At 59.0% G+C, this 50,196-nt stretch carries 47 protein-coding genes, 5 tRNA genes and 2 rRNA genes (1 of these 54 only partly in view); 37 read left to right on the top strand and 17 right to left on the bottom strand.

Features of this window, described 5'->3' with window-relative positions; translation table 11 throughout:
- From KHO53_RS06495 to KHO53_RS06475, 5 genes are all read left to right on the top strand, one after another.
- Positions 1 to 1,696 (top strand): 23S ribosomal RNA (locus KHO53_RS06495); it begins 1,194 nt to the left of the window's first position.
- Positions 1,697 to 1,835: 139 nt separating this feature from the next.
- A 5S ribosomal RNA gene (gene rrf / locus KHO53_RS06490) occupies positions 1,836 to 1,951 on the top strand.
- Positions 1,952 to 2,113: 162 nt separating this feature from the next.
- Positions 2,114 to 2,773 (top strand): paraquat-inducible protein A, encoded by a 660-nt coding sequence (locus KHO53_RS06485; protein ID WP_010220588.1) that lies wholly within the window; start codon positions 2,114 to 2,116, stop codon positions 2,771 to 2,773.
- Positions 2,760 to 3,383, top strand: coding sequence for a paraquat-inducible protein A (locus KHO53_RS06480; protein WP_010220589.1), 624 nt, complete (start codon positions 2,760 to 2,762; stop codon positions 3,381 to 3,383). The genes KHO53_RS06485 and KHO53_RS06480 overlap by 14 nt, the downstream gene beginning before the upstream one ends.
- Positions 3,376 to 5,676 carry a PqiB family protein gene (locus KHO53_RS06475; RefSeq protein ID WP_010220590.1) on the top strand — a complete coding sequence of 767 codons (2,301 nt, stop codon included), beginning with the start codon at positions 3,376 to 3,378 and terminating at the stop codon, positions 5,674 to 5,676. Before KHO53_RS06480 ends, KHO53_RS06475 begins: the two co-directional genes overlap by 8 nt.
- A gap of 210 nt (positions 5,677 to 5,886) precedes the next feature.
- Here KHO53_RS06475 and rpsT read toward each other — a convergent pair whose 3' ends face one another.
- On the bottom strand, positions 5,887 to 6,165 hold the full coding sequence (gene rpsT / locus KHO53_RS06470; RefSeq protein WP_010220592.1) for a 30S ribosomal protein S20: 279 nt from the start codon (positions 6,163 to 6,165) through the stop codon (positions 5,887 to 5,889).
- Positions 6,166 to 6,416: 251 nt separating this feature from the next.
- On the opposite strand from rpsT, the gene murJ reads away from it, so the two are divergent.
- From murJ to ispH, 6 genes are all read left to right on the top strand, one after another.
- Positions 6,417 to 7,955 (top strand): murein biosynthesis integral membrane protein MurJ, encoded by a 1,539-nt coding sequence (gene murJ, locus KHO53_RS06465; protein WP_213570119.1) that lies wholly within the window; start codon positions 6,417 to 6,419, stop codon positions 7,953 to 7,955.
- 118 nt (positions 7,956 to 8,073) lie between these two features.
- A complete protein-coding gene (gene ribF / locus KHO53_RS06460; RefSeq protein WP_010220595.1) occupies positions 8,074 to 9,024 on the top strand; it encodes a bifunctional riboflavin kinase/FAD synthetase in 951 nt (316 codons plus the stop codon).
- The gene (gene ileS, locus KHO53_RS06455) at positions 9,021 to 11,852 is read left to right on the top strand and encodes an isoleucine--tRNA ligase (protein WP_010220596.1); all 2,832 of its coding nucleotides are present in this window, start codon (positions 9,021 to 9,023) and stop codon (positions 11,850 to 11,852) included. Before ribF ends, ileS begins: the two co-directional genes overlap by 4 nt.
- Entirely contained in the window at positions 11,845 to 12,360 is a 516-nt protein-coding gene (gene lspA / locus KHO53_RS06450; RefSeq protein ID WP_213570118.1) for a signal peptidase II, read from the top strand. Before ileS ends, lspA begins: the two co-directional genes overlap by 8 nt.
- Positions 12,353 to 12,790, top strand: a complete 438-nt coding sequence (gene fkpB / locus KHO53_RS06445) for an FKBP-type peptidyl-prolyl cis-trans isomerase (RefSeq protein ID WP_213570117.1) — start codon at positions 12,353 to 12,355, stop codon at positions 12,788 to 12,790. The genes lspA and fkpB overlap by 8 nt, the downstream gene beginning before the upstream one ends.
- A gap of 14 nt (positions 12,791 to 12,804) precedes the next feature.
- Positions 12,805 to 13,752 carry a 4-hydroxy-3-methylbut-2-enyl diphosphate reductase gene (gene ispH / locus KHO53_RS06440; RefSeq protein ID WP_213570116.1) on the top strand — a complete coding sequence of 316 codons (948 nt, stop codon included), beginning with the start codon at positions 12,805 to 12,807 and terminating at the stop codon, positions 13,750 to 13,752.
- On the opposite strand, the gene KHO53_RS06435 is transcribed toward ispH, so the two are convergent.
- Positions 13,741 to 14,217 (bottom strand): GspH/FimT family pseudopilin, encoded by a 477-nt coding sequence (locus KHO53_RS06435; protein WP_244993529.1) that lies wholly within the window; start codon positions 14,215 to 14,217, stop codon positions 13,741 to 13,743. The two genes, ispH and KHO53_RS06435, sit on opposite strands and share 12 nt — an antisense overlap.
- 141 nt (positions 14,218 to 14,358) lie before the next feature.
- On the opposite strand from KHO53_RS06435, the gene KHO53_RS06430 reads away from it, so the two are divergent.
- The 5 genes from KHO53_RS06430 to thiO are packed head-to-tail and all read left to right on the top strand — an operon-like array spanning position 14,359 to position 17,270.
- Positions 14,359 to 14,562: a type IV pilus modification PilV family protein gene (locus KHO53_RS06430; RefSeq protein WP_036996891.1), complete on the top strand. Its 204-nt coding sequence runs from the start codon at positions 14,359 to 14,361 to the stop codon at positions 14,560 to 14,562.
- Positions 14,559 to 15,218, top strand: a complete 660-nt coding sequence (locus KHO53_RS06425; protein WP_213570115.1) for a PilW family protein — start codon at positions 14,559 to 14,561, stop codon at positions 15,216 to 15,218. Before KHO53_RS06430 ends, KHO53_RS06425 begins: the two co-directional genes overlap by 4 nt.
- The gene (locus KHO53_RS06420) at positions 15,211 to 15,720 is read left to right on the top strand and encodes a PilX N-terminal domain-containing pilus assembly protein (protein WP_010220604.1); all 510 of its coding nucleotides are present in this window, start codon (positions 15,211 to 15,213) and stop codon (positions 15,718 to 15,720) included. Before KHO53_RS06425 ends, KHO53_RS06420 begins: the two co-directional genes overlap by 8 nt.
- A 20-nt stretch (positions 15,721 to 15,740) precedes the next feature.
- Complete coding sequence (locus KHO53_RS06415; protein WP_026001166.1) at positions 15,741 to 16,139, top strand: type IV pilin protein; 399 nt, start codon at positions 15,741 to 15,743, stop codon at positions 16,137 to 16,139.
- 27 nt (positions 16,140 to 16,166) lie between these two features.
- Positions 16,167 to 17,270: a glycine oxidase ThiO gene (thiO, locus tag KHO53_RS06410; RefSeq protein WP_213570114.1), complete on the top strand. Its 1,104-nt coding sequence runs from the start codon at positions 16,167 to 16,169 to the stop codon at positions 17,268 to 17,270.
- Between the two features lie 102 nt (positions 17,271 to 17,372).
- Here the strand turns inward: thiO and KHO53_RS06405 are convergent, their stop codons facing one another.
- The gene (locus tag KHO53_RS06405) at positions 17,373 to 17,603 is read right to left on the bottom strand and encodes a PP0621 family protein (RefSeq protein ID WP_010220607.1); all 231 of its coding nucleotides are present in this window, start codon (positions 17,601 to 17,603) and stop codon (positions 17,373 to 17,375) included.
- A 93-nt stretch (positions 17,604 to 17,696) separates the two neighbouring features.
- Positions 17,697 to 18,719, bottom strand: coding sequence for an outer membrane protein assembly factor BamD (locus tag KHO53_RS06400; protein WP_010220608.1), 1,023 nt, complete (start codon positions 18,717 to 18,719; stop codon positions 17,697 to 17,699).
- A gap of 150 nt (positions 18,720 to 18,869) precedes the next feature.
- Here KHO53_RS06400 and rluD point away from each other — a divergent pair, with 150 nt between their 5' ends.
- From rluD to KHO53_RS06360, 8 genes are all read left to right on the top strand, one after another.
- Positions 18,870 to 19,832: a 23S rRNA pseudouridine(1911/1915/1917) synthase RluD gene (rluD, locus tag KHO53_RS06395; RefSeq protein WP_010220609.1), complete on the top strand. Its 963-nt coding sequence runs from the start codon at positions 18,870 to 18,872 to the stop codon at positions 19,830 to 19,832.
- Positions 19,829 to 20,569, top strand: coding sequence for a peptidoglycan editing factor PgeF (pgeF, locus tag KHO53_RS06390; RefSeq protein ID WP_213570113.1), 741 nt, complete (start codon positions 19,829 to 19,831; stop codon positions 20,567 to 20,569). The genes rluD and pgeF overlap by 4 nt, the downstream gene beginning before the upstream one ends.
- A 124-nt stretch (positions 20,570 to 20,693) precedes the next feature.
- Positions 20,694 to 23,258 (top strand): ATP-dependent chaperone ClpB, encoded by a 2,565-nt coding sequence (gene clpB / locus KHO53_RS06385; RefSeq protein WP_010220611.1) that lies wholly within the window; start codon positions 20,694 to 20,696, stop codon positions 23,256 to 23,258.
- Positions 23,259 to 23,561: 303 nt separating this feature from the next.
- Positions 23,562 to 23,637, top strand: a tRNA-Asn gene (locus KHO53_RS06380).
- Positions 23,638 to 23,647: 10 nt separating this feature from the next.
- Positions 23,648 to 23,724: transfer RNA gene (locus KHO53_RS06375), tRNA-Pro, on the top strand.
- Between the two features lie 5 nt (positions 23,725 to 23,729).
- Positions 23,730 to 23,805 (top strand) — tRNA-Lys (locus KHO53_RS06370).
- A gap of 100 nt (positions 23,806 to 23,905) precedes the next feature.
- Positions 23,906 to 23,982 (top strand) — tRNA-Pro (locus tag KHO53_RS06365).
- A 96-nt stretch (positions 23,983 to 24,078) separates the two neighbouring features.
- Complete coding sequence (locus tag KHO53_RS06360) at positions 24,079 to 24,609, top strand: dihydrofolate reductase family protein (RefSeq protein ID WP_100782486.1); 531 nt, start codon at positions 24,079 to 24,081, stop codon at positions 24,607 to 24,609.
- Between the two features lie 157 nt (positions 24,610 to 24,766).
- Here the strand turns inward: KHO53_RS06360 and KHO53_RS06355 are convergent, their stop codons facing one another.
- The 3 genes from KHO53_RS06355 to KHO53_RS06345 all read right to left on the bottom strand — a co-directional run bounded on the left by KHO53_RS06355 (position 24,767) and on the right by KHO53_RS06345 (position 27,118).
- Positions 24,767 to 26,062 (bottom strand): NAD(P)/FAD-dependent oxidoreductase, encoded by a 1,296-nt coding sequence (locus tag KHO53_RS06355; RefSeq protein ID WP_010220616.1) that lies wholly within the window; start codon positions 26,060 to 26,062, stop codon positions 24,767 to 24,769.
- Positions 26,063 to 26,146: 84 nt separating this feature from the next.
- Entirely contained in the window at positions 26,147 to 26,320 is a 174-nt protein-coding gene (locus tag KHO53_RS06350; RefSeq protein ID WP_081492759.1) for a DUF3094 family protein, read from the bottom strand.
- Positions 26,321 to 26,488: 168 nt separating this feature from the next.
- The gene (locus KHO53_RS06345) at positions 26,489 to 27,118 is read right to left on the bottom strand and encodes a DUF1780 domain-containing protein (RefSeq protein WP_010220617.1); all 630 of its coding nucleotides are present in this window, start codon (positions 27,116 to 27,118) and stop codon (positions 26,489 to 26,491) included.
- A gap of 121 nt (positions 27,119 to 27,239) precedes the next feature.
- Here KHO53_RS06345 and KHO53_RS06340 point away from each other — a divergent pair, with 121 nt between their 5' ends.
- The 3 genes from KHO53_RS06340 (at position 27,240) to KHO53_RS06330 (ending at position 29,684) form a co-directional block, all read left to right on the top strand.
- Positions 27,240 to 27,701 carry a hypothetical protein gene (locus tag KHO53_RS06340; protein ID WP_145959289.1) on the top strand — a complete coding sequence of 154 codons (462 nt, stop codon included), beginning with the start codon at positions 27,240 to 27,242 and terminating at the stop codon, positions 27,699 to 27,701.
- A gap of 29 nt (positions 27,702 to 27,730) precedes the next feature.
- Positions 27,731 to 28,801, top strand: coding sequence for an MFS transporter (locus KHO53_RS06335; protein WP_249684275.1), 1,071 nt, complete (start codon positions 27,731 to 27,733; stop codon positions 28,799 to 28,801).
- A gap of 193 nt (positions 28,802 to 28,994) precedes the next feature.
- Positions 28,995 to 29,684, top strand: coding sequence for an energy-coupling factor ABC transporter permease (locus KHO53_RS06330; protein ID WP_213570112.1), 690 nt, complete (start codon positions 28,995 to 28,997; stop codon positions 29,682 to 29,684).
- Between the two features lie 4 nt (positions 29,685 to 29,688).
- Here the strand turns inward: KHO53_RS06330 and yacG are convergent, their stop codons facing one another.
- The 4 genes from yacG to KHO53_RS06310 are packed head-to-tail and all read right to left on the bottom strand — an operon-like array spanning position 29,689 to position 32,589.
- The gene (gene yacG, locus KHO53_RS06325; protein ID WP_010220621.1) at positions 29,689 to 29,889 is read right to left on the bottom strand and encodes a DNA gyrase inhibitor YacG; all 201 of its coding nucleotides are present in this window, start codon (positions 29,887 to 29,889) and stop codon (positions 29,689 to 29,691) included.
- Positions 29,886 to 30,509: a dephospho-CoA kinase gene (coaE, locus tag KHO53_RS06320; protein WP_010220622.1), complete on the bottom strand. Its 624-nt coding sequence runs from the start codon at positions 30,507 to 30,509 to the stop codon at positions 29,886 to 29,888. The genes yacG and coaE overlap by 4 nt, the downstream gene beginning before the upstream one ends.
- A complete protein-coding gene (locus KHO53_RS06315; RefSeq protein ID WP_100782488.1) occupies positions 30,509 to 31,378 on the bottom strand; it encodes a prepilin peptidase in 870 nt (289 codons plus the stop codon). Before KHO53_RS06315 ends, coaE begins: the two co-directional genes overlap by 1 nt.
- A gap of 2 nt (positions 31,379 to 31,380) precedes the next feature.
- Entirely contained in the window at positions 31,381 to 32,589 is a 1,209-nt protein-coding gene (locus tag KHO53_RS06310) for a type II secretion system F family protein (protein WP_213570111.1), read from the bottom strand.
- A 218-nt stretch (positions 32,590 to 32,807) separates the two neighbouring features.
- On the opposite strand from KHO53_RS06310, the gene KHO53_RS06305 reads away from it, so the two are divergent.
- The 6 genes from KHO53_RS06305 to KHO53_RS06280 all read left to right on the top strand — a co-directional run bounded on the left by KHO53_RS06305 (position 32,808) and on the right by KHO53_RS06280 (position 39,237).
- Positions 32,808 to 33,218 (top strand): pilin, encoded by a 411-nt coding sequence (locus tag KHO53_RS06305; protein ID WP_213570110.1) that lies wholly within the window; start codon positions 32,808 to 32,810, stop codon positions 33,216 to 33,218.
- Between the two features lie 70 nt (positions 33,219 to 33,288).
- Positions 33,289 to 33,364 (top strand) — tRNA-Thr (locus tag KHO53_RS06300).
- 164 nt (positions 33,365 to 33,528) lie between these two features.
- Positions 33,529 to 34,857, top strand: a complete 1,329-nt coding sequence (locus KHO53_RS06295) for a tyrosine-type recombinase/integrase (RefSeq protein ID WP_213570109.1) — start codon at positions 33,529 to 33,531, stop codon at positions 34,855 to 34,857.
- A gap of 1,387 nt (positions 34,858 to 36,244) precedes the next feature.
- On the top strand, positions 36,245 to 37,870 hold the full coding sequence (locus KHO53_RS06290; protein WP_213570108.1) for a TIGR04141 family sporadically distributed protein: 1,626 nt from the start codon (positions 36,245 to 36,247) through the stop codon (positions 37,868 to 37,870).
- Between the two features lie 206 nt (positions 37,871 to 38,076).
- On the top strand, positions 38,077 to 38,511 hold the full coding sequence (locus KHO53_RS06285) for a hypothetical protein (RefSeq protein ID WP_213570107.1): 435 nt from the start codon (positions 38,077 to 38,079) through the stop codon (positions 38,509 to 38,511).
- A 75-nt stretch (positions 38,512 to 38,586) separates the two neighbouring features.
- Entirely contained in the window at positions 38,587 to 39,237 is a 651-nt protein-coding gene (locus KHO53_RS06280) for a hypothetical protein (protein WP_213570106.1), read from the top strand.
- A 208-nt stretch (positions 39,238 to 39,445) separates the two neighbouring features.
- Here KHO53_RS06280 and KHO53_RS06275 read toward each other — a convergent pair whose 3' ends face one another.
- Entirely contained in the window at positions 39,446 to 40,306 is an 861-nt protein-coding gene (locus tag KHO53_RS06275) for a hypothetical protein (protein WP_213570105.1), read from the bottom strand.
- A gap of 163 nt (positions 40,307 to 40,469) precedes the next feature.
- On the bottom strand, positions 40,470 to 41,816 hold the full coding sequence (locus tag KHO53_RS06270; protein ID WP_213570104.1) for an anti-phage END nuclease: 1,347 nt from the start codon (positions 41,814 to 41,816) through the stop codon (positions 40,470 to 40,472).
- An 832-nt stretch (positions 41,817 to 42,648) separates the two neighbouring features.
- On the opposite strand from KHO53_RS06270, the gene KHO53_RS06265 reads away from it, so the two are divergent.
- Together KHO53_RS06265 and KHO53_RS06260 are read left to right on the top strand one after the other, a co-directional pair.
- A complete protein-coding gene (locus tag KHO53_RS06265) occupies positions 42,649 to 43,011 on the top strand; it encodes a hypothetical protein (protein ID WP_010220626.1) in 363 nt (120 codons plus the stop codon).
- Between the two features lie 213 nt (positions 43,012 to 43,224).
- Positions 43,225 to 44,019: a substrate-binding domain-containing protein gene (locus tag KHO53_RS06260; protein WP_036996882.1), complete on the top strand. Its 795-nt coding sequence runs from the start codon at positions 43,225 to 43,227 to the stop codon at positions 44,017 to 44,019.
- Between the two features lie 287 nt (positions 44,020 to 44,306).
- On the opposite strand, the gene KHO53_RS06255 is transcribed toward KHO53_RS06260, so the two are convergent.
- Positions 44,307 to 45,317, bottom strand: coding sequence for an aldo/keto reductase (locus KHO53_RS06255; RefSeq protein WP_026001168.1), 1,011 nt, complete (start codon positions 45,315 to 45,317; stop codon positions 44,307 to 44,309).
- A 92-nt stretch (positions 45,318 to 45,409) separates the two neighbouring features.
- On the opposite strand from KHO53_RS06255, the gene KHO53_RS06250 reads away from it, so the two are divergent.
- Positions 45,410 to 46,309, top strand: a complete 900-nt coding sequence (locus KHO53_RS06250; protein ID WP_159389158.1) for a LysR family transcriptional regulator — start codon at positions 45,410 to 45,412, stop codon at positions 46,307 to 46,309.
- A 66-nt stretch (positions 46,310 to 46,375) separates the two neighbouring features.
- Here the strand turns inward: KHO53_RS06250 and KHO53_RS06245 are convergent, their stop codons facing one another.
- Positions 46,376 to 47,185, bottom strand: a complete 810-nt coding sequence (locus KHO53_RS06245; RefSeq protein WP_036996880.1) for an NYN domain-containing protein — start codon at positions 47,183 to 47,185, stop codon at positions 46,376 to 46,378.
- 769 nt (positions 47,186 to 47,954) lie between these two features.
- Positions 47,955 to 48,182, bottom strand: a complete 228-nt coding sequence (locus tag KHO53_RS06240; RefSeq protein WP_100782503.1) for a hypothetical protein — start codon at positions 48,180 to 48,182, stop codon at positions 47,955 to 47,957.
- A 465-nt stretch (positions 48,183 to 48,647) separates the two neighbouring features.
- On the opposite strand from KHO53_RS06240, the gene KHO53_RS06235 reads away from it, so the two are divergent.
- Positions 48,648 to 49,250 carry a transglycosylase SLT domain-containing protein gene (locus KHO53_RS06235; protein WP_026001169.1) on the top strand — a complete coding sequence of 201 codons (603 nt, stop codon included), beginning with the start codon at positions 48,648 to 48,650 and terminating at the stop codon, positions 49,248 to 49,250.
- On the opposite strand, the gene KHO53_RS06230 is transcribed toward KHO53_RS06235, so the two are convergent.
- Positions 49,247 to 50,122 carry an EamA family transporter gene (locus KHO53_RS06230; RefSeq protein ID WP_213570103.1) on the bottom strand — a complete coding sequence of 292 codons (876 nt, stop codon included), beginning with the start codon at positions 50,120 to 50,122 and terminating at the stop codon, positions 49,247 to 49,249. The genes KHO53_RS06235 and KHO53_RS06230 overlap by 4 nt on opposite strands.
- Positions 50,123 to 50,196 lie beyond the last annotated feature (74 nt).

Below are 50,196 nucleotides of genomic sequence, written 5' to 3'. Positions count from 1 at the left end.
CTGTGAAGGTGAGTTGAGAAGCTTGCTGGAGGTATCAGAAGTGCGAATGCTGACATGAGTAACGACAATGGGAGTGAAAAACTCCCACGCCGAAAGACCAAGGTTTCCTGCGCAACGTTAATCGACGCAGGGTTAGTCGGTCCCTAAGGCGAGGCTGAAAAGCGTAGTCGATGGAAAACAGGTTAATATTCCTGTACTTCTAGTTATTGCGATGGAGGGACGGAGAAGGCTAGGCCAGCTTGGCGTTGGTTGTCCAAGTTTAAGGTGGTAGGCTGAGATCTTAGGTAAATCCGGGATCTTAAGGCCGAGAGCTGATGACGAGTTGCCTTTAGGCGACGAAGTGGTTGATGCCATGCTTCCAAGAAAAGCTTCTAAGCTTCAGATAACTAGGAACCGTACCCCAAACCGACACAGGTGGTTGGGTAGAGAATACCAAGGCGCTTGAGAGAACTCGGGTGAAGGAACTAGGCAAAATGGCACCGTAACTTCGGGAGAAGGTGCGCCGGTGAGGGTGAAGGACTTGCTCCGTAAGCCCATGCCGGTCGAAGATACCAGGCCGCTGCGACTGTTTATTAAAAACACAGCACTCTGCAAACACGAAAGTGGACGTATAGGGTGTGACGCCTGCCCGGTGCCGGAAGGTTAATTGATGGGGTTAGCTAACGCGAAGCTCTTGATCGAAGCCCCGGTAAACGGCGGCCGTAACTATAACGGTCCTAAGGTAGCGAAATTCCTTGTCGGGTAAGTTCCGACCTGCACGAATGGCGTAACGATGGCGGCGCTGTCTCCACCCGAGACTCAGTGAAATTGAAATCGCTGTGAAGATGCAGTGTATCCGCGGCTAGACGGAAAGACCCCGTGAACCTTTACTATAGCTTTGCACTGGACTTTGAATTTGCTTGTGTAGGATAGGTGGGAGGCTTTGAAGCGTGGACGCCAGTTCGCGTGGAGCCATCCTTGAAATACCACCCTGGCAACTTTGAGGTTCTAACTCAGGTCCGTTATCCGGATCGAGGACAGTGTATGGTGGGTAGTTTGACTGGGGCGGTCTCCTCCTAAAGAGTAACGGAGGAGTACGAAGGTGCGCTCAGACCGGTCGGAAATCGGTCGTAGAGTATAAAGGCAAAAGCGCGCTTGACTGCGAGACAGACACGTCGAGCAGGTACGAAAGTAGGTCTTAGTGATCCGGTGGTTCTGTATGGAAGGGCCATCGCTCAACGGATAAAAGGTACTCCGGGGATAACAGGCTGATACCGCCCAAGAGTTCATATCGACGGCGGTGTTTGGCACCTCGATGTCGGCTCATCACATCCTGGGGCTGAAGCCGGTCCCAAGGGTATGGCTGTTCGCCATTTAAAGTGGTACGCGAGCTGGGTTTAGAACGTCGTGAGACAGTTCGGTCCCTATCTGCCGTGGACGTTTGAGATTTGAGAGGGGCTGCTCCTAGTACGAGAGGACCGGAGTGGACGAACCTCTGGTGTTCCGGTTGTCACGCCAGTGGCATTGCCGGGTAGCTATGTTCGGAAGAGATAACCGCTGAAAGCATCTAAGCGGGAAACTTGCCTCAAGATGAGATCTCACTGGAGCCTTGAGCTCCCTGAAGGGCCGTCGAAGACTACGACGTTGATAGGTTGGGTGTGTAAGCGCTGTGAGGCGTTGAGCTAACCAATACTAATTGCCCGTGAGGCTTGACCATATAACACCCAAGCAATTTGCGTCGAATGACCAGATTGCGGTGTTGTGAAGACTGCAAAGCCGAGAATTTGTAACTCACAAAACATCACATACCCGATTCGCTGGAGTGTCTTAAACAAGACCTTCTGGCAACAGAATTTCTTGACGACCATAGAGCATTGGAACCACCTGATCCCATCCCGAACTCAGCAGTGAAACGATGCATCGCCGATGGTAGTGTGGGGTTTCCCCATGTGAGAGTAGGTCATCGTCAAGATTAAATTCCGAAACCCCTATCTGCGTACGCAGGTAGGGGTTTTGTCTTTATGGCGATTTAATTGCTAGCCGTGGCCCCTGTGGGAGCCGGCCTTGCCGGCGATCTAGGCGCCACCGCTCTATCGGTTAGAATAGCGCCCTCGCGTTGACTCAGAAGTTCACTATGTCAGAATCTGCCGACCCCCATCAGCTCGCCGACCTGCCCCTGGAAAACCTGGTGGCTTGTCACGAATGCGACCTGCTGATGCGTAAGCCTGTGCTCAAACAGGACGAAAAGGCCCACTGCCCGCGCTGTGGCTACGAGCTCTACGCCCATCGACACAATGTGGTCCCGCGCAGCCTGGCCCTGGTGCTGGCGGCCTTGCTGCTCTACGTACCTGCCAACTTCCTGCCGATCATGCAATTGCACCTGCTCGGCCAAAGCTCCAACGATACCGTCTGGAGCGGCGTGGTCGGGCTGTACAACACCGGCATGCGCGGCGTGGCGGTGGTGGTATTCCTGTGCAGCATGGCCATTCCCTTGCTCAAGCTGTTATGCCAGTTGGTAGTGCTGTTGAGCATTCGCCTGAACATTGGCCGCAGTTACGGCTTGCTGCTCTATCGCATTTATCACCATCTACGCGATTGGGGCATGCTCGAGGTGTATTTCATGGGCGTGCTGGTGGCGATGGTCAAGCTGGTCGATCTCGCGGAGCTGAGCCTCGGCCTGGGTCTGGCCTGCTTTATCAGTTTGTTGTTGGTGCAGGTGTGGCTGGAGGTGGTGATGTCGCCCCACCAGATATGGAGTGCTTTATCGGGGGAAGACCTGCATGCGTGCGATTGATGCTGGCATTCTGGTTTGTGGTGAATGCCACGAGCTGAATCGCCAGGAGCCAGACAGTGACGCACAAACCTGCACCCGCTGTGGTGCAGTGGTGCATGCGCGGCGGCCGAACAGCCTGGTGCGAACCTGGGCGTTGCTGATCACCTCGGCAATTTTGTACATCCCGGCCAATGTGCTGCCGATCATGACCGTCAGCGCGCTGGGCCAGGGCAGCCCGGACACCATCATGTCCGGCGTTATTACCTTGATGAAGCACGGCATGCTGCCGATCGCTGCGGTGGTGTTCATCGCCAGTATCCTGGTGCCGACCTTCAAGCTGGTGGGTATTGCCCTGTTGCTCTATTCGGTGCAGCGCCACCAACCGTTGTCGGCGCGGCAACGAATCCTGATGTACCGCTTCATCGAATTCATCGGACGCTGGTCGATGCTGGATATTTTCGTGATCGCCATTTTGGTGGCGGTGGTGAATTTCGGCAGGATCGCCAGTGTCGAAGCCAATCTGGGCGCCGTCGCCTTCGCCAGTGTGGTGATTCTGACGATGCTCGCTGCAGTAACCTTCGATCCCCGACTGATTTGGGATAACACGGAGTCGGATGACGACCATGAGTGATTTGCCTACGGCTAAAACCCGCCCAGCTTCGAACTGGTCGGCCATATGGATATTGCCTCTGATCGCTCTGGTGATCGGTGGCTGGCTTGGCTGGCAGGCCTATCGCGAGTCAGGGGTGAACATCCAGGTCCGCTTTGAAAGCGGTGAGGGTATCGTCGCCAACAAGACCGAAGTGGTCTTCAAGGGCATGTCGGTCGGTAAGGTGAAAGAGCTGGTACTGGATGCCAAGGGCAACAATACCGGGGTCATCGCCACCATCGAGATGAACAAGGAAGCCGAGCCGCACCTGAATACCGGCACCCGCTTCTGGCTGGTCAAGCCGAGTGTCAGCCTGGCCGGGATCACCGGCCTGGAGACCCTGGTTTCGGGTAACTACATTGCCGTGAGCCCTGGGCAAGGCGAGCCGACCAAGCGCTTCAAGGCGCTGGATGAGGCGCCGCCGCTGTCTGACAGCGAGCCAGGCCTGCACCTGACCCTCAAGGCTGACCGCCTGGGCTCGCTCAATCGCGACAGTCCGGTGTTCTACAAGCAGATCCAGGTTGGCCGGGTAAAGAGCTATCGTCTGGCCGAAGACCAGGGCACGGTCGAGGTCAAGGTGTACATCGAGCCGGCTTACGCCGCCCTTGTGCGCAAACATACGCGCTTCTGGAACGCCAGCGGCATCAGCATCGATGCCGACCTTTCCGGGGTGAAGGTCCGTAGTGAATCGCTGGCCAGTATTGTCGCCGGCGGTATCGCCTTCGCCACGCCCGAGCACCGCAAGGACAGCCCGCCAACTGATCCGAGCTTACCGTTCCGTCTGTACGAAGACTTCGATGCGGCCCAGGCCGGGATTCGCGTCAAGGTCAAGCTGAGCGACTTCGAGGGCCTGCAGGCCGGGCGTACCCCGGTGATGTACAAAGGTATCCAGGTTGGTTCGTTGAAGACCCTCAAGGTCGATGCCGACCTGGCCAGTGCCATGGCCGATCTGACCCTCGATCCGCTGGCCGAAGATTACCTGGTCGACGGCACCCAGTTCTGGGTGGTCAAACCGTCGATCTCCCTCGCCGGTATCACCGGCCTGGAAGCGCTGGTCAAAGGTAACTACATTGCCATTCGCCCGGGCGACAAGGGCGCGTCCCCGCAGCGTGAGTTCGAGGCGCGGGCCAAGGCGCCGCCACTGGACCTCAAGGCGCCCGGGCTGCACCTGGTGCTGTACAGCGACAACCTCGGTTCGCTGGAAGTCGGCAGCCCGATCCTCTACCGTCAGGTCAAGGTCGGTACGGTGCAGAGCTACCAGTTCTCCAAAAAGAGCAAGCGCCTGCTGATCGGCGTGCATATCGAGAAAGAGTACGCCGGCCTGGTCAACGGTTCGACGCGCTTCTGGAATGCCAGCGGCATTACCCTGAGCGGTGGCCTGTCGGGCATTCAGATCAAGAGTGAATCGCTACAGAGCCTGATGGCCGGCGGTATTGCCTTCGACACGCCCATCCCGAATGTGGCGCTCAAACGCCGTATTCCGTTCTTCCTCCTGCATGAAAACCAGGAAGCAGCCAACCGCAGCGGAACCACGGTGACCATCCGTGTCGATCGCGCAGACGGCCTCAAGGTTGGCACGCCGGTTCGCTTCAAGGGCCTGGATGTCGGCAAGGTCGAGCAGGTCGACCTGACCAAGGATCTGCAGGCGGTGCTGCTCAAGGCGCGGATCACCGAGGTGCCGGAGCGCATTGCCCGCGAAGGTACGCAGTTCTGGGTGGTCAAGCCGGCCCTGGGTATCGTCAAGACCGCCAACCTGGAAACCCTGGTCACCGGCCAGTACCTGGAAGTGCAGCCGGCAGTCAGGAGCGCAGGGCCGCAGCTCAACTTCAATGCGTTGCCACAGGCGCCGGACTTCTCCGAGCGCGAAGCCGGGTTGGCGCTGGTGCTCAGCGCCCCGCGGCGGGGTTCGATCAAGCCGGGCGTGCCAGTGACCTACCGCGAGATTCCAGTGGGCAAGGTCACCGGTTTCGAGTTGGGGCAGACGGCCGACCGGGTGCTGATCCATATCCTGATCGAGCCCAGGTACGCAGCGCTGGTACGCGGTGGTAGCCGTTTCTGGAACAGCAGCGGATTTGGCTTCGACATCGGCCTGTTCAAGGGCGCAACGGTGCGTACAGAGTCGCTGGAGACCCTGATCGAGGGCGGAATTGCCTTTGCAACGCCAGACGGCGAGAAGATGGGTAACCCGGCTCGTCCACAGCAGACCTTCGCCCTGTTCGACAAGGCCGAGGATGAATGGCTGCAGTGGGCGCCGAAGATTCAGATTGGTAAGTAACAAACACCCTGGGCTGCATTGCAGCCCATTGCGGGAGCTGGCTTGCCAGCGATGAGGCCGGTCCAGGCTACCCATCTGGTGTTGCCTGGGTTGCGACCGCTTTGCGGTCGATCGCTGGCAAGCCAGTTCCCACAGGGTTAAAGGTCAATCTCAGGAATCACAGGCAATAAAAAACCGACCCTAGGGTCGGTTTTTCAACAAGCGTGTCGCTTAGGCAGCTGCAGCTTCTTTCAGCGCCTTGATGTGGCCATTCAGACGGCCTTTATGGCGAGCAGCCTTGTTCTTGTGGATGATGCCTTTATCGGCCATACGGTCGATAACTGGAACAGCCAGAGTGTAAGCAGCTTGCGCTTTTTCGGCGTCTTTTGCGTCGATGGCTTTAACTACATTCTTGATGTAGGTACGAACCATGGAACGCAGGCTGGCGTTGTGGCTGCGACGCTTCTCAGCCTGTTTTGCACGTTTTTTGGCGGAAGGTGAGTTGGCCACCGTCGAGCTCCTCGAAAGACTTGGTAAATAGCAAACAAAATAGGCCGCGAATCATGCCGATGAGTTGATCGGTTGTCAAGGGCACTTGCATGGTTCCGCTGAGTGGTCGTTCTGTACAAGGGAGTGATTCCCTTCTGCGGTACGACCTGTAAACTCGGGAGCTTTTGCTCTGCTTGCGTTGCGGCGCGGAGTATCGCACAACTGGGCGCGTTGCGGCACAGCCCTTTATCCTCAGGCGTGAAAAACTTTCGATGAATCTTCTCAAATCCCTGGCCGCGGTCAGCTCCATCACCATGATCTCGCGGGTGCTGGGCTTTGTCCGTGACACCATCCTGGCACGGGTGTTCGGCGCAGGCGTGGCCACCGACGCCTTCTTCATTGCCTTCAAACTGCCCAACCTGCTGCGGCGCATCTTCGCCGAGGGCGCGTTTTCCCAGGCGTTCGTGCCAATTTTGGCTGAATACAAGACCCAGCAAGGCGAGGAGGCGACCCGTACCTTCATCGCCTACGTCAGCGGCCTGCTGACCCTGGTGCTGGCCCTGGTGACTGCCCTGGGGATCCTTGCCGCGCCCTGGGTGGTGTGGGTAACGGCGCCGGGCTTTGTCGACAGCACCGAGAAGTACCAGCTGACCACCGACCTGTTGCGGGTGACCTTTCCTTATATATTGCTGATCTCGCTGTCGTCGCTGGCCGGGGCCATCCTCAATACCTGGAACCGCTTTTCGGTGCCGGCCTTCGTGCCGACCCTGCTCAACGTGGCGATGATCGGCTTTACCCTGTTCCTCACGCCGTACTTCGACCCGCCGATCATGGCCCTGGCCTGGGGCGTGCTGGCCGGTGGCCTGGCGCAGCTGTTGTATCAGCTGCCACACCTGAAGAAGATCGGCATGCTTGTGCTGCCGCGCCTGAACCTGCGCGATAGTGGCGTGTGGCGGGTGCTCAAACAGATGCTGCCGGCGATCCTCGGGGTGTCGGTGAGCCAGATCTCGCTGATCATCAACACCATCTTCGCCTCGTTCCTGGTGGCCGGCTCAGTGTCGTGGATGTACTACGCCGACCGCCTGATGGAGCTGCCCTCCGGCGTGCTCGGGGTGGCCCTGGGCACCATCCTGCTGCCAACCCTGGCCAAGACCTACGCCAACCGCGACCGCCACGAGTACTCGCGGATCCTCGACTGGGGCCTGCGCCTGTGCTTTTTGCTGGTGCTGCCATGCACCCTGGCCATGGCGATTCTTGCCGAGCCGCTGACCGTGGCGCTGTTCCAGTACGGTAAATTCAGCGCTTTCGACGCGGCCATGACCCAGCGTGCGCTGATCGCCTATTCGGTGGGCTTGCTGGCGATCATTCTGGTCAAAGTGCTGGCCCCAGGCTTCTATGCCCAGCAGAACATCCGGACGCCCGTGAAGATCGCCATCTTCACCCTGGTCTGCACCCAGCTGTTCAACCTGGCATTCATTACCCACCTGGCGCACGCTGGCCTGGCCCTGGCCATCAGCCTGGGTGCCTGCCTGAATGCCGGCTTGCTGTACTGGAAGCTGCGCCAGCAGCAGTTGTTCCAGCCACAACCGGGCTGGGCCAGGTTCCTCGCCAAGCTGGTGGTGGCGGTACTGCTGATGTCGGCGGTATTGCTGGTAGGCATGCATTACATGCCGGCCTGGGCCGAAGGGCAGATGCTCGAGCGCTTCCTGCGCCTGGGTGCGCTGATCCTGGCCGGGGTCGTGACCTATTTCGGCTGTCTGTTGCTGTTTGGTTTGCGCCCGCGTGACTTCGCCCGCAAGGCGTTGCATTAAGGCGTAACGGCGGTCAGACGTCGGTTTTACACATTCCACGCCACGGGGTGACGCTGCTGCCTGTCGTCAGCGCCCGGGTGTGGTTATAATCGACCACTTTATGAGCAAGAAGCGCGTTATGCAGCTGGTTCGAGGCCTCCACAACCTGCGCCCCCAGCACCGGGGCTGTGTCGCCACTATTGGCAACTTCGACGGTGTTCACCGCGGCCACCAGGCAATCCTGGCGCGCCTGCGTGAGCGAGCGGACGAGTTGGGCGTGCCCAGCTGCGTGGTGATTTTCGAGCCACAGCCGCGTGAGTATTTCGCCCCCGACACCGCGCCCGCGCGCCTGGCCCGGCTGCGCGACAAGGTCGCCCTGCTGGCCGCCGCCGGCGTCGACCGGGTACTGTGCCTGGCGTTCAACCAGCGTTTGAGCAAGCTCAGCGCCGCCGAGTTCGTCGACACCATCCTGGTCGATGGCCTGGGGGTGAAACACCTGGAAGTGGGCGACGACTTCCGCTTCGGCTGCGACCGTGTTGGCGACTTCGACTTCCTCGAACAGGCCGGTATCCTCCAGGGCTTTACCGTGGAAGCGGCGCAAACCGTCGAGCTCGACGGCCTGCGGGTCAGCAGCACGCAAGTGCGCGATGCGCTGGCCAGCGCCGATTTCGAGCTGGCCGAGCGTCTGCTGGGGCGGCCGTTCCGCATCCGCGGGCGGGTGTTGCATGGGCAGAAGCTGGCACGCCAGTTGGGGACGCCGACGGCCAACATCCAGCTCAAGCGCCATCGCGTACCGCTCAGCGGGGTCTACCTGGTCAGCGTCGAACTCGACGGCAAGAACTGGCCGGGTGTCGCCAACATCGGCGTACGGCCTACTGTTTCAGGTGATGGCAAAGCCCACCTGGAAGTACATCTTCTGGATTTTGCCGGCGATCTTTATGGCCGGCGTCTGACGGTGGAATTCCACCACAAGCTGCGTGAAGAGCAGCGTTTCGCCTCCCTGGAGGCGCTGAAGTCGGCGATCGATGCGGATATCGCCGCCGCACGTGCCCATTGGCACGGTCAACCGCTAACGAAGAGCCTGAAATGACCGACTATAAAGCCACGCTAAACCTTCCGGACACCGCCTTCCCGATGAAGGCCGGCCTGCCACAGCGCGAACCGCAGATCCTGCAGCGTTGGGACAGCATTGGCCTGTACCAGAAGCTGCGCGAAATTGGCAAGGATCGTCCGAAGTTCGTGCTGCACGACGGCCCGCCCTACGCCAACGGCAAGATCCACATCGGTCATGCGCTGAACAAGATTCTCAAGGACATGATTGTCCGCTCCAAGACCTTGTCCGGTTTCGACGCCCCGTACGTCCCGGGTTGGGACTGCCACGGCCTGCCGATCGAGCACAAGGTCGAAGTGACCCACGGCAAGCACCTGAGCGCCGATCAGACCCGCGAACTGTGCCGCGCCTACGCCGCCGAGCAGATCGAAGGGCAGAAGACCGAGTTCATCCGCCTGGGTGTGCTGGGCGACTGGGACAACCCGTACAAGACCATGAACTTCTCCAACGAAGCCGGTGAAATCCGCGCGCTGGCAGAAATGGTCAAGCACGGCTTCGTGTTCAAGGGCCTCAAGCCGGTCAACTGGTGTTTCGATTGCGGTTCGGCCCTGGCCGAAGCCGAGGTCGAGTACGCCGACAAAAAATCGCAGACCATCGACGTTGCCTTCCCGGTAGTCGATGACGCCAAGCTGGCCGCCGCCTTCGGCCTGGCCTCGCTGGCCAAGCCTGCCTCGATCGTGATCTGGACCACCACCCCGTGGACCATCCCGGCCAACCAGGCGCTGAACGTCCACCCGGAGTTCAAGTACGCCCTGGTCGATACCGGCGACAAGCTGCTGGTGCTGGCCGAAGAGCTGGTCGAATCGTGCCTGAAGCGTTATGCGCTGGAAGGTTCGGTGATCGCTACTGCGCCAGGTTCGGCGCTGGAACTGATCAACTTCCGTCACCCGTTCTACGATCGCCTGTCGCCGGTGTACCTGGCCGACTACGTCGAGCTGGGCGCCGGTACCGGTGTGGTTCACTCCTCGCCAGCCTACGGTGAAGACGACTTCGTCACCTGCAAGCGCTACGGCATGGTCAACGACGACATCCTCACCCCGGTGCAGAGCAACGGTGTGTACGTGCAGTCGCTGGAGTTCTTTGGCGGCCAGTTCATCTGGAAGGCCAACCCGGCCATCGTCGACAAACTCTCGGAAGTCGGTGCGCTGATGCACACCGAAACCATCAGCCACAGCTACATGCACTGCTGGCGCCACAAGACCCCGCTGATCTATCGCGCCACCGCGCAATGGTTCGTCGGCATGGACAAGCAGCCCGACAACGGCGAGACCCTGCGCAAGCGCGCGGTCAAGGCCATCGAAGAAACCAAGTTCGTCCCGGCCTGGGGCCAGGCGCGCCTGCACTCGATGATCGCCAACCGCCCGGACTGGTGCATCTCGCGTCAGCGTAACTGGGGCGTACCGATCCCGTTCTTCCTCGACAAGCAAACCGGCGAGCTGCACCCGCGCACCGTCGAGCTGATGGAAGAAGTGGCCAAGCGCGTCGAAAAAGAAGGTATCGAGGCCTGGTTCAAGCTCGACGCCGCCGAGCTGCTCGGTGACGAGGCCGGCCAGTACGACAAGATCGCCGACACCCTCGACGTCTGGTTCGACTCCGGCACCACCCACTGGCACGTGCTGCGTGGCTCGCACAACATCGGCCACGAAACCGGCCCGCGCGCCGACCTGTACCTGGAAGGTTCCGACCAGCACCGCGGCTGGTTCCATTCCTCGCTGCTGACCGGTTGCGCCATCGACAACCATGCGCCGTACCGCGAACTGCTGACGCACGGTTTCACCGTCGACGAGAACGGCCGCAAGATGTCCAAGTCGCTGGGTAACACCATCGAGCCGCAGAAGGTCAACGACACCCTGGGTGCCGACATCCTGCGCCTGTGGGTTTCGGCCACCGACTACTCCGGCGAAATGGCGGTTTCCGAGCAGATCCTGCAGCGCAGCGCCGACGCCTACCGGCGTATCCGCAACACCGCGCGCTTCCTGCTCTCCAACCTGTCCGGCTTCGACCCGGCCCGCGACCTGCTGCCGGCCGAAGACATGCTGGCGCTGGACCGCTGGGCCGTCGACCGTACCCTGCTGCTGCAGCGCGAGCTGGAAGAGCACTACGGCGAGTACCGCTTCTGGAACGTCTACTCGAAGATCCACAACTTCTGCGTGCAGGAGCTGGGTGGCTTCTACCTGGACATCATCAAGGACCGTCAGTACACCACTGGCGCCAACAGTGTTGCCCGTCGTTCCTGCCAGACCGCGCTGTACCACATCAGCGAGGCGCTGGTGCGCTGGATCGCGCCGATCCTGGCGTTCACCGCCGACGAGCTGTGGCAGTACCTGCCGGGCGAGCGCAACGAATCGGTCATGCTCAACACCTGGTATGAAGGCCTGAGCGAGCTGCCGGAAGGCTTCGAGCTGGGTCGCGCCTACTGGGACCGCGTGATGGCAGCCAAGACAGCCGTCAACAAGGAGCTGGAAAACCAGCGTGCGGCCAAGGCCATCGGTGGCAACCTGCAAGCCGAAGTCACCCTGTTCGCCGACGACGCCCTGAGCGCCGACCTGAACAAGCTGGGCGACGAGCTGCGCTTCGTGCTGATCACCTCGGCAGCCAGCGTTGCGCCGTTCGCCCAGGCTCCAGCCGATGCGGTCGAGACCGAAGTGCCTGGCCTCAAGCTGAAAGTGGTCAAGTCCGGCCACGCCAAGTGCGGCCGTTGCTGGCACTTCCGCGCAGACGTCGGCTCGAACCCCGAGCATCCGGAAATCTGCGCCCGTTGCGCCGACAACATCAGCGGCAATGGCGAGGTGCGCCACTATGCCTAACCCTGGTGTGGGGCGCTTCGGGCGCCTCAGCTGGCTATGGCTGAGCGTGCTGGTCCTGGTCCTCGACCAGGCCAGCAAGTTCTACTTCGAGGGCGCGCTGAGCCTGTATCAGCAGATCGTGGTCATCCCTGACTACTTCAGCTGGACCCTGGCCTACAACACCGGTGCCGCTTTCAGCTTCCTGGCTGACAGCTCCGGCTGGCAGCGCTGGCTGTTCGCCCTGATCGCCGTGGTGGTCAGCGCCGTGCTGGTGATCTGGCTCAAGCGCCTGGGGCGCAACGAGACCTGGCTGGCAGTCGCGCTGGCATTGGTGCTCGGCGGCGCGCTGGGCAACCTGTACGACCGTATCGTGCTTGGCCACGTGGTCGACTTTATCCTCGTGCACTGGCAGAACCGCTGGTACTTCCCGGCCTTCAACCTGGCCGACAGCGCCATTACCGTGGGTGCGGTAATGCTGGCGCTGGACATGTTCAAGAGCAAAAAGTCCGGAGAGCCCGCCCATGACTGAGACCCATATCGGCCAGAACACCGAAGTGACCCTGCACTTCGCGCTGCACCTGGAAAACGGCGACACCGTCGATAGCACCTTTGAAAAGGCGCCGGCGGTGTTCAAGGTCGGCGACGGCAACCTGCTGCCAGGCTTCGAAGCGGCGCTGTTTGGCTTCAAGGCCGGTGACAAGCGTACCGTGACCGTGGTCCCGGAAAACGCCTTTGGCCAGCCGAACCCGCAGAACGTGCAGGTCATGCCGCGCTCGCAGTTCCAGGACATGGAGTTGTCCGAAGGCCTGCTGGTGATCTTCAACGATGCCGCCAACGCCGAATTGCCGGGTGTGGTGAAAGCGTTCGATGATGCCCAGGTGACCATCGACTTCAACCATCCACTGGCTGGCAAAACCCTGAACTTCGAGGTGGAAATCCTCGCGGTCAAGGCCCTGTGAGCCTGGAGTCCGCCATGCAAATCAAACTCGCCAACCCCCGTGGCTTCTGTGCCGGCGTGGACCGGGCGATCGAGATCGTCAATCGTGCCCTCGAAGTGTTTGGCCCGCCGATCTATGTGCGCCATGAAGTGGTGCACAACAAGTTCGTGGTCGAGGACCTGCGCGCGCGCGGGGCGATTTTCGTCGAAGAGCTGGACCAGGTGCCGGACGACGTCATCGTCATCTTCAGCGCCCATGGCGTTTCCCAGGCCGTGCGCCAGGAAGCCGCCGGGCGCGGCCTGAAGGTGTTCGACGCGACCTGCCCGCTGGTGACCAAGGTGCATATCGAGGTGGCGCGCTACAGCCGCGACGGCCGCGAGTGCATCCTGATCGGCCACGAAGGCCACCCGGAAGTCGAAGGCACCATGGGTCAGTACGACACCAGCAATGGTGGCGCCATCTATCTGGTCGAAGACGAGGACGATGTTGCCAGCCTGCAGGTCAACGACCCGGATAAGCTGGCCTTCGTCACCCAGACCACTTTGTCGATGGACGACACCAGCCGGGTGATCGATGCCCTGCGTGCGCGCTTCCCGAATATTGGCGGGCCGCGCAAGGACGACATCTGCTACGCCACCCAGAACCGTCAGGACGCGGTCAAGCAATTGGCCGACGAATGCGACGTGGTATTGGTGGTCGGCAGCCCGAACAGCTCCAACTCCAACCGCCTGCGTGAGCTGGCCGAGCGCATGTCGACCCCGGCCTACCTGATCGACGGCGCCGAAGACCTGCAAAAAAGCTGGTTCGATGGCGTCGAGCGCATTGGTATCACCGCCGGTGCTTCGGCACCCGAGGTGCTGGTGCGTGGGGTGATCGAGCAACTGCGGGCCTGGGGTGCCACCGGCGCCGAAGAGGTCGATGGCCGCGAGGAGAACATTACCTTCTCGATGCCCAAAGAGCTGCGTGTGCGTTCATTGATCTGACCCGGCAGCCGCGCACAGCGGCTGTTCGCCGGGCTCCTCGCGCAGGCTGACCCGGCCTGTGTGCGCCAGTACCACCCGGTACTGGCTGTAAGGATCGGGGCGCTGGCAAATAAACAGCGTCCCGGCCTGAAACGCTCCCCCCGCGTGCAAGGGCACCCCCAGCCCGCTGAAGCGTATCTGCCGGGCTACCGGTTGATTGCCGACGATACTCACCCGCTCAAGCCGCTGTTCGTACAGCAACTGTGGGCCATCCTGCTCCACGACCATGCGCCAGCCATTACTCCAGTTATCGTCGAACGCCTGCAGGCGAACCACCTGGTTGCGCAGCAAGGCCTCGCTGCGTGCAGTGCGCAAGGCCTGGGCCAGGTCCTTGGCGGCAGCTTGCTGTTGTAGGCCGCTGTTCATGGTGCTGTAGGTCGGCAGGCTGATCTGCGTCAGCATCCCCACCAGCGCTAGCGCGAACATCATTTGTATCAGTGTTACCCCCTGTTGCTTCACCGTGCATTCCTCCCTGGAAGTGCTTCTATAGAGTCAGGCCGGCGGACAGCAGCGTCCAGTCGGCCAGGTTGGCAAAGGGCTGTGGAAAAGTCGCAGGAGGAAGGCGCCATGGATGGCGGACGGCAACAAGGAATGAGCTTGCTCGAGGTGCTGCTGGCCATGCTGGTGCTGGGGGTGGGTGTTTTTGCTGCAGCGGCTGCGCAAGTGCGGGCGTTGCAGGCCACCGACAGTGCCTTGCAGAGTACCCAGGCTGCGTATCTGCAGCATGGCGAGCTCGAAGAAGCACGCATCAACGCAGGGCCAGGCCGATGAAACGGCAAGCCGGTGTCGGCCTGGTCGAAGTGTTGCTGGCCCTCAGCCTCGGCTTGGTGCTGCTGCTCGGTGCCAGCCGCCTGTTTTTGGCGGCCACTTCGAGCTGGCAGGCTCAGGGCATTGCCGCGCAACTGCAGGAAGACGCGCGCCTGGCGTTGCAGCGTATGGCCCAGGATATTCGCATGAGCGGCATGTTCGGCTGCTTGCGTGAGGATGCAATCAGCCATGTGAACCCGTCCTCGGCACAGGCGTTTGCCCAGCCGCTGGCGGTAGTCCGCGCAGCGGACGGCCAATTGCAGCAATTGAGCCTGATCACTGCTGAAGTGGCTGGCGCCGGTGGGCGGCCGAACTGGACGTTGGTGACCGATTGCATTCGCGAAGCGCGGGTCTATCCCGAAGTCCAGGCCGCGCCGGCCGGGCACTACGCGATACCGATACGGCGCCAGACCTACCGCGTTGAGGGCACCAGCCTGATGTTCGGCAGCGGTGCCAGCTATGCGCCGCTGATCGACAACCTGGGCGAGCTGCGCGTCGACATCATCAGCCGGAGTGCCACCCGCATCGCCGGGCTGCGTCTGAGCCTGACCTTGCTTGACCCGCTGGCGCGGGTAAGGCCGCAGCAGTATCAACTGACGGTGGCCCTGCGCAATGGCTAGGCCCGGCAGCCAGCGCGGGGTGATCCTGCTGGTCAGCCTGGTGTTGCTGGGACTGTTGGCTTTGCTCGGCGTCTCGGCGATGGTCAGCGCCACCCTGCAGGCGCGTATGGCGGGCAACCTGCAGGCAGCCTTGCACGGCTTCGAGCAGGCGGAGCAGGCCTTGCTGGTTGGAGAGTCGAGCGTGTCGGGCGTGTTGCCGTGCAGTTACTGTTTACCGCCGCCGGAAGCTGCACGGGTGCGGGCGGCTGGCGTCTACCGCGGCGAAGGGCCGACCTCCGGCCTGAGCTGGCAAGGCGGCGCCAGCGGCTTCTACCTCGTACAAAACCTTGGCCAGAGTACCCACGCCGCGCACTGGCCCGCCAACCTCTGCGCCACCTTGTACCGGATCACCGCCGTCAGCCACGCCGGGGCAGGGCGCAGCGTGCTCGAAAGCATTTATGCACAGGCTGTAGAAGAGGGCGCTCAGCCACCCAGGCGCATTCTCTGGCGCCAGCTTCACTAGGAGTTCGACTTATGTCCACCCTGCAGAAAGGTTTGAGCCTGATTGAACTGTTGCTTGTCGTCGCCGTGGTCGGCATTCTTGCGGGCATTGCCTATCCCAGCTACAGCGAACAGGTCCGCAAGGCCGCACGCACGGAAATCGCCGGGTTGCTGTTCGAAAGCGCGCAGTTGCTGGAGCGTCACTATTCACGCACCGGCCAGTACGCCGACAGCGAGGCCCTGGTCACCCCATTGGCGTCCGGGACCGAGCACTACCGGCTGCAAGCCGTTCGTCATTCGACGTCATTCACCCTGACCGCCCGGCGCATACCGGGTGGTTTGATGACCGGTGACCGCTGCGCTGATTTCGTACTCGACCAGGCCGGTGTGCGCCGCAATCCCGGCGCCGTTGATGCTGGCCATGGCTGTTGGGGTGGTTGAGGTTTACTTCAGACGTTGGATCAATACATGACCAAGCAAGTAGTGATTGTCGGTGGCGGGGTGATCGGCCTGCTGACAGCGTTCAACCTGGCGGCCGACGTCGATCAGGTGGTGCTGTGTGACCGTGGCGCGCTCGGCCAGGAGTCTTCCTGGGCCGGTGGCGGCATTGTCTCGCCGCTGTATCCGTGGCGCTATAGCGCAGCGGTAACGGCCCTGGCGCACTGGTCGCAGGATTTTTATCCACAGCTGGGCGAGCGCCTGTTCGCCAGCACCGGGGTCGACCCGCAAGTGCACACCACCGGCCTGTACTGGCTGGACCTGGACGACGAAGCCCAAGCGCTGGCCTGGGCCGAGCGCGAAGGGCGGCCGTTGACGGCTGTGGATATCTCGGCGGCCTATGACGCGGTGCCGGTGCTTGGCGGCGGTTTCCGGCGCGCCATCTACATGGCCGGGGTTGCCAACGTGCGTAACCCGCGCCTGGTCAAATCCCTCAAGGCCGCCTTGCTGGCACTGCCGAACGTGAGCATTCGCGAGCACTGCGAAATCACCGGCTTCAGCCGTGAGGGCGAGCGCATTAGCGGGGTGGAGACCGCGACCGGGCCGATCCAGGCCGATCACGTCGTGCTGACGGCTGGCGCCTGGAGCGGCGACTTGCTGCGGCCGCTGGGCCTGGAGCTGCCGGTGGAGCCGGTGAAAGGGCAGATGATCCTGTACAAGTGCGCCGAAGACTTTTTACCGAGCATGGTGCTGGCCAAGGGGCGCTATGCGATCCCGCGGCGTGACGGGCATATTCTGGTAGGCAGTACCCTGGAGCATGCCGGTTACGACAAGACCCCGACCGAGGAGGCGCTGGAAAGCCTGAAGGCTTCGGCGGTGGAATTGCTGCCGGCGCTGGCCGATGCCATCCCGGTGGCCCATTGGGCAGGGCTGCGGCCGGGGTCGCCTGAGGGCATTCCGTATATCGGTGAGGTGCCGGGGTATGCCGGGCTGTGGCTGAACTGCGGGCACTACCGCAACGGCCTGGTGCTGGCGCCGGCGTCCTGCCAGTTGTTTGCGGATTTGTTGCTGGGGCGTGAGCCGATGATCGACCCGGCGCCGTATGCACCGGCTGGGCGGGTGGCTGCTCTCTAGGGCCTCATCGCTGGCAAGCCAGCTCCCACAGGAAAGCAGATATCTTCAGATCCCTGCCGTACCTGTGGGAGCTGGCTTGCCAGCGATGGCCGCGCCGCGCAATCAGCGCTGCGCCCCAGGCCCCTGCTCCAGGTGCGCCTGGCTGCAATACCACTGCGCCCCGCGATGCAATGCCCGGTCACTGGGCAAATGCACGCCGCAATGGGCGCAGCGGACCATCTTCAGCGGGTCTTCGAGGCTGTTGTTCTGCGTAGCAGCATTGCTGGCCTTGAACTTGCGCCACAGCCAGAAGGCGGCGGCAATCAGGGCAATCCAGAATAGTAGGCGAACCATGGTGTCCAGCTTTGTCAGTGAAGAGCCTTCAGTCTAGGGCTCAGGCATGAAAAAAGGGAGGCCTTGGCCTCCCTTTATCTTTTACACGATGGCTCAGTCGAACACACCGAAGGTCATGTAGCTGAACCAGGAGCGGTCTTCGTTGTTACCTTCCGCTTCGTGGTTCTCTTCTTCGATGACGTCACCGTTGGCATCTTTAGGCAGCAGCTCTTGCGGGATCGCGTCCTTGGCGTCCTGGTACTGCTTGATCACGTCCTGGTTGGCGCGGGTCTCGCCCGGCGGCAGCGGCGGGGCGGTATTGATCAGGCCCAGGGTGGCCTTGGACAGCCACGAGCGGTTGTCGGCCTCGTTCTGTTGCGGCACGAACTGGCCATCGACCAGGCTCGGGTGATCCGGGTAGTTGAGCTTGAGGGTTTCCAGGCTGGTGGCGGCCAGTTCGTCCAGGTGCAGGCGCATGTAGGCTTCGGTCATCACCGCCAGGCCGTCGCCGACCGATGGGGTTTCCTGGAAGTTCTCGACCACGTAGCGGCCACGGTTGGCGGCAGCGACATAGGCCTGACGGGTCAGGTAGTAGTCGGCCACGTGGATTTCGTAGGAGGCCAGCAGGTTGCGCAGGTAGATCATGCGCTGCTTGGCGTCTGGCGAGTAGCGGCTGTTAGGGAAGCGGCTGGTCAGCTGGGCGAACTCGTTGTACGAGTCGCGGGCAGCACCCGGGTCACGCTTGGTCATGTCCAGCGGCAGGAAGCGCGCCAGCAGGCCGCGGTCCTGGTCGAAAGAAGTCAGACCCTTGAGGTAGTAGGCGTAGTCGACGTTCGGATGCTGCGGATGCAAGCGAATGAAACGCTCGGCGGCAGACTTGGCAGCCTCCGGTTCGGCGTTCTTGTAGTTCGCGTAGATCAGCTCGAGCTGGGCCTGGTCGGCGTAGCGGCCGAACGGATAGCGCGATTCCAGAGCCTTGAGCTTGCTCGTGGCACTGGTATAGCTGTGGTTGTCCAGGTCGGCCTGCGCCTGCTGGTACAGCTCGGCTTCGCTCAGGTTTTCGTCGACGACTTCCTTCGAAGAACAAGCAGCGGTCAGTCCGAGGATGGCGATCAGCAGCAGGTGTTTCACTTGCATGGCGGCTTGCGTCCCTATGACGGCCGCTGTCTTGGGCGTGGCCGTCCTGTTATGATGAGCACCCCGATGCAACCCTCGGGGCAAAAGACGTCGTATTTAACCACAAGCGTGCAGTCGAAACCAAAGGCTGTGCCGCCCGCTGATTCGAGCATGTCCGAGATCATTCAACTTCGCGCAGAGGTGCCGTCCGAATTGGGCGGGCAACGCCTCGACCAAGTCGCCGCCCAATTGTTCGCTGAGCACTCGCGCTCGCGCCTGTCCACCTGGATCAAGGAGGGGCGCCTGACGGTCGATGGCGCTGTCCTGCGTCCGCGCGATATCGTCCACGGCGGTGCGCTGTTGGCGCTCGACGCCGAGCAGGAAGCCCAGGGCGAGTGGGTGGCCCAGGACATCGAGCTGGATATCGTCTACGAAGACGACCACATCCTGGTGATCAACAAGCCTGCCGGGCTTGTGGTCCACCCGGCTGCGGGCCACGCTGATGGCACCCTGCTCAATGCCCTGCTGCACCATGTGCCGGACATCATCAATGTGCCGCGCGCCGGTATCGTCCACCGCCTGGACAAGGACACCACCGGTCTGATGGTGGTGGCCAAGACCATCCAGGCGCAGACCCAGCTGGTCGCCCAGTTGCAGAGCCGCAGCGTCAGCCGCATCTATGAATGCATCGTGATCGGCGTGGTAACGGCCGGCGGCAAGATCAACGCGCCGATCGGCCGTCACGGCGGGCAGCGCCAGCGCATGGCGGTCACCGAGGGCGGCAAGCCGGCGGTCAGCCACTACCGTGTACTGGAGCGCTTCCGCTCGCACACGCATGTGCGGGTCAAGCTCGAAACCGGGCGTACCCACCAGATTCGCGTGCACATGGCTCACGTCAACTTCCCGTTGGTCGGCGATCCGGTCTACGGCGGGCGTTTCCGTATTCCGCCAGCGGCCAGCCTGACCATGGTCGACGCGCTCAAGACCTTCCCGCGCCAGGCCCTGCATGCGCGCTTCCTGGAGCTCGATCACCCGGTGACCGGCGAGCGCATGGGCTGGGAATCGCCGCTGCCGGATGACTTCGTCTGGCTGCTGTCGCTGCTCAAGCAAGACCGTGAGGCGTTCATCGGATGAGCGAGTTGACGCAAGCGCTGCTGTTTCCCGACTGGCCTGCGCCAGCCGGGGTGCGCGCCTGCGTCACCACGCGCAGCGGCGGGGTCAGCCTGCCGCCTTATGAAAGCTTCAACCTCGGCGACCATGTTGGCGATGCGCCGGCAGCGGTGGCCGAGAATCGCCGGCGACTGACCGTCGAGTTCGGCATTCAGCCGGCCTGGCTCAAGCAGGTGCATGGCGTGGTGGTGGCCGATGCCGCCCCCAGTGTTATCGCCGAAGCCGATGCCAGCTACAGCGCGACCCCGGGCATTGCCTGCACGGTGATGACCGCCGACTGTTTACCGGTGCTGTTCTGCGACCGCGCCGGCACCCGGGTAGCCGCCGCCCACGCCGGCTGGCGCGGGCTGGCCAACGGTGTGCTCGAAGCCACCCTGGACCGCCTGGCGCTGCCGCCCGACGAGGTGCTGGTGTGGCTCGGCCCGGCCATTGGCCCGCAAGCCTTCGAAGTTGGCCTGGAAGTACGCGACGCGTTCACGACCGTTCATCCGGAAACTGCCCGGGCCTTCGTGCCCGGTGCCCAGCCCGGCAAGCTGATGGCCGATATCTACCAGCTGGCCCGCCTGCGCCTGGCAGCACGCGGCGTCAATGCCGTCTATGGTGGTGGCTTGTGCACCGTCAGCGACCCGCGCTTCTATTCTTATCGGCGTACCCCGCAGGGTGGCCGCTTCGCTTCCCTGGTCTGGCTGGCACCGCGCTGACCTGGATCAAGCCCGGCTAGCTTGAATCTTCCAGAATCACCCTTATCTACAGTGGTATCTCTGGCAGGTTTTTCTTCATCAGGTGTGTCCATCGCTCCGACCTGCCCATAAAGGAAGGTAACCCATGCGAATAGACCGTTTGACCAGCAAGCTGCAATTAGCATTATCCGACTCCCAATCCCTGGCCGTGGGCATGGACCATCCGGCCATCGAGCCTGCGCACCTGGTGCAGGCCCTGATCGATCAGCAGGGCGGTTCGATCAAGCCGCTGCTGATGCAGGTCGGCTTTGACGTCAACAGCCTGCGCAAGGCGTTGAGCAAAGAGCTCGACCAACTGCCGAAAATCCAGAACCCCACGGGCGATGTGAACATGTCCCAGGACCTGGCGCGCCTGCTCAACCAGGCCGACCGCCTGGCCCAGCAGAAGGGCGACCAGTTCATCTCCAGCGAGCTGGTGCTGCTGGCGGCCATGGACGAGAACAGCAAGCTCGGCAAGCTGCTGCTCAGCCAGGGCGTTAGCAAAAAGGCCCTGGAAAACGCCATCAGCAACCTGCGTGGCGGCGAGGCGGTCAATGACCCCAACGCCGAAGAGTCGCGCCAGGCCCTGGACAAATACACCATCGACCTGACCAAGCGCGCCGAAGACGGCAAGCTTGACCCGGTGATTGGCCGTGACGATGAAATTCGCCGCACCATCCAGGTGCTGCAGCGCCGGACCAAGAACAACCCGGTGCTGATCGGTGAGCCTGGCGTCGGTAAGACCGCCATCGCCGAAGGCCTGGCCCAGCGCATCATCAATGGCGAAGTGCCGGACGGCCTTAAAGGCAAGCGCCTGCTGTCGCTGGACATGGGCGCGCTAATTGCCGGTGCCAAGTTCCGCGGCGAGTTCGAGGAACGCCTCAAAGCCCTGCTCAACGAGCTGTCCAAGCAGGAAGGGCAGATCATCCTGTTCATCGATGAGCTGCACACCATGGTCGGCGCCGGTAAAGGCGAAGGCTCGATGGATGCCGGCAACATGCTCAAGCCGGCCCTGGCCCGTGGCGAGCTGCACTGCGTCGGCGCCACCACGCTTAACGAATACCGCCAGTACATTGAAAAAGACGCCGCGCTGGAGCGGCGTTTCCAGAAGGTACTGGTTGAAGAACCGAGCGAAGAGGACACCATCGCCATCCTGCGTGGCCTCAAGGAGCGTTACGAGGTGCACCACAAGGTGGCGATCACCGACGGCGCGATCATCGCCGCGGCCAAGCTCAGCCATCGCTACATCACTGACCGTCAGTTGCCGGACAAGGCCATCGACCTGATCGACGAAGCGGCCAGCCGCATCCGCATGGAGATCGACTCCAAGCCGGAAGTGCTCGACCGCCTGGAGCGCCGCCTGATTCAACTGAAGGTCGAGTCCCAGGCACTGAAGAAAGAAGACGACGAAGCCGCGATCAAGCGCCTGGAGAAGCTCACCGAAGAGATCGCCCGGCTGGAGCGCGAGTACGCCGACCTGGAAGAGGTCTGGACGTCGGAAAAAGCCGAAGTGCAGGGCTCGGCGCAGATCCAGCAGAAAATCGAGCAATCGCGTCAGGAGCTTGAAGCGGCCCGCCGCAAGGGCGACCTCAGCCGCATGGCCGAGCTGCAGTACGGGGTGATCCCGGACCTGGAGCGCAGCCTGCAGATGGTCGACCAGCACGGCAAGGCGGAAAACCAGCTGCTGCGTAACAAGGTCACTGAAGAAGAGATTGCCGAGGTCGTGTCCAAGTGGACCGGCATCCCGGTGTCGAAGATGCTCGAAGGCGAGCGGGAAAAACTGCTGAAAATGGAAAGCCTGCTGCACGAGCGGGTGATCGGCCAGGAAGAAGCGGTGGTGGCAGTCTCCAACGCCGTGCGCCGTTCGCGTGCCGGCCTGTCGGACCCGAACCGCCCGAGCGGCTCGTTCCTGTTCCTCGGCCCGACCGGTGTCGGTAAAACCGAGTTGTGCAAGGCGCTGGCCGAGTTTCTCTTCGACACTGAAGAGGCCATGGTGCGTATCGACATGTCCGAGTTCATGGAGAAACACTCCGTGGCTCGCCTGATCGGTGCACCACCAGGCTACGTAGGTTATGAAGAGGGCGGCTACCTGACCGAAGCGGTGCGGCGCAAACCTTATTCGGTGGTGCTGCTCGACGAGGTCGAGAAGGCCCACCCGGATGTCTTCAACGTGTTGCTGCAGGTGCTTGAAGACGGCCGCCTGACCGACAGCCACGGGCGGACGGTGGATTTCCGTAATACCGTGATCGTCATGACCTCCAACCTGGGCTCCTCGCAGATCCAGGAACTGGTGGGCGATCGTGAAGCGCAGCGTGCGGCGGTGATGGATGCCGTGGGTTCGCACTTCCGGCCGGAGTTCATCAACCGTATCGACGAAGTGGTGGTGTTCGAACCGCTGGGCCGCGAGCAGATCGCCGGTATCACCCAGATCCAGCTCGGCCGCCTGCGCAGCCGCCTGACTGAACGTGAGCTGAGCCTGGAACTGAGCCCTGAGGCGCTGGATAAACTGATCGCCGTCGGTTACGACCCGGTCTATGGCGCACGGCCGCTGAAACGGGCGATCCAGCGCTGGATCGAGAACCCGCTGGCGCAGTTGATCCTGTCGGGCAAGTTCCTGCCAGGCAGCGCCATCACGGCGAAAGTGGAGGGCGAAGAGATCGTCTTTGCCTGAGTTTTCGGTGGGTTACGCTAAGGCCTCGATTTTCGAGGCCTTTTTTCTTTGCATTTTTTCTCGAGTGCTTGTAAAGTGCGCCCCGCTGTATGTCGCCCCGCAGCTTCCCGGCAAAATTGGGAATCTGAAAAAAAGTTGCAAATCAGTAAGTTGAATGCAAATTAGGGGTTGACAAGGGTTTTGAAGGTTGTAGAATAGCGCGCCTCAGAGACATGAACGCAGCGATGCACAAGGTCGAAGAGTTCGAAGCGGTAGTGATACAGCACTCGAAATTGCAGCACTGTTGTAATTGAAATTGATAGTTCCGCGATAGCTCAGTCGGTAGAGCAAATGACTGTTAATCATTGGGTCCCAGGTTCGAGTCCTGGTCGCGGAGCCAAATTTCAAGCCGGGGTATAGCGCAGTCCGGTAGCGCGCCTGCTTTGGGAGCAGGATGTCAGGAGTTCGAATCCCCTTACCCCGACCATTTTTGGGTCGTTAGCTCAGTTGGTAGAGCAGTTGGCTTTTAACCAATTGGTCGTAGGTTCGAATCCTACACGACCCACCATTTTTGAAGCCGGTACGCTGGGTTCAAATCTTAAAAGGTTGGTTTGCCATTAGCAGCCAGCCATAAAAAAAGGCGCCTTTATTGGAGCCTTTTTTTTTACCGGGGTATAGCGCAGTCCGGTAGCGCGCCTGCTTTGGGAGCAGGATGTCAGGAGTTCGAATCCCCTTACCCCGACCATCTTCAGAAAGAAGGGCACCTTGCAAAAGGTGCCCTTTTTTCGTTTCTACAGCCTGCCTGATACTATCCGGCTATTTCCTGCAAGGGAGCTGCCCCATGACCCTGAAAACCTCCGTCTATATCGCCACCAGCCTCGATGGCTACATCGCCCGTGAAAGCGGTGAGCTGGACTGGCTGATGGTCGCCACCAGTTCCAGTGACGACCACGGTTACGCCGCGTACATGGCCACTGTCGACACCCTGGTCATGGGCCGCAACACCTTTGAGAAGGTCCTGACCTTTGGCGAGTGGCCGTATCCGCACAAGCGTGTGGTGGTGCTGAGCAGCACCTTGCAGCAGGCCGATATGCAGCATGGCATCGAAGTGCACCCGGGGCCGGTCGCCGACCTGGTCGAGCACCTGAATGAAACAGGCGCCAAGGGGCTGTACCTCGATGGCGGGCAGGTGATTCAGAGCTTCTTGCGCGAAGGCCGGCTGGATGAACTGACCATCACCCGCATACCGGTGTTGCTGGGCAGTGGCATCCCGCTGTTCGGGGCCCTGGCGAAGGACGTGACGCTGCAGCATATGCGCAGCACCACCTTTGAAAGCGGCTTTGTGCAGAGTACCTACCGGGTCCTCAAGTAAAACCTACACCACGGACTTGTGGGAACTGGCTTGCCAGCAGCACATTTACATCGACTGTACCGACGCCATCGCGGGTCAAGCCCGCTCCTACAGAAACACCGCCATACCTGTGGGAGCGGGCTTGCCCCGCGATGAGGCCCTCAAAGCCAATCCAACGTCAGTGCAACTTCAACCGCGGCTCAGTCCCACGCCCGATCCGGCTACCCAGCATCAGCATCAGCGTACGGAATGTCCCGTACAGCGCCATCTGGTGCATGCGGTACAGCGACACATAGAACATCCGCGCCAACCAGCCTTCGAGCATCACGCTGCCGGTCAGGTTGCCCATCAGGTTACCCACCGCCGAGAAGCGCGACAGCGACACCAGCGAGCCATAATCCCGGTACGCATACGTCGGCAACGGCTTGCCTTCCAGGCGCGCCTTCAAGCCCTTGGCCAGCAACGACGCCTGCTGGTGCGCAGCCTGCGCCCGTGGTGGCACGTTGCGGTCGCTACCCGGTTGCGGGCAGGCGGCGCAGTCGCCGAAGGCGAAGATGTTGTCGTCCAGGGTGGTTTGCAGGGTAGGGCGCACCACCAGCTGGTTGATCCGGTTGGTTTCCAGGCCGTCGATGTCCTTGAGGAAACCCGGCGCACGAATACCCGCCGCCCAGACCTTGAGGCTGGCCTGAATCACGTCACCATTGCTGGTGCGCAGCTCATCGGCGGTCACTTCACTGACCGCCGCGTTGGTCATCACCGTCACCCCGAGTTTCTCCAGGGTCTTGTGCACGGGCACGCTGATGCGCTCCGGCAGCGCTGGCAGTACCCGCGGGCCAGCCTCGATCAGGGTGATGTGCATGTCTTTGGGCTGGATACGATCCAGGCCGTAAGCCGCCAGCTCATGGGCCGCGTGGTGCAGCTCGGCGGCCAGTTCCACACCGGTGGCACCGGCGCCGACGATGGCCACGCTGATTTGCTCATTGGCCTGATCGCCGGCGTGGGCGCGCAGGTAATGATTGAGCAGTTGCTGGTGGAAACGCTCGGCCTGCTTGCGGGTATCGAGGAACAGGCAATGCTGCGCCGCGCCCAAGGTGCCGAAGTCGTTAGTGTTACTGCCCACTGCGATCACCAGGGTGTCATAGCCCAGGGTGCGCGCAGGCAGCAATTCGCGACCGTCTTCATCGAGGGTGGCAGCCAGCTGGATCTGCTTGGTTTCGCGGTCCAGGCCGCTCATGCGCCCGAGTTGGAACTGGAAGTGATTCCACTTGGCCTGGGCCACGTAGTTCAGTTCGTCTTCGGAAGAGTTGAGCGAGCCCGCCGCCACTTCGTGCAGCAGCGGCTTCCAGATGTGCGTCAGGTTGGCGTCGACCAGGGTGATGCTGGCGCTACCTTTTTTGCCCAGGGTCTTACCCAGGCGGGTCGCCAGTTCCAGGCCGCCGGCGCCGCCGCCGACAATCACAATACGGTGAGTCATGGAGATATCTCATAAGGTTTACGGAATTCGGGTCTTGAGTGGCAGGCCGCACGGGGCGGGCGTTGTGGGCGAGCGCAAGGCAGCTCATAGCACCAGATGACTCAAGAGGCGGCTCAACAAGCCGAGTGCAACGGTCACGACCACCACCAGCAGAAGGAGCAGCCAGGGCCGGAATGGCTTGCGCTCGACTTGGTGCTGGGGGGCTCGCAGGTATTCATCGACACGACGCTGGTCTTCGGGATTCAGTCGGCTGGTCATGAGGGCCTCGTCAGATAGACGCTTGTGACTGTGGGAACGCTACAGTGTTCACTCTAGTCGCTCGAAGGTTGCCCAGCGTTCAGTCACTTGGCTGTCTTTATAACGAATGATTGCGCTTTGTATCACCGGCACAGAATTTATGCCATCGGGCTTTGGCAGGGGGCCAGCTCAGAGGCTTATTCCTACATCGAAAACGATGCTGCGCCCCAAATTGCCGCGCAGGAAGTCCGGCGCATCGGGGTGGGCAAACAGCACCCGGGCGAAGGTCGGGCCCACCAGCGACAACGAGCGCCAGCCCTGGCGCAGGTATTCGGTGGGCGGCGGGAAGTGGCTGTTGAGGTCGAGTACTTCGCGCTTGAGGCTGGCAAAGGCAATGATGTCCAGCTCGCTCAGGTCCAGGCCACGCTCCTGGTAGTTGTGCGATTTTTTACGCAGGGTCGGCGCCAGGCGCTGCAGCAGTTCCTGGGCGCTGATCCGCCGGGGCCGGGCTTCGCGGCGTACCAGTTGGCTCAACGAGAAGGCACTGCGCCGACGCTGCAGCTCTTCGCGCCATTCGTCGTTCAGGCGCCGGCCTTCATCGAGGACAAAAAACACCTCGAAGGCGGCATCGCGAAACAGCACATCAGGCGGTTCTTGCCCGGCGGCGGCAAAGTCTTCGCTGCGGTAGGGAATGTTCAAGCCTTGCAGCAGGCGCTGGCATACCCAACGCTCACGTTCCCATTTACGGGCATTGGATAGAAACGCATTGGCTTGTTCGGCCTGAATGGTGAGCAGGCGCAAATAGTCTGAGTCGTCCATGGGCACAAGCTTAGCGTTCAATTGGGCTTTGCAGGAAATGTCTGCAAGCCATTGCTGCGCATGTAAACCAGCGCCTAGACTGCGCACCCGTTGTGGGCTCAGTGAATATCAGGGAAGAAGCATGAGCGTAGTGAAGATGGGCGGCATATTCGGTTCCGGCACGGTGGTCTGTGCCCTGGTGGTGTACGGCGTGGGCTTTTTGTTCTGGACGCCCACCGTGCCTTACGACACTGCAGATGGCCGCTATGTGGTGCTCAAGGAGGGCGACTCACCGCCCTACAGCGTCAAACTGATTGACCACCGCGGCGCAGAAGATGAAATCGTCCGCAGCTATGCCGAGTTCAACCCCAAGGTGCTCAGCGTCATGCCCGGCGACTACCGCTTGCGCCTGACCCTGAACGAGTTCGGCTGCTACGGCGCCTGGGCCGATGTGCAGGTATCGGCGACCACCATCAGCGTCATCGAGCAGCAGCGCAACCCCAGTTGCCAGCCACCGGACTGGCTGGTTGAAGGCGCCGTGTTCCGCCTGTTCGAGGCACCGAAAGCGCCCGCCGAGGCTGACCAAGCCAACCCCGAGGTGTAGAGCCACTCATGACAGGGACGGAGGTGCGCATGGCCTTATCAACCTGGCGGGTATGGAGCGCGGTGACGGTGCTGTGCATCGCTTCCTTCGCGATGGTGACCTCCGAGTTCGCCCCTATCGGTTTGTTGTCACAGATTTCCGCCGATTTGGCGCAGGAGCCGGCCAGGGTCGGGCTCAGCGTGACCTTGTATGCCTGGATTGGCGCTGTCAGTGGCTTGCTTGCCAACAGCCTGAGCCGCTGGATCGCCCGCAAGCCGCTGATGATTGCCCTGATGTTGATGCTGGCAGCATCGAATGCGCTCTCGGCAATCGCCCCGGAGTTTGCCGCGCTGCTCGGTGCGCGGGCACTGGGGGCGTTGGCCCATGGCGTGTTCTGGGCAACCGTGGCTGCCACCGCCACCCTTATCGCGCCTGCCCGGCAGATGGGCCTGGCCACCTCGATCGTGCTGGGCGGTATTACCCTCGCCACCGTCATGGGCGTGCCACTGGTCAACCTGGTGGGCCAGTACGACGGCTGGCGAACCGCTTTTGCTTGCCTGGCGCTGCTCTGTGTCGCCAGTGCCGGGGCAATCGCCTTGGTAGTCCCTGACCTGGGCCTGGTCGCCGCAGCACCCGGCACCGGGTATGTGGCGGTGCTGCGGCGCCGGGATCTGCTGATCACCTTCGTCATCACCGGGCTGACGGCGGCCGCACATTTTGCCGCCTACACCTTTGTCGAGCCCTTTATCAGTCAGGTACCAGATGTGACCCCGTGGCTGGTCGCGGCACTGCTTTTTGTATTCGGCGCTGCGGGCTTTTTGGGCAACCTGCTGAGCGCGATCTTCATCGACCGCCACCTCAAACCCTTCATCCTCCTGGCCCTGATCGCCATGGCAGGGGCGCTGCTGACCCTGGGCCTGCTTGGGCCCGAGTTGAACCTGCTGGCCGTGGCGGCCTTGCTGATGGTCTGGGGGCGTTGCCATCTCGGCACTGTTTACCGGTCTGCAGACCTGGGTGTTGAGCATCGCCGGCGCCCATACCGTTCCGGCCACGGCCCTGCATACGGCAGTGCTCAATGGCGCGATCGGCCTGGGGGTGATCATCGGCGGTGGAGCGCTTGAGAGTATTGGCCTGCGGGGCGCCATGCTGGGCGCCAGCATGGTGATACTCCCGGCCATTGTGCTGCTGCTCGCTTCAGGTACGTTGCGCCGCACAACGCCGGTATTTTCCGCAGCCACTGAGGCTGATCAAGCCAGCCCCGAGGTGTAGACTGCCCCCACGCCTATTGCCTCACTCGAACAAGGGTTATTTGCCGTGATCAGTGCCGCCGTACTTTCCAGCCAGACCCTGACCATCACCTGGGTCGCCTATGTGCCCGTGCTGATTTGGGCGGTGGCGCGTACCCGCTGGCTCGAACTGTTCGCCGACAGCCGTCGCCAGCACTTGCTGTTCGGCACGGTGTTCGCCTTGTTTGCCCTGTGGCTGGTGCGGCGCGACTTCGACACCGGGGTGTCTTATCACTTCATCGGCATGACCGCCGTGACCCTGCTGCTGGACTGGCCGCTGGCGATTGTCGGTGGCTTGCTGGCGCAGCTCGGCCTGCTGGCGCTGGGGCGCCAGGACCTGGCGGCGATGGGGGTCAATGGCCTGTTGCTGATCGGCCTGCCGGTGCTGGTTACCGAGGTGTGCGCGATCCTGGTGGAGCGGGCACAGCCGCGCAACCTGTTCGTCTATATCTTCTGTTCGGGCTTTTTTGCCGCGGCGCTGTCGGCACTCTTGTGCCTGCTCGGTGGGCTGGGGTTGCTGTGGATGGACGGGCGCTTCGTCATGCCGGAGTGGCTCGAGGACTTTATCGGCTACCTGTGGCTGATCATCTTCCCCGAAGCCTTTATCAACGGCATGGTGGTCAGCGCCCTGGTGGTGTTCTGCCCGGAGTGGCTGGAGACCTTCAACCGGACCCGCTACCTGCAGGCCCCGTGGAAGGACGACGACCCCGGGCGCTGACGGCTCAGTGGCGCGGGTCGAGCTCGCCGGAGAACAGCTCGTCTTCGGCATCCGGGGCGACCGGAATCTTGTGCTCTTCAGCGGCCCAGGCGCCCAGGTCGATCAGCTTGCAGCGGTCGGAACAGAACGGCCGGAACGGGCTGGTCGCGTTCCATTCCACAGGGGCGCCACAGGTCGGGCAATCTACGGTCATCGGTTGGCTCATGCTTGGCCTCCTCGCAAAGTCAGGTAAAAGTGGTGCAGGCGGTCGACCTCCGAATGCAGCCAGCCCAGGTCGCGGTCATTGACCAGCACATCGTGGGCGTGGCGCAGGCGCTCTTCGCGGCTGGCCTGGGCCTTGAGGATGGCCTGCACCTGTTCGGCGCTGGTCTGGTCGCGCAGCAGGGTGCGCTGCACTTGCAGCGCCTGCGGCGCATCGATCACCAGCAGGCGGTTGGTGCGCTTGTACTGGCCGGACTCGACCATCAACGGCGAGACGAACACCGCATAGGGCGACTCGGCCTTGGCCAGGTAGCTGAAGATCTCCTGGCCGATCAACGGGTGCAGCAGGGCTTCGAGCCACAGGCGTTGCTGCGGGTCGGCAAAGATCAGCTCGCGCAGGGCGGCGCGGTTGAGCTGGCCGTCCTCGAGCAGCACACCCGGGCCGAAACGCTCGACGATACGGGCCAGCGCCGGGCGGCCCGGCTCGACCACCCAGCGCGCGGCCTGGTCGGCGTCGACCAGGTGCACACCCAGCTCGACAAAGCGCTGCGCAGCGGCGCTCTTGCCACTGCCGATGCCGCCGGTAAGGCCGAGAATCCAGGGAGTGAAAGCAGCGGTGGTCATCAGAATCCGGAATATTTCAGATAGGAAGTGGTTATTTGACCACCCCAGAGCAGCGCGATCCAGCCCGCGATGGCCAGATAGGGACCAAAGGGGATCGGCGTGCTGGCCTGCTTGCGCTGCAGGCGCAGCATAATCAGCCCGATCACCGCCCCCAACAAGGACGACAGCAGCAACGTCAGTGGCAGGATCTGCCAGCCGCCCCAGGCGCCCAGCATTGCCAGCAACTTGAAGTCGCCATAGCCCATGCCTTCCTTGCCGGTAAGCATCTTGAACAACCAGAACACCGACCACAGGCTCAGGTAACCGGCCACCGTGCCCCACAGGGCATCTTCCAGCGGCACGAACATTTCGAAGGCATTGACGATCAACCCCAGCCACAACAGCGGCAATACCAGGGCATCGGGCAGCAGATGGTGCTCGATGTCGATCATGCTCATGGCCAGCAGGCCCCAGCTCAGCAGCAGCAGGGCCAGGGCGGTGCCGGTGACGCCGAAGCGCCAGGCGACAAACAGGGTCAGCGCCCCGCAGGCGAGTTCCACCAGCGGGTAGCGCGGGCTGATGCGCGCCTGGCAACTGGAACAGCGCCCGCGCAAGGCCAGGTAACTAATGACCGGTATGTTTTCCCAGGGGCGAATACGGTGGGCGCAATGCGGGCACTGCGACGGCGGCAACAACAGGTCGAAGCGCGGCGCTTGTGCCTCGCTAGGCAACTCCAGCACCTCGCGCGCCTCGGCCTGCCATTGGCGTTCGAGCATGATCGGCAGGCGATGCACCAGCACATTGAGAAAGCTGCCGATGATCAGCCCGAGCAACAGGGCGATGCTCAGGTACATCAGTGGCTGGCTGGCCAGGGAGTTCAACAGGTTCATGGTCAGATCACATTGCCCAGCTGGAAGATTGGCAGGTACATGGCGATCACCAGGCTGCCCACCAGCAACCCCAGGATCAGCACGATCAACGGCTCAATCAGGGCCGTGAGGGTGTCGAGCAGGTGGTCGATGGCCTGTTCATAGTGGCTGGCGATCCTGGCGAGCATATCGTCCAGTGTCCCGGCTGTCTCGCCAATGGCGCACATCTGCACCACCAGCGCCGGGAACAAGCCGCTGGCGCGCAATGCCACGTTCAAGGCTAGACCACTGGCCAGGTCCTCGCGCACCTTGTGCAGCGCCTGCTCATACAACGGATTGCCACACGCCCCGGCAACCGGCCCCAGCGCCTCCACCAACGGCACCCCGGCGCCGAACGAAGTCGACAAGGTGCGGGCAAAGCGGGCGAGGGCGGCATGCCGGAGCAGGCTGCCAAGCACCGGCAAACGCAGGGCCAGGCGCACCAGCCACAAACGCAACGCAGGCTTGTGTCGATAACCCCAAACCCCCGCGGCACAAGCGCTGCCAAAAGTTATCAACAGCCACCAGAAGTGCGCCCCCAACCACTGCGACAAGCCGATCACCTGTTGGGTAAAGGCCGGCAGCTCGGCACCAAAGCCGCCGAACAGCGACTGAAAACGCGGCACCACCTCCAGCAGCAACAGCGCCGACACCCCAAAGCCCACCAGCAGCACCAGCAGTGGATAGGTCATGGCTTTTTTCAGCCGCGCGCGCAGGGCCTGGCGTTGCTCCTGCAGCGCCGCCACCTGGGCCAGCACGACTTCCAGGCTGCCGGACTGCTCACCGGCGTCCACCAGGTTGCAGTACAGCCGATCGAAATAGTGCGGGTGCCGGCGCAGCGCAGTGGCCAGGCTGCTGCCAGCGGCGATATCGGCCTTGATCGCCCCCAGCAGGCTGGCCATCGCCGGGTTGGCGCTGCTTTGGGCGACCACATCCAGCGCTTGCAGCAGCGCCACCCCCGCCTTGACCAGGGTGGCCAACTGGCGGCTGAACTGGCTCAGCGCCTTGCTATCCAGTGGCCGGCGCCATTGCCACAGCGGCGGGCGCACACTGGCGATACGCCCCGGGCGAATCCCGCGCTGGCGCAATTGCGCCCTGATCAACGCCGGGCTGCGTGCGGCGCTCTGGCCGCTGATCAAGGCGCCCTGGGCGTTGGTGCCTTGCCAGTTGTACATCTGGTTGCTGTCGGTCATCGCCACATCCTTGCTGCGCGGCCTTGCACAAGCCTGGTAACAGCTCCAGGCCCCAAGCGGCGAGCAGTGATGCCCGCCGCCCACTAGAGTAGTCGAGCCAGGATGACCGAATGACCGTCACGGGGTGACAAAAGGTGTCTGTTCGGGCCTACTGGCGCGCCTGTTGGCGCCGCACCACTGCGGCCCGGCATGAACTGATTTTGTGAGGGAGAGTGTCCATGAAAGGGCAACGCGGTATTACCTTGATCGAACTGATGATCGTGGTGGCGATCATCGGCCTTCTGGCGACCATCGCCTTACCGATTTACACCAACAGCCAGGTACGCACCAAAGCCACGGCGGGCCTGGTAGAAATTTCTGCCCTGAAGACCGCCTTCGACCTGCGCCTGAACGAAGGCAAAGACATCGCCAACGTCGCCGCCCTGGGCGGCCAGGAGCGCACCGCCCACTGCGCCATCGCCGCCAGCGGCACCGCGGCCACGGGCGTGGGCAGCATCGTCTGCACCCTGATCGACGCCCCGGCCATCGCCACCGACAAAACCATCACCCTGACCCGCGCCGCGACTGGCTGGGCCTGCACCAGCACCCTCAGCGAAGACCTCGCCCCGGCAGGCTGCAAAGCCCTCTGAAACCGGCGCAATTGCTGTTAATAAACAGTGATTTGCGAAAGCGACCCGGCAGTGGTAGCGTTATCGCCACGCCGGTGTAGCTCAGTCGGTAGAGCAGCGCACTCGTAACGCGAAGGTCGCAGGTTCGATTCCTGTCTCCGGCACCACATCCAGCTCCACTGCATTCCGCTGAATGCTTTGGAAGCCCTCTAAACCGGCCTTATGGCCGGTTTTTCGTTTCCACGACCCTCCGTCGGGAACCAACAAAATCCCCAATAACCGGGGGTATTTTTGGGGTACAGCGTCTTTCCTGAATGGAGAACGTACCCCTATGCCACGCCTAGCCATTCCGCTCAGCGACCTCAAATGCCGCACGGCCAAGCCGCGTGATCGGGCCTACAAACTGTTCGACGGCGGGGGCATGTACCTGTACGTCGCACCCAGTGGTTCGAAGACTTGGCGGCTGCGGTATTTCAAACCCAACGGCAAGGAAGGCACGCTGATCATCGGCAAGTACCCCATTGTTTCGTTGGCTGTCGCGAGGACCAAGCGCGATGAGGCCAAGGCTCTGTTGCTCGACAACCTTGATCCGATGGAAGAAAAGCAGAAGGCCAAGATCGCAGCTCAGCGGGCGAGTCTTCTGTTTGAAACCGTCGCCCTGGAGTGGCACGTCGAAATGTCTCGGCGTTGGACTGAGGGCCACGCCAAAACGGTGCTGAGCAGGTTGCGTACCCATGTGTTTCCACTGATTGGCCAGCGGCCTATCGCTGAACTCGACACCCATGATCTGCTTGAGGTCACCCAGCGGATCAAAGATCGCGGCACTATGGATGTAGCACTGCGTGTGCAGAACTATCTTTCCACGATCATGCGGGGTGCGAAGCGGGCGCGGCAGATCACTCAAAACCCGGCGCTCGATCTGGCCGGCTCGATTCAAGCGCCGCGTACTGTGCACCGTCCAGCACTCTCGCTGAACCGCCTTCCTGAATTGTTGGACCGAATCGACAACTACACCGGTCGCGAGCTGACTCGGCTCGCAGTGCTGCTGACGCTGCATGTGTTCGTGCGCTCCAGCGAGCTGCGCTTCGCCCGGTGGGATGAATTCGACCTGCAACGGGCGATGTGGGAGATCCCCGATACCCGCAAGCCGATTGAAGGCGTCCGCTATTCCACGCGCGGGACCAAGATGAGTGGGGACATTCAGATAGTGCCGCTGTCGCCTCAAGTGATCGAAATCCTTGAACGGCTGCGCAACTTGAATCGCTTCTCTGAACTGGTGTTGCCCGGTGACCACAGGTACTGGAAACCCTTGTCGGAGAATACGGTTAACCAGGTGCTGCGCAATATGGGGTACGACACCACCAAAGACGTGTGCGGGCATGGTTTCAGGACCATGGCTTGTAGTGCTTTGCTCGAATCTGGGCTGTGGACGGACGCGGCGATTGAGCGGCAGATGAGCCATCAGGAGCGTAACCGCGTGCGCGCTGCATACATCCACAAGGCCCAGTTTCTGGAGCAGCGTCGGTTGATCATGGCGTGGTGGAGTAACTACATCGATGCCAACAGATCGGGGCATGTCACCCCGCATGAGTTTGCCCATCCGGTAGGCGACAACGTCACCGCCTTGCCAAATGGTCATGGCGCATTCAATCGCGGGTGAGCCTGCAAGATCGGCGCTGGCTGCTCTTTCACGCGGGTCCATCCAAACAGGGCTGCAAAGCCGCCCTGTTTGGATGGACCTCACTTTGAAGAGCTAAAAGCCACTACGTTGTCCGGGGTTTACCACGGAATTCCACCGCTGGATGACCGCTTTTCAGGTCCCCAAGAACGCTGAGTTTCGGCCCTTGACCGGGTTTATCCACAGGCGTAGAACTGGCCATGCAAGCGCTGTCGATGACAGCACCCCAGGTGACCCGAACCTTCAAGGTCACGCCGCTCCCGCGGTGGTTCTCCCCAAGGGCGATTCGCATCCGGCAGCTCGTCCGGTCACTACCCATGTGATGGATGCTCTTACACATATAGCGCTCGTGCGCCAGATACTCTGTACCTCGCTGACCTGCAGCAACCTATCCGCTTGGCCGAATTCTGCGCCAACCTGCGCCCGTCTCTTTCTGCTGGAAAGAGACGGGCGCTTCTAACACTGCTGCAGCCCAGATCGCACAGGGCTTTGCGGCATTCCCCCTCGTGACAATCGGCGTGACAAACGCCGATGTCACCAGCAACAGCCATGTAGATGATGGTGCCGCAGACCAAGGAATGGACTGCACCTGACTGACAGTCAGGCATGCCCCGGTCATCGCATTGCTGCTTGCACATGGCTCAGGATCTTCAGGCGCTGGTCTCGTCAGCCAGTGCTGCCTCCACCCGCCCACCGGTAACGGTGCTCAGGAGGCCAGATCATGAGATGCCCTTGCTCCCGGTCGTAAGGAGCTGCCAGTCCCGCGTAGTGGACATTCCCCACAGGTCGCAGGGGCCTTGATCCCTGATAACACTCAGCATTCTTGGCGGGATGACGTGGGGACTACTCTACATCTAATTGCTAAAGGCTATTTCTAATAGCATTGATTGAGCGTCACGATGAATATGTGATGGGCAGCTGTGCCGTCCCGAGAACACTGTCCCTGTGACTGTTAATTTTCGCTATCCATTCAGTCGGACCCACTGCAGGCTGGAAAATGGATAAGAGGTCCGGCCAAGCTGGCTGACCAGTGCTCCACCCTGGTCTGATACGAAGGTCCGCCAAGCCAACTTAGAAATGCTTATATTTCAAAGAGTTATTTAAATTGCTGACTTTTTTGAGATGGCACTCGACGCCTTGGGTGCAAGGAAAATAATTACTTTCACAACCACATGAAGCAATAGCACGCGCAGACACCACCATAATTTCTAAGTCGATAGGCCGAGTTACCAATTAGTCATTACCGTCACAGGCTACCGCTACCATTGGCCGGTGTACTGATTAAACAGGGGTTGTCAAAGCCAGCAGATTGAAGCAATATCAATGCATAAAGGCTAATAGCCACTACTTTCATTTTAGGGAAGAAGCGATGCCAGGGAAAAAATATCGCCACCTCAATATTTTCTTAAAAAAACCCGAAGTCACCTACAGCGGCTTTGCTGATCTTCTCGCTGCGGATAAAGACGTAGTGGCATATGAGACCGCCTCAAGCCTTGAGCTTAATGGCGTGTTATACGTAAAGCGTGCAACTGAAAAAAAGCCAAATTGGTCAGATATAGCTGACGAAATTGCTGGCCAAACCGTTACGGATATCGGTAACAAATCCAGTTCAGCGGTTCTGTTCATAAGGGTTGATAATGATGTGTTTGCAATAGCTTTCGGTTATGGCAGGCATTTAATAGATTTATCATTTTTTGTCCAAGATTTTGGACTTAAAACAGCACTAAATACACTTGATCATGAAAGCCTTCGAAGTGTTGATATACATACCCTTGACGATCAGCCTGTGCAGAAAAAGTCACAAGCTGCGCGAGACTCTGAAATAAGTGTTTTTGGCATCGATATTTCTAAAGACATTTTGCGAGCAGTCACAGGCACTCCAAAGATTGGCGTCGAATTTAAGAACATTTCGGGTGGTGATGCTATGTTTTCTTTCGGAATAGAAATGGAGATAGGGGATCTAGCCGATATAGCCAGAACGCTGAAATCTCAATATCAAAAAAATGACTACAAAGCTAACTTCCTGTGGGTTGACAATGTCAGAAAAGTCAAAGAGAAGTCTCGGGTAGATCATTTCGATGGCATTCTATTGGCAGCCATTAAAGCTCGCGACTCAAATATAGTTTTAACTTTGCCAGAAATCGAAAAGTGGGACTCAATCGCGGGATTCAGTTTTACACGCACAAAATCCCATCAAACGCCTACAATTTCCACTGACCTATACTTGGCTAATATCGACGTTGATAAAGTCTCTATCGAATCAGTCAAACGGGACCAGTTGCACGTTTTTGATATACACGACAACGAGTTTAGTCACTCGATTTACAAATGCATATACTACGAAGTCACTGAAACAAACAAAACCACCATAATCTTTGGTGGCACATGGTATGAGATTGACAACTCATTCATGGGAAGAACAAATGCAAGTTTGGCGCGGATCGCCGTTTCGCCTCTTCGGTTCCCGCAAATACACACATGGGTAGAAAGCAATAAAACCAAAATCGAAGCTGAGGGTGACTATAATATTAGAGCGGCTCAAGCGCATAGCTATTACTTACTAGATAAAAGGCTTATTAAAAGTAACAAATCAACAAGCTCCGTTGAGCTATGCGACCTGCTTACATCAGCAAAACAGTTTGTTCATGTAAAGCATCGAAAAGGTGGTTCAGCCGGATTGAGTCATCTTTTTGCTCAAGGCAGTGTCGCTGCAGAAATATTGCTCGGAGATCGTGACTTTAGAAAATCAGCCAGAAAAGTTCTTGCTACGTTCGGCAGTGCCGCTCGAGACCTCGTACCAATTGATAATTTTAAGAGTTCGGATTACGAGGTGGTGTTTTTAATACTTGGAGATGAGCCGATCACGGTAAAAGATAACTTGCCTTTTTTTAGCAAGGTAAACTTAGTGCGCGCCTACGACAATCTTTCTCAGCGTGGCTATACCGTATCTATTTCGGCCGCATCAAAAATAGAAAGACCTCAGGCTAATCCATAATTTATAAATAAGACTTTGCGCCTCATCAATGTTGATTAGAATGACTTTAGAAAAGTTAGTAAAGGAAACAGTAGTAAAGGGGGCAGATCTATTTTTTCGGTGCTGATTGATGTGTGCCATTAAGTAAATCTGCCCCCCTTCTTCCTCCTTTTCTCTGAGATTTTGCTCGCTTGTTAACTTACTTTTGTGTCAAGGAGGTATCACAATTGGGCAATGAGCGCTTCGTAAGGTGGCAAGGACAAACTATCAGCCAGCTATCTACCGCCCTCGCTTTGTTTTCTGGCCTGTCGGTGGGAGGCCTAGGCTTTCTATTTTCCCTTCTGCGTGATGCTTCATTCAAACCCACAGGGATATTGGCTTTACTTTTTTTACTCGCCTTCCTATCGCTGCTTGTTGCTTCTATTTCTGGCTCAGCAGCCGTGGTAACACGCCTGCTTGACTTTCGTCTTACTGCTCAGAAATTGCGCAAGACGAATGATGAACCGCTGACACTCTTTGGCACAGACGCCTCAGGATATGGCAAAGCCACATGGATATTATTCTGGGTTCTCTTAGTCTCCTTCACCATTGGAATACTACTAAGCAGCGCAGTGATAGGAGTAACTTATTTAGCCAGCATGTTTTGCGCCATTGACTCCTAACGCCCCAAATCCCGCTAATTTAATCAAATAGATAGCCAGAGGCTGCGCCTTTGTCTACCTGTTAGCCTAATTATTATGCACAAAGGTGATTCTGTACCACTCAGCCAAGAAGCGCATCAATTTCTGACAGATGAAATGTGTATAGACACCCAAGATCTGACAGAGAGGGTCAGTAGTTTAGGTTGCGGCAGTCATGTGGGGGATATTTTCAGAATGGTTGAGGACTTCATCATCTCTTTAAAGAAAGAGGATGCCGAAGAGGAGGTTCAGAGAATCTTCTTAAAATACGAGCACCTCTTTGAAGACGAACATGCATACGCAATCGTCGATCCAATTCGGCATGCATTTGATGGGTTTGCGTATGGAGGGCTTCACCAACTCTTCACTAGACAAGAAAACGAAGCATGGTACCCAAGGGTACTTCTAACTAAAGAGCTAAAGCCTAACGACATCGAAAATCTTGGAGAAATTGTTGAAATCTACCGAGGGTGCAGCATGAGCGAACACATAACACAAAAATATGGCCAGTCTTGGTCGACCTCTAAGAACGTAGCTGAACAATTTGCTTATGTGCATTATCAAAATCAACCATGGTTTAACCACCAAGACCGCGCAGTACTGCAGTCCACAATTTCCAAAACAGCTATTTTTTACTCAAAGCAAGAATGTGAGTTTGAAATTGTGGTAAACGTGAATCTACTAGGGGAAGTTCGAGTTTGTCTATAACAAACAACTCAACTATCGCTTGCTTAATTTACTATGGCCGTAAGCGGCTTTTAAGAAAATTAACTGGGTCGCTTACCGGTGCCTAGCTTAACTGGAGAGACGCCGATTTTTACTAAAGCACAATATCCAGCCATGCCTCAAGGGCAATAGATGGTATTGCTAGAAAGCGATTCTCAGCTGTTTGATATTACAAATGCCTAGCGATTTTCTATGTGCCATCTGGGGCGTTTGCCTTAGGCCCAAGAGTGAATTTTGACTCTGTCCCGTTCCTCACCGATTGAGCGTCTGGAAAGGCATCGCTCATGAGATTCGTCGCGTTGTGTAGTGTGTCAGCGGCTAGAGAAACCGTTGTAGTCATGTAGTCAAGATCAGCTTGGTTGGGCAGTCCGGAGCCGCGCCCGTAGTTCTCCGCCGTTGTAAATGACATGGGAAGAATGTGCGAGTATTGAGAAAGCAGGTTCCAAACCGCGTAAAAACTTGCCTTGTCTAGCCCTGCGTACGCATACTCGATGATCTCGTCCCGAGTCGAAATTGTGACGTTGTCCCCCGCTAGGCTGCGCTTTTTGGTCTTTCCGTCCAGCGCTTGAAACCATGGATTTTGGCCAAGCCTCTCACGGAGTTCATCTGCTTGGCGTATCCAATCTGCTGCTGCTTCCTCTGCCCTGACCCTGGTCATCATCTCCGCTCTACGCGAGTGGTCGTTGATGTATAGGACAAACAATCTTGCAGACCACTCCGCGTTGCAGGATGGGGTTTTAGCCAGATACCGAAACAGCAAGTACCCTTCAAGAAGTGCTCTTGAGTGTCCTGCAATGCACGCAAAATCCCAGTTTTCGAAGTCCGACACTACCCATCGGGATCTAGGCAGTGCGCAGATCATTGCCATAGAGTGGGCGCATAGCCTTTTGAATACTTGAGCGGAAAACCCCATGTGCAGATCGGAGCTCTCTTCGCGGATAGCCTGAGTCACTGCCATCGCCTCACAGGTGGCGACGTCTAGCTTCAAGAGCGCGTCGTTGTAGTCATCGTCTGTGCACTTCAGGTCCATCGGGTATGGCGGTTCGTTCACTTGTGCTGCTCCTTGGAGGTGGAGGTTGCTACTCCCCGCATTGACTACGAATACGTAACACAGTAGTGGTTGAGCAGTGCGCGTGTCTGGCTGTCGCACGGATTAGGGCCGTAGCGCCTGCACCGGATTGTTTAGCTTTACCATACGCAGCATGCTGAAACCTTTAGTATACGTGAACGTCGTAGCCTAGCGCCCTTAACCCCTTACTGGTTCTGCCGTTACGTGGCGGGCACAACTCGGGACGAGCCCATCCTGCAAGTTCTGCGATTTGATTGTTCCCAAAATGAGGGAATCTTCTTGCTGAGCTATGCACCACCTCGAACAGCCTTGCTGGAATGTCACTTGGAGAGCCGCCATCAAGCACAAAGGCTAAGATGTCTAAGACTGTTTCACCCCTTTCATTTTGCTGGCTAAATAGCGCCTTGGCGAATGCCTTAACACGCTGCGCCTCAGTAACGTCCTGCACTTCCCTCAGACCTAACTCCTCAAGCCTCATACGACGCACGTGGTCTACGGTCGAGTGGTTGGCTTGCAGAACCTCAGAGAACTCCTCTAGTGAAAGAAACCTCACCTTGTTCTTTTCTAGATAACGACGTATGACAGGGGCTCGGAGGTGGCAATTCACGTCTTCACTAGATGGAGGCGCGTCCAGTTCAGACCACCACTTCAGCGCAGCCAGCATGCTTGCGGTTGGATCTTTCCTATTTTTCTGATAGTGCTCATCAAATGGGTGACGAACGCCATCAACCACTTTATTGTAGTAGAAGGCGTGTAGAAACTGGTCCGCTTGCCAAGCCGCAGGCACATCTTGACTGAGCCACCGTGGACGATAATCCGGGGCTCTATCCGCAATATCTCGCAAAACGGAGAGGCCGTTGCGCCATTCCTTAATGAAAGATTCCTTGCGAATCTCAAACGCTTTATCGGAGCTCTTAAACGCCGGCCCTTCCCACCTCTTGATGCTCCTCAAACTCTCCGACTCGCGCTCAATTTTTTGCAGGTCTTTTTCTCTTAGTCTAAGAATCCTCTCTTGTTCCTGGATTATTTCCTCCGTCAACTGTTGTGCCGCATCGCAGGAAATCAAGGACTCAAAGAACCCCTCTATATCAGTTATTTGTCCATTGGCCTCTAGGTCCTGTTCTGGGATAAATACGCCAAACTCAATATTAGTGACCCAGGCGCGGTCAGTGAGATTTGCGGAGCCAACATATACGCCATAGTTCTTCCACCAAATTACCTTTGCGTGAAGGATATCCGGAATAAGAATGCAGAATATATTGTTCCCGGTGTTTCGAAGCAAGAATCTAAGGAGACGAGGATCTACCGGAACCGTATGGTCGTATCGCATCCATATGTCAAGTCTACGCCCGTGCTCCACACAATTTTCCACGAGAGTAGTTTCATCACTCCCGTAAGCAATAGCTGCGCGAACCCAATCAATTTGAACACTTTCGTCGGGAAGCGCATTTCTGAGAAAATTTCCATTCAGTTTGTTTGCGTAGAACTTCATTTTTTCTTCCGTGGCAAGATGCTGGTGTCCGCCGGGTGATCAAGCTAAACGAGAAAAACCGACAAACCAGCCCTGAGGGTACGAAGTAGTCGGAAGTGTGTCTACGTTCAGTTGAGGTTTAGCGTTTCCGTTATGAATGACAGCTTATGGCCGATCTCCACCCTCCACCAAGAGCCGCTTTGGGTCGTTTCTGCCGTTCCTACGGACCATTTGAAGTGGGTGAGAGGAGAGTCCGCAATTCCCGATTCGATTCCACTGCAAGCCATAACTAGCTGATTTGTTTGTAGATACCCTATGAGGTACATCTAAAAATCCACCAAATTCCAACCCCGCGAAAACCGGGCCCTCACGGCCAGCAACCGTCCGTCTGTCTCCGCACCATCCAGCTGTTCCGATACGTCTCCTCATGTATACGGAAGCCCATGAAAAGCCCGCCAAGTGCGGGCTTTCTTGTTTCTGCCTGTCTCGTTCTGTCTCTAGGCATATACCAGTTTTAGGTATGCGTGAGGGTATACGCCGGTTCGACGATAAAACGTGTATCTATGACACGCACCGTTACCCCCTGTCCGCCCCCAAATGCGAGGCTGGCAAGGCACGGGACAAGGACCCCACCCTGTTCGATGGCCACCCACTGGTTCGCACTCCAGGTTCGCAACCCCCTATGCGCGAACCTGGGCGGCCTATTTGTTGAGTAATGTTGAGGTAGTCAGACGGTGGTTTCCACTGAGGATTCCACGGTTTTAGCCTTGAGCCAGAAGGCATCGAGTACTATTCACTTCCGCAATTACTGTCGACATTCGGCAGTCTCTTCAAATCAGCCAGCGAGGATAGGATGAGTACTCAGGAATGTGCGTTGATTCACTTAACGCTCTTCAAACACAGCGCGAAATCATTTTTGGCCGCATTGGATGAGGCGGGTATTCCTCATGGCCCCGTGCATATGTTTTCAAGTGCTCCTCAAAATTCGGGGCTTGTCGAAGCTATTGCGGCTTTGTCTGACGCGATGCCTTGGAATGCAATCGCGAAGATTGTGGTTGCGTGGATTGAGGCAAGAAAAAGCCGAGAAGTAATCATTTATACAGAGGCGGGTGAGTCGTTCCACGCTAAAGGCTACTCGGCGTCGGAGGTTCAAAAGCTACTCCGGATATCTACAAACGTTACCGTCATCGATACCAAGCCTGTTGATGAGCAATGATGGCTGCCCTGCCTGTAGCTTTACCAGACCTATACGGAATATGAGACAGACATGAGACGGAATCCGCGGAGCTGCCGATCACCAGAGGCAGCGATCCACAACCCATAGCTGCTATTGGCGGATAAAAATGTGAAACTTTCTTAATAACTGATTAACCATAAGCGTGCTCCTCGCCCGGTAAAGTTTCGCGCTTTTACTGTGGAGAAAGTTCCCATGCTTCGAATGCTGTCCTTTGCTGCCCTCTTGACCACTTCATTCGTCTGCTTGGCTGCTGACGTTGTGCAAGGTGGTACGCAAACGCTGACCGTTTTGAGTTCCGGCGGCATCATGGGCGCTATCCGGGAAGTGGCGCCAGCTTATGAGAAGAAATTTGGCGTGAAGCTGGAAGTTCTCGCCGCTCCTTCGATGGGGGAGACCCCGCAGGCCGTCCCGAACAGGCTCGCCCGCGGCGAGCAGGCGGATGTTGTCCTGATGGTGGGTTCGGCGCTCGACAACCTGGTGGCCGGCGGTCAAGCCGATAAAACCAGCCGAGTAGATCTCGGAAAATCGTTCATTGCCATGGCCGTACGCAAAGGCGAACCGAAGCCGGATATAGGCACCATGCAGGGCTTGCGCACAGTGCTGCAGAACAGCAGCTCTGTCGCCTACTCCGACAGCGCAAGTGGCGTATATCTCTCCAAGACCCTGTTCCCTCGCATGCAGCTCGGTGACCAGTTCACGGCCAAGGCTCACATGATACCTGCCGAGCCCGTCGGCGCAGTGATCGCTCGCGGCCAAGCGCAGATCGGCTTCCAACAGCTAAGTGAGCTCAAGCCAGTAAAGGGCATCGACATCGTTGGTCTGATCCCGGCTGAAGCGCAGAAAATGACCATGTATTCGGGCGCTGTCGTCAGCAAGAGCCAGCACCATGCCGCAGCCCAGGCGCTCCTCGACTACCTGGCATCACCAGAAGCTGACGCAGCGATTAAGGACAGTGGGCTGATGCCACTGGACCATACAGAGCGCTGACTGCAAGTACCGGCACCGATACCAGGGATGTGGCAAGAAAGGCATGCATGTTCCACCCTCGTTGACAGCTACCTGCCAACCGTTACCAGTATTGTTGAAGGGGGAACGGGCTATCTATAATGGGTCGCAAGCAGTCCGTCGCGAACGGCTGCTATCGACCCGACCCGAAGCGGACGGTCGATGTTGGCCCCTGTTTTGTCGGCCGCGATCCCTATCGCTCACCGGCATCCGCACGGCCCGCAATAGAAGCTATGTCATCAACGTATCAACTGGTGGGTATCAGATGCTCAGGACACACTGCTGGGTACATTTGTACCCATACCTTCAGGTAAATAGGGGCGTATTTCTTCTATTTCAGCGTGGCTAAGACGAATTCTCGTGGCGTCGATCAATCCATTCACCTGGTCGGGCCTGCGTGCGCCTACGATAGCGCCGGAGACTGCCCGATTACGTAGTACCCAAGCAATGGCTACGGCCGCCGCTTTGACCCCATGCCTGGCACCGATATTTGCCATGACTTCTACCAAAGCGAGGTTCTTGCTGAGGCGAGGTTCCTGGAAGTCGGCGCTCCGCGATTTTCGCCAATCATCGTCGGACAGCTGTGCAATCCGCTCGCGGGTCATGCTTCCCGTCAGTAAACCAGATTGTAACGTCGAGTAGGCAATCACGCCGACCTGCGCTGTTGCACAATAAGGCAGGATCTGATCCTCGATATCACGCATCAAAGCTGAATACGGCGGTTGAAGGGAGGCGATATCGGTTACGGAGCGGGCTCGCTCAAGCTGAGAAACATCGAAGTTTGACACGCCAATCGCCCTTATCTTGCCCTGAGCCTTGGCTTGGGCCAAGGTCGCCAAAGCCTCCTCGATGCCTTCGCTGTTTCCATCTGCAGGGAACGCTGGCCAGTGAATCTGATAGAGATCGATGACATTCACCTGCAAGCGACGCAGGCTATCCTCGATTTCTTTCATCAATGACTGGGGGGCGAGCGAATGAGAGATCTCACGGGTTTCGGGATCCCACACCAGGCTACCTTTGGTGAATACCAGCGGGCGACGCGAAGCCGGCACCTGACGCAGCAATTGCCCAGTCAATATCTCGGCATGGCCGAGTCCATATACGGCTGCTGTGTCGATCCAGTTCACGCCGCGTTCTACCGCGTACTCCAATGCTGCCAGGCTATCGCCATCATCTTGCGCCCCCCAGCTGAACTCCCATCCTTGCCCGGCAATGGCCCAAGTGCCCATTCCAATTGGCGAAATCAACAACTCGGATGTACCTAGCCGATTCTTTTGCATGCAAACCTCTCGTCGATTGAGGCGCAGAGTATTCATTGAGAGGTTACCGACGATAAGATAGCTAATCGTGTTTGAACTGCTGAGCTGCATTCATGAAATCCCCTTGCGACCTTTCCGAACTCGACGCCTTCGCCGCAGTGGCTCGCCATCACAGCTTTCGTAAAGCCGCCGACGAGCGAGGGGTATCTGCGTCAGCCCTCAGCCACGCCATGCGTGCCTTGGAAGGCAAGCTGGGGGTCAGACTCCTCAATCGCACCACTCGCAGCGTCACGCCTACCGAAGCAGGTAATCAACTTCTGGCCACGTTGGTTCCGGCGTTGGCACAGGTCGCCAAAGCGCTGCATGAACTGACCTTCAAACAGGAAATTCCCACCGGCACGCTGCGATTGAACGTATCGCGGCCCGCTGCCCGTCTCGTCGTTGCGCCACTGCTGGCGCCATTCACAGCAGCCTACCCACGTATCAACGTGGAGCTGGTGGCCGATGATGGGTTGAGCGACATCGTCGACAAAGGGTTCGATGCCGGAGTGCGCTTCGGCGAGAGCCTGGCTGGTGACATGATCGCCGTCCCGGTGGGCCCACCCCAGGGATTTGTCACCGTTGCTGCCCCCAGTTACCTCAGCAGACACGGGACACCGGACACACCGCAAAGGCTACTTGAGCACGCCTGCATTGGCCGACGCTTTCCCAGCGGCAAACTGTACAAGTGGGAATATCTTGCTGAGGGGCAGCCCATGCGCCTGGCCGTGGCAGGGCCGTTGATACTGGAAGATGACACCATGATGATTCAAGCGGCAAAGGACGGCGCCGGGATCGCGTACGTGTATGAGGAGATGGCAAGGGAATACATGGCTCGGGGGCAACTGGAGGAAGTTCTCGAAGACTGGAAAGCCTTGCCAAGCAGGTTTTTCATCTATTACTCCAGCCGGCGTCACGTACCGCCAGCGCTAAAGGCGCTGATCGAGTTTGTGCGTGAAACGCAGCATCGTTGAATAAATTGATGGCAGTACATGTGTTCGCCGCCTAAATGGGTGTCCGGAATCATTAGACCACCACAGCTACGTGTTCGGCTGTCGGTGCCGGGCATAGAGTATCGAACCACCCACGCCCGACGTGCCTCTGGTTTGCAGTTCAAACGTATCCGGATACCCCTTGATCAACTCACTGAGCTTTTTATAACCATGGGTGCGAGGGTCGAATTCAGGTTTCAATTTGCTGATGTTGGTGCCCAGCGCTCCCAAGTGAGCCCAGCCATCCTCGTCGGCAATGTCATCCAAGATCTTTGCAATGAAACTTACGGGTGCCTTGGGTAGCTTTTTTACCTTGGGCATGCTGGCGACTTTGACGGCCTCGATTGCGGCGGGTGGCTCAGGTTCGGGGCGATCATGCCCATTGCTCGCCGCAACAAGCACTTCACTACGCAGCAATTCGGTATAGATGAACTTGTCGCAGGCCGACACGAACGGCCTGGGGGTTTTTTCTTCACCAAACCCATAGACGGTCAAACCTTCTTCTCGTAGCCGAGAAGCGAGACGGGTGAAGTCACTGTCGCTCGAAACCAGGCAGAAACCGTCGAAGCGTCGGGTGTACAGCAGGTCCATTGCGTCGATGATCAAGGTGCTGTCTGTTGCGTTCTTACCTTTGGTGTACGCGAACTGTTGGATAGGTTGAATCGAATGGTCGAGTAGCACCTTTTTCCATCCACCCAACTGCGGGCCAGTCCAATCGCCATAAATCCGCTTGACGTTGGCGACGCCGTACTTGGCGATTTCTTCGAATAAACCTTCGACAATTGCCGCAGGGGCATTGTCAGCGTCGATTAACACTGCCAAGTGTTTTTGCTTGGGAGGGGAGGTATGGATGGTCATGGGACGTCCTTGAGGTGAAGACTTCAACATGCCGTTAAATTATGGATGAACAAAGGGACCACTGCTTGGCACTAGAGAGCGTGTTGTGCCAACGGGTTTGCGGTGATGTGCACATCGCAGCCGGTTAGCCAATGACTTTCAATCGACTGCTTTCGGCCCCAAGCGGCCCGTGGACAGCTAATGGTCATCTGGCGCTTGATTTTAACGAGTCGTCAGCCGCTTGTTGGCTATTGATTGCTGAAGAGTTGATCAAACGCCGAGGATTCAAACGGATGGGGTCACCCGTCATAGGCGTGAGTGAACAAATTCACCCAAGCTTCCAGTATGCTGAGTTCAACCTTGCGGCTGCAGGGATAATTGGTCTGGACATTACTTGCTTTTTGACTCTGTGGCAGGCGATGTATTTCTGCAACAGTTATTCGACCAGGTCCGCGCATGACGGGCGGCAGTCATCCGTTTTGCGGATTGGGAGTGCGTGCAGAGCATTTGCGAATGGCTGCAATGGGTTGAATCCACAGTCGAAAGCAGCCGTAAGAAATCAGTGGCTTTCGACCAAAAATTGAGCTTCCTTTAAGCTTGGCGTTTCTTAGGGCAATCCAGCTGTGCCACGCTCAGTGTTAAATCCAACCATCCCCTGCACCAGATCCTCCACCAACACCTATCGTTTTCAGCACTGAAGCACGATCTTCGCTCATCCATACCTCCCAAGGCATGCGCTGCCCCAAGCAGCCAGCCTCACCTAAGCAACACTGGCGCTCGCCTGAAAAACTCAGTGCTTCAACTGAACCTTGCTCAAAGCCACTTCAACCAAGCTTCGGGCGTGTTCAATCTCATGCATGGTTGCCAAGGTCAGTACTTGCTCAGGCGGCCTGGGATGCAGTAGCACCGTCTGCTGGGCAATAGTCAGCGCGCAGACTAGATATTCGGAAGTCTGGACGAGAAGGTCTTCAAGGGATTGGTTGGGATGATGCGGTGGATCTGGGACGATTTTTAACATGGTGTCTCCCCGGTGAATGGAGCCGCCACGAATCTGCTGTCAAACAAATGGGTGGCAACTGTACGCGGGTTGACAGACCGAACACCGGAGAACTCGGCGCACACGAAGGTGCCCCACGTACAATCGCCATAAAGGCTTGCACATGTCCACGGTGTAGTCGGCCTGTCAAAACCGGTCGTTGAATTGCCAACGACCGGCCGAGACTAGAGCCCCACCGGGACCACTGCAATGCTTTGAAAGCGGCAAAAGTATGATTGGGAAATGGACTACATGGAATCAGGAAATTCTGAAGATTTCCGCCGCTAAAGTACCGTTCTCACGACTATTCGTTACAAATCCACAACACCATACTGGTGACCCTGCCATCACCCACGCCATCATAGGAGGTCACCGCAACCTGGCCCGGCCAGGCGCTGCGTTATATACGAAGGGCAACTAAAGCCCTCTTTTTTGCTGGGGCGATGGATGAAACAAGGGCGAGGGTGGGCGCTGGTGCTTTCGGTTGTGGTCTTGGCGGGCTGCGCCACGGCGCCGCCGAGGGATCAGAACAATCTGTGCAATATCTACCGCGAGTACCCGGACTGGTACGAAGATTCGCTGAAGATGCAGCAGCAGTTCGGCACGCCGCAACATGTGGCGATGGCGATCATGAAGCAGGAAAGCAGTTTCGTTTCCGATGCACTGCCGCCCCGCGATTACTTGCTGTGGGTAATCCCGTGGGGGCGGGTGAGTTCGGCCTATGGTTATGCACAGGCCCAGGACCCGGTCTGGGGTGAGTACAAGGCCGGCACCGGCAATGGTGGCTCGCGGGATAACTTCGATGACGCGGTCATGTTCATTGGCTGGTACACCGCTGGCACCCAGCGCCAGTTGGGGATTTCCAAGTGGGATGTCTACAACCAGTACCTGGCGTACCACGAAGGGCGCGGCGGTTTTAGTCGTGGGACTTATCGCAGCAAGCCGTGGCTGATGCAGGTGGCACGCAAGGTAGAGGCGCAGTCGCGGCTCTATGGTGCCCAGCTCAAGGCGTGCCGCCAGGAGCTGGAAGATGATCGCGGTTGGTTCTAGACCGTTCGGCGCAGGAGTGGGCGGGTCTTGATAAGACCTGCTGCAAGGGCCGCCAGAATGAGGGCAATGGCAATGCCTTCGTTGCGGTCGATGTGGTGGCCGAGCAGGAGGATGGAGCCGGCGATGCCGAATATCGGGATCAGCAGCGACAGCGGCGCAACGGTTGAAACCGGGTACTCGCGCAGCAACAGGTTCCAGCCCCAGTAACAGAAGTGCGTCGCCGCGTAGACCTGGAACAACAGCGATAACACGGTTACGCCCTCGATGTGGCTGGCCAGGGCGGTGAACGGCGCGCTGCCATGGCTGAGCCAGGTGAGCAGCAGCAAGGGGATCGGTGGGAAGAGGCTGGCCCACACCACAAAGGCAAACATCTCACGCACTTTCGAGCGTTTGATGATGACGTTGCCCAGGCTCCAGCTGAAGGCGCTGACCAGCAACACGCTGTACCCCGCGGTCGTCGCCTGGCCGGGGCTGTTGGCGATAATGCAGATCAAGCCCAGGGCGGCGAGTAACACGCCAACGCACTGGCCAAGGCTCATGCCTTCGCGAAACAGCAGCACGCCCCAACCCAGGGTGAAGAAGGCACTGAACTGGATCAGCAGGGCAGCGGTGCCGGGTGGCACGCCCAGGCTGATCCCCAGGTTGATCAGCGCCCACATCGCCACGCCGAAGATCAAGCCGTAGGCGACCAGCCAGCCCAGGGCCACGGGCGGGCGTTTGATGAAGAACACCCAGGGCAGGGCGGCGAGGCTAAAGCGCAGGGCGGTGAGCAACAGCGGGTCGATCTCGGCCAGGGCCAGTTTGCTGATGGGGAAGTTCAGGCCCCAGATGGCTGTCACCAGCACGGCGAGCAGCAGGTGTTTTGGTTGCATGGTGTTGTTATCCACAGGCGGGCAGGGCGCAACTATGCGCAATGCAGGCGCTGGCCCGCTTGCGCTATCGGGTC

The organism is Pseudomonas sp. RC2C2, from assembly GCF_018390435.1.
Lineage (GTDB): Bacteria > Pseudomonadota > Gammaproteobacteria > Pseudomonadales > Pseudomonadaceae > Aquipseudomonas > Aquipseudomonas donghuensis.
This window is presented reverse-complemented; position numbering and strand designations above follow the sequence as displayed.

What these genes read in the sequence shown, in the direction of transcription:
- yacG (WP_010220621.1), bottom strand. Translation starts at nt 29,889, where the DNA reads ATGAGCCAACCGATGACCGTAGATTGCCCGACCTGTGGCGCCCCTGTG.
- fkpB (WP_213570117.1), top strand. Translation starts at nt 12,353, where the DNA reads ATGACTGAGACCCATATCGGCCAGAACACCGAAGTGACCCTGCACTTC.
- KHO53_RS06350 (WP_081492759.1), bottom strand. Translation starts at nt 26,320, where the DNA reads ATGACCAGCCGACTGAATCCCGAAGACCAGCGTCGTGTCGATGAATAC.
- KHO53_RS06355 (WP_010220616.1), bottom strand. Translation starts at nt 26,062, where the DNA reads ATGACTCACCGTATTGTGATTGTCGGCGGCGGCGCCGGCGGCCTGGAA.
- ispH (WP_213570116.1), top strand. Translation starts at nt 12,805, where the DNA reads ATGCAAATCAAACTCGCCAACCCCCGTGGCTTCTGTGCCGGCGTGGAC.
- clpB (WP_010220611.1), top strand. Translation starts at nt 20,694, where the DNA reads ATGCGAATAGACCGTTTGACCAGCAAGCTGCAATTAGCATTATCCGAC.
- pgeF (WP_213570113.1), top strand. Translation starts at nt 19,829, where the DNA reads ATGAGCGAGTTGACGCAAGCGCTGCTGTTTCCCGACTGGCCTGCGCCA.
- KHO53_RS06310 (WP_213570111.1), bottom strand. Translation starts at nt 32,589, where the DNA reads ATGACCGACAGCAACCAGATGTACAACTGGCAAGGCACCAACGCCCAG.
- KHO53_RS06345 (WP_010220617.1), bottom strand. Translation starts at nt 27,118, where the DNA reads ATGGACGACTCAGACTATTTGCGCCTGCTCACCATTCAGGCCGAACAA.
- KHO53_RS06400 (WP_010220608.1), bottom strand. Translation starts at nt 18,719, where the DNA reads ATGCAAGTGAAACACCTGCTGCTGATCGCCATCCTCGGACTGACCGCT.
- KHO53_RS06290 (WP_213570108.1), top strand. Translation starts at nt 36,245, where the DNA reads ATGCCAGGGAAAAAATATCGCCACCTCAATATTTTCTTAAAAAAACCC.
- KHO53_RS06430 (WP_036996891.1), top strand. Translation starts at nt 14,359, where the DNA reads ATGGATGGCGGACGGCAACAAGGAATGAGCTTGCTCGAGGTGCTGCTG.
- KHO53_RS06435 (WP_244993529.1), bottom strand. Translation starts at nt 14,217, where the DNA reads ATGTTCGCGCTAGCGCTGGTGGGGATGCTGACGCAGATCAGCCTGCCG.
- KHO53_RS06480 (WP_010220589.1), top strand. Translation starts at nt 2,760, where the DNA reads ATGCGTGCGATTGATGCTGGCATTCTGGTTTGTGGTGAATGCCACGAG.
- coaE (WP_010220622.1), bottom strand. Translation starts at nt 30,509, where the DNA reads ATGACCACCGCTGCTTTCACTCCCTGGATTCTCGGCCTTACCGGCGGC.
- KHO53_RS06235 (WP_026001169.1), top strand. Translation starts at nt 48,648, where the DNA reads ATGAAACAAGGGCGAGGGTGGGCGCTGGTGCTTTCGGTTGTGGTCTTG.
- KHO53_RS06360 (WP_100782486.1), top strand. Translation starts at nt 24,079, where the DNA reads ATGACCCTGAAAACCTCCGTCTATATCGCCACCAGCCTCGATGGCTAC.
- KHO53_RS06340 (WP_145959289.1), top strand. Translation starts at nt 27,240, where the DNA reads ATGAGCGTAGTGAAGATGGGCGGCATATTCGGTTCCGGCACGGTGGTC.
- KHO53_RS06255 (WP_026001168.1), bottom strand. Translation starts at nt 45,317, where the DNA reads ATGCAAAAGAATCGGCTAGGTACATCCGAGTTGTTGATTTCGCCAATT.
- KHO53_RS06405 (WP_010220607.1), bottom strand. Translation starts at nt 17,603, where the DNA reads ATGGTTCGCCTACTATTCTGGATTGCCCTGATTGCCGCCGCCTTCTGG.
- KHO53_RS06250 (WP_159389158.1), top strand. Translation starts at nt 45,410, where the DNA reads ATGAAATCCCCTTGCGACCTTTCCGAACTCGACGCCTTCGCCGCAGTG.
- KHO53_RS06230 (WP_213570103.1), bottom strand. Translation starts at nt 50,122, where the DNA reads ATGCAACCAAAACACCTGCTGCTCGCCGTGCTGGTGACAGCCATCTGG.
- KHO53_RS06315 (WP_100782488.1), bottom strand. Translation starts at nt 31,378, where the DNA reads ATGAACCTGTTGAACTCCCTGGCCAGCCAGCCACTGATGTACCTGAGC.
- rluD (WP_010220609.1), top strand. Translation starts at nt 18,870, where the DNA reads ATGTCCGAGATCATTCAACTTCGCGCAGAGGTGCCGTCCGAATTGGGC.
- KHO53_RS06240 (WP_100782503.1), bottom strand. Translation starts at nt 48,182, where the DNA reads ATGTTAAAAATCGTCCCAGATCCACCGCATCATCCCAACCAATCCCTT.
- KHO53_RS06280 (WP_213570106.1), top strand. Translation starts at nt 38,587, where the DNA reads ATGCACAAAGGTGATTCTGTACCACTCAGCCAAGAAGCGCATCAATTT.
- thiO (WP_213570114.1), top strand. Translation starts at nt 16,167, where the DNA reads ATGACCAAGCAAGTAGTGATTGTCGGTGGCGGGGTGATCGGCCTGCTG.
- KHO53_RS06420 (WP_010220604.1), top strand. Translation starts at nt 15,211, where the DNA reads ATGGCTAGGCCCGGCAGCCAGCGCGGGGTGATCCTGCTGGTCAGCCTG.
- KHO53_RS06270 (WP_213570104.1), bottom strand. Translation starts at nt 41,816, where the DNA reads ATGAAGTTCTACGCAAACAAACTGAATGGAAATTTTCTCAGAAATGCG.
- KHO53_RS06260 (WP_036996882.1), top strand. Translation starts at nt 43,225, where the DNA reads ATGCTTCGAATGCTGTCCTTTGCTGCCCTCTTGACCACTTCATTCGTC.
- KHO53_RS06245 (WP_036996880.1), bottom strand. Translation starts at nt 47,185, where the DNA reads ATGACCATCCATACCTCCCCTCCCAAGCAAAAACACTTGGCAGTGTTA.
- KHO53_RS06305 (WP_213570110.1), top strand. Translation starts at nt 32,808, where the DNA reads ATGAAAGGGCAACGCGGTATTACCTTGATCGAACTGATGATCGTGGTG.
- KHO53_RS06265 (WP_010220626.1), top strand. Translation starts at nt 42,649, where the DNA reads ATGAGTACTCAGGAATGTGCGTTGATTCACTTAACGCTCTTCAAACAC.
- KHO53_RS06475 (WP_010220590.1), top strand. Translation starts at nt 3,376, where the DNA reads ATGAGTGATTTGCCTACGGCTAAAACCCGCCCAGCTTCGAACTGGTCG.
- KHO53_RS06335 (WP_249684275.1), top strand. Translation starts at nt 27,731, where the DNA reads ATGGCCTTATCAACCTGGCGGGTATGGAGCGCGGTGACGGTGCTGTGC.
- KHO53_RS06485 (WP_010220588.1), top strand. Translation starts at nt 2,114, where the DNA reads ATGTCAGAATCTGCCGACCCCCATCAGCTCGCCGACCTGCCCCTGGAA.
- KHO53_RS06425 (WP_213570115.1), top strand. Translation starts at nt 14,559, where the DNA reads ATGAAACGGCAAGCCGGTGTCGGCCTGGTCGAAGTGTTGCTGGCCCTC.
- KHO53_RS06295 (WP_213570109.1), top strand. Translation starts at nt 33,529, where the DNA reads ATGCCACGCCTAGCCATTCCGCTCAGCGACCTCAAATGCCGCACGGCC.
- ileS (WP_010220596.1), top strand. Translation starts at nt 9,021, where the DNA reads ATGACCGACTATAAAGCCACGCTAAACCTTCCGGACACCGCCTTCCCG.
- murJ (WP_213570119.1), top strand. Translation starts at nt 6,417, where the DNA reads ATGAATCTTCTCAAATCCCTGGCCGCGGTCAGCTCCATCACCATGATC.
- ribF (WP_010220595.1), top strand. Translation starts at nt 8,074, where the DNA reads ATGCAGCTGGTTCGAGGCCTCCACAACCTGCGCCCCCAGCACCGGGGC.
- lspA (WP_213570118.1), top strand. Translation starts at nt 11,845, where the DNA reads ATGCCTAACCCTGGTGTGGGGCGCTTCGGGCGCCTCAGCTGGCTATGG.